This is a genomic window from Bacillus sp. HMA207, assembly GCF_003402455.1.
Classification (GTDB): Bacteria; Bacillota; Bacilli; order Bacillales; family Bacillaceae_G; genus Bacillus_A; species Bacillus_A cereus.
On record NZ_BEZT01000001.1, the window covers coordinates 3,686,683 to 3,742,538 of the forward strand.

The window sequence follows — 55,856 nt, forward strand, 5'->3', positions numbered from 1 at the left end:
CCTTGTCCTGTGAATACGACAGTTAATAGCGTACCTTCCTCTTCTCTTCGGCATTCATTCATCGCAGTAGATAGGCTCGTCATAAGTTCATCAACAGTTTCAAGTCTATCAATACAAACTTCGATTTCATCCCATACAACATCTGCCGTATGGAAAAATGAACACTGCGTTCCTTGTTTCGTAAGTTCAATAAGGTACGCACCCTTCTCGCCTGTTTCCTTACGATGACGACCTTGTATGTTCCCTGGATAAATAATGCATGGTTCTTCTGATAAAATTTCACGTTTATGTATATGGCCAAGAGCCCAATAATCAAACTGTTTTTCTTTCAACTCACGAATTTGAAACGGTGCATAGCGATTATGCTCTGCATCTCCTTCCACACTTCCGTGAAGCATGCCAATATGAAAAGGCGCATCACTCATTTTCGTATACTGCGCTGTCATATTATCCGTTACCGCTTGCTGCAAATAACTAAAACCATAAATAGAAGCTAATAGCTCACCATTTTTATAAAATGATTTCTCTTCTACATAAGGCTCAGTAAATACATGAACATTTTCCGGAAACTCAATTGCTGCCCAGCTTCCTCCTAAATGATCATGGTTACCGTGAATAATAAAAACAGGGATATCGTACTGCGAAAGTCTCTTCATTTGCTCACGCACAAACACTTGCGCCCTCAAACTTCTCGTCTCCGCATCATACAAATCCCCAGCTAGTAATACGAAATCAACGCGCTCTTGAATTGCTTTATCAACAATACGCTCAAATGATTCAAACGTACTTTGCTTCATTCTCTCCCAAACAGACTGCGCAACATTCATCTCCATCCCTTTAAACGGACTATCCAAATGCAAATCAGCCGCATGTATAAACTTTACTTGTTTCACAAATAACGATCCTTCCTATCTTTCAAAAGTTTCATTTTATCAAAATTAAAATCGCTGAAAACTAATAATCATCGAGAATAAAAATATTCTCGATGATTAAAGTTTCATTCTATTTTACCACGCAATGTCATATATTTCTTTGCATATTGTAGCATTTTATGTCAAAATAATTATAAGATTCTGATTTTAATTATTGGAGGGAATTTTCATGGGAGTATACGTTCTAACAGTCTTTGAAAAAGATGGTTCAAAAGCATTAGACGAATCATTCGAGGCGGCAACTGAAAAAGAAGCAAAAGCAAAAGGTGAATCTATCTTACAAGAAAAAGGATTGTATGAAAAAACACATCGCTGTACATCTACTGCAGGTAAGCTCGTTTTATTCCAGCGCTAAAAAAAGAAGCGTCATCCGCTTCTTTTTCACTCTACTATATCTTCGTCACACCACGTAAACACCACATCTAGAATGCGATTACCGATACGTACGCGTTTATTCCATTTACCTGTTTGGATCTGATGTTGCAATTCAGCTTTCATCTTTTCCGTCCAGTCGTGAATCGTTTCACTACCGTCGTACGGATATACGCTCGGAAACTCTTTCTGCAGTAGATGCAAGCTCTCTGCATCAAAATGAAAATGGAAGAAGTAGTTTGCTGTAAGCGATGGTTCTTGCAATCGTAAAAAATGATCATCAATTTGCTTTCTATTTCGATAGAAAGTAAAGATATTCACTTTACCGCTAGTAATTTGGTCAATTTGAATTTCGTGCTTCTCTATAATCACGTCTTGTCCACCTCGTTGTATACTATCTTTAGTATATATGTCTTTTGCAACAAAGTTAACCATTTTCGCGCGAAATTCATTTCCTTCATTAATAATTCCTGTACCTCCATATGCAATCAGAATAAATAAAAACAAAGTTGAAGGGGAGCGATCACATGTATTTCGGAAGCAAAGGTTGGTATGTAAAAGAACTTAAAAAATTAGGTATCCGTACTTATGAAGGTAAAAAACTAGAATCTTATCGTACGCATGTGTTATCTAGTTTACTTGAGAGAATGAAGAGAGCTTCGGCTTAATAGAATAGCAAGAAGTAAACCTGAATATTGGTAAATGATAAAAAACACCTCCTAAATTCGCATACTAAGTATGCAAATTAAATGGAGGTGTTTTTATTAGTCTCACTTTTTCAGGGGCGCTTCAGTTTTCATAAAATATTTTTTGTTTCCGCTGAAACGGATAAGTTTTAATCTCAGTTGCATCTAAATTTTCATGGAATAAATGAATAGCTATAATTTGTCTACAATCGTAAGTATGGTAATAATATGTTCCAGACTCCATACACATTGCACTTGTATAGATCGTATTATCTAATATACCGTCTTCTGTTATTACTGCCCCCTTAGGAACCTCACAGTTTGATAAAATATGAAAAATAGCCGATATCCCCTCTTCTTCGTTCTCTATACTTTGAATGTTTTGTTTGCCATATGCTGCCCGTACAAATCTTGATGGCGGAGTGAAATCTCCAGGAAGCCCCATCGTTCCTGAACCTTGGCCAAAAGCACTTAATGGTACATCTCCCCACTCCGTTGGCGCAAATGGCTGCGATTTAAGACCAATATATTGTCTTAAATTTTGTAAATGCCAATTAAACTCGGGACTATTAGTCATCACTCCTAGTGGATTGTCATACATTTTTAGTCCATCAGTTGTCGGCTCAAGTACAATACAATCTCCCCATTTATCTGCTAAAATCCAATGTAGCGGCGGAGCAATTCCTAAAACTGGTAATGGTATATCTATAAGAGAAATGTTATCAACAGATTTTTTTAACTCTTCAACAGAATTAAACTGCGTGAGGCTCCAAGCTACAAAATCAAATGGCGCTAAATTCGTTTTATTGTTATCTATACTGTTACTATAAGTAGCGAATCCCGGGAAATAGAGAGTAGCACACGTCATACCAGCTTCATTTACTCCGTCCGCCATAATGACCCTTCCTTCATGATTAATTCCCATTCCGACAACAGCCTTTTTCGCTCGGATCGTTTCACCAGTTATATTATTCCACTGATAACGCCGAGGGATGATTATTACTTCCTGATTCATATCTAATGTGAAATCCATTGTTCTTGCAAAAAGATGTTGGAAATTTTTAGTTTGTAACGTCAAACTAGTACACATGAAGAAATCCCCCCCATTTCATAGTTATATACACATTTTATAAAATTCTGATAAATACGTAAATTAAAAACCCTATTTATCACTAACAAAATAACCACCCAAACTAAAAATGCTATAATAAACCCAATGAAACTAAGGGGGCAAATTACTTTGCTTGGAACATGCATTCAATTTCATAAGTTTGGCAATCCAAAAGACGTATTACAAGTTGAATATAAAAATATAGAACCACTAACAGATAATGAAGTTTTCGTTCGTATGCTAGTTAGACCGATTAATCCATCTGACTTAATTCCCATCACTGGAGCGTACGCACATAGAATCCCTTTACCTAACATACCTGGCTATGAAGGTGTTGGTATTGTAGAAGATGTAGGAGCTTTTGTTTCTAGAGAGCTTATCGGTAAACGTGTGTTACCGTTACGCGGGGAAGGTACTTGGCAAGAATATGTGAAGACATCAGCTGATTTTGTAGTCCCTATTCCTGATTCCATTGATGATTTCACAGCGGCACAAATGTATATTAATCCCCTTACAGCGTGGGTTACTTGTACAGAAACGTTAAACTTACAGCCTAATGATGTTTTATTAGTGAATGCTTGTGGATCCGCTATTGGACATCTATTTGCGCAGTTATCGCAAATTTTAAATTTCCGATTAATTGCTGTTACAAGAAATAATAAGCATACAGAAGAATTACTGCGCCTTGGTGCTGCATATGTAATTGATACTTCCACTACCCCGCTTTATGAAACAGTTATGACATTAACAAACGGCAGAGGTGCGGATGCTGCAATTGATTCCATCGGAGGACCGGATGGAAATGAATTAGCTTTCTCCTTACGTCCAAACGGGCATTTTTTAACGATCGGTCTTCTATCAGGAATACAAGTGAACTGGGCCGAGATTGTCATGAAAGCAAAAGTACACGCAAACATATTTCATTTACGACATTGGAATAATGAAGTGTCACCATATAAATGGCAAGAAACGTTTCGTCACTTAATTCGTTTAGTAGAAAATAAGCAATTGTGTTTTATGACGGTACATTCTACGTATGACTTAGCAGATGTGAAAGCGGCAGTTGATGTTGTGCAATCTGCTGAGAAAACGAAAGGGAAAGTGTTTTTGACGAGTTATTGAATGCAATTGAAGACTCTATTTTGATTGATTTTTTTATGTCTTATAAACCTAATTTTGATATCCCGGCTTCAACTACCTAAAAATAACATTTTCAACAGAACTTATATTGGTTATCATAAAAGCGAACATAACAGGAGATGAGCAGATGAATATGAACGAAAAGAAATCTTTTTCAAAAGTTTCTCGGCGGAAATTAGTCGATGAAGTATTGGAACGTCTACAAGAGAAAATCTTTTCTGGCGAGTATGAAGTTGGTGATCGCCTCCCTACAGAGCCGCAATTAATGGAAGAGCTAGGGGTAGGACGTTCAACGCTGCGAGAGAGTATAAAGATATTAGTACATGCTGGCGTATTAGAAGTTCGACAAGGACAAGGCACTCGTATTGTCTCATTAAATACAACGCAAGATTCATTTGAAAAAAGACTGCAAGCAGCTAATATAAATCATGTGTATGAAGCACGAAATATGTTAGATAAAGAAGTAGCGATGTTAGCGGCACAGCGCCGAAGCGAAGAGGATCTTTTATATTTAAAAGGACATTTGAATAAAAGAAAAAATGCCCTTCAAGAAGGAAATTATGTAGCATACATAGATGCAGACATTCAGTTTCATCTAGCCATTGCAAAGGCGAGCAAAAACGAAGTTCTACTTGATTTGTATCAATCTTTCGTACCTGCCCTTCGTCACATTTTAAGCCAATTCATATTACATACAGCGAACTATGAAGATAACTCTGACATTCATGAAAAGTTATTCCAAGCGATTTTAAAACAAAATACTGAAGAAGCACGAAAATACGCTGTTCAAAATTTGGAGCTGAAATAAGCTCCTTATCTATTACACAAAAACATCAGATGATATACTCAATAACATCTGATGTTCAAGAGAGGAGAAAATGAAATTGAAACATCAAGAACGAACTTATTTGTATATACTAGCGCTATTTTTTGTTTCTATTAATTTACGTATCGGAATTACATCTGTTTCACCTGTATTAGAAACAATCCGACAAGACTTAAATATAAGCAATTTTTCCGTTAGTTTTTTAACAGCTATTCCTGTTTTTTGTATGGGGACATTCGCCTTACTGACTGGGAAGGTAATTAAGAAATACGGGGCAGAAAAATCAATTATGGCTTGTCTTATTTTAATTGGCTTGGCAACATGTATAAGGGTCTTTACCTTTTCTATTTCCACATTATTCGCGAGCTCTTTATTTATCGGTATTGGAATTGCACTTGCAGGCCCGTTATTATCAGGTTTTATTAAAGAAAAATTCCCTACGAGAATCGGCTTAATGATTGGCATATATTCAGTAGGTATGGGTACTGGTGCTTCTTTAAGTGCAGGATTAACGATTCCTTTACAACATGTATTAAAAGGATCTTGGAATATGGCACTCGCTTTTTGGGGTGCACTAACTATTATCGCCATTATATTTTGGTATCCCGTTATGAAACGAAAGAAGAATACGAGTACACAAAATAAAAAGAATAATAGCTTACCTTTAAGAAATAAAAAAGCATGGTTGTTCACAATCTTTTTCGGACTACAATCAGGAATATTTTACTCTATTACGACTTGGCTTGCGCCAGCAAATCAAAGTATGGGTGTGAGTAGCGAGCAAGCGGGTACTCTTATAACTGTTTTTACAGTGATTCAAATGATATGTAGCTTTTTAATTCCAACATTAGCGGATATTTATAAAAACAGAGCACTTTGGTTATTAGGAAGTATATGCTTTGTACTCGTAGGTTTATCGCTTATGATTTACCCACTAACTACACCATGGACCCCTTCTATTTTACTAGGGATCGGGCTCGGCGGCGTATTTCCACTCGCTCTTATGCTGCCACTATATGAAACAAAAACTTCAGAAGATGCAAGTGCATGGACTGCTATGATGCAATCAGGAGGATATATTATGGGCGGATTCATTCCTGTCCTAGCTGGAATCGCTCGTGACTATTTTGATAGTTATACGCAAGTTTTTATTATAATGGCACTTTTAAGCTTAATTTTACTCCTATTAACTTTAGTCATGAATAAAAGGAGAAGAAATGCAGAAGACCTTCTCTCCGCTTAAATTTAAAATGTTAATATATGGTATAATTTAATTAAAAAACGAAAGGAGCTTCTAACATGTGGTTCATTTCGACAATTTGGCCTATTATACTAGTCGGGTTAATTGTAGTATTTGTAATAAAAAGATTGGAACATAAATATAAGCACGGCAAATTGGGTAAGAAAAAATCAAAAGAGGCTCAACTGTTATTAGACAGTTTAATACCTATAGGAATGCTTGTCGGCTGTATAATTGGTTTGATTTCCGGCATGTTTTCCCCAGATTTCTCACTACTTTCAATTAGTTTAGGATCCGGAATAGGCTATTTATTTGGTTTTTTTGCCTATGAATTTTATAGCAAGGCAGGAAACAATTTTTGTTAATCCAAAAGGAATAAGCGGGACAGTACATAGTAATCATATAAAATATGTAACTGTCCTTTATTTTTGCATCAATGTTATCAATTTTTCTTCCACATCCTATACACCTTTTTTATTGATGTTTCTCTCCTCTTTCTTTCGCATATCCGCTTTTTTGTTCTTCTCGGCTCTATAACCAAAGTAAAGTAGCGCACATGTAGTAATAGAACCTACAATGTATCCTAAAAAGCCTCCTAACCAAAACATAAAAATTGCCTCCAATCCATTATAAATTTTATGTAGTAGACATCTGTAAACCGCTCTCGGTACCTCCGTTTTTTATTACAGATTGGAAAATCCCCTTAACTATTCCATCCATGAACATTCTGTCTTCTCTATTTTGATTATTATCTATAAAATTATTTATACCACTAATTCTTCCATTATCTCAAATAACAACTTTATTATAAAGTTTGCACTCACATTACATATATGTAGCATCACTGTCTCTTTTTCATTTTACCCTTGCAACTGGAGTTTACTTCTACAACTTAAAAACAAAAAACCCCCTCAAAGCATAAACTTCAAGGGGTGAGCCTGTTTTTTATTTACTTATATACGTACAGCTGTACCACTTACAGCAACCATTAACATTCCATCACGAACTACTTCGTAATCTACGTCAATACCAACGATAGCGTTCGCACCTTTTTGTTTTGCAAGTTCTTTCATTTCGTCCATTGCGATATCACGAGCTTCTTTTAGCTTGCTTTCGTAAGAACCAGCACGACCACCGACAACATCACGAACGGAAGCGAATAAATCGCGGACAATATTTGCACCCATAATAGCTTCACCATTTACAATATCGATATACTCAATAATTTCTTTACCTTGAATTCCAGACGTTGTTGTTACAATCATGACTGACACTCTCCTAATAAGTTGTAGTTTTTTAATGCGCTTTCTTATGTCTTTATTATGACACAGAAAAAATATCTAATCTATTGAATTACCTTACAGGAGTGTGACAATTTTGTAAGAATAAAACCCCCATTATGTTCAATAAAGCGCTTTAACATTTGGGTACATAAACGATTCTCTATTTTCTTTCCAATCCTTTTCTACTTCTTTAAACGTTGGTCGCCCTAATTCTTTATTATTTTCATGTTTACTAAACCATTTTTTCACATACTGATCTCCATTTTTATTTTGAACTGTGCAAAGGAAACTATTACTACTATCCTTTAATATTTTTACGATCACGAAAAGACACCTCTTCCTTCTCAATATCATAATAGAACTTGATCTTTTACTATAAGCCCTTCCTCTCTTATAGTCATACGACTCCTCGGCCGCGCCAAAGTTGTAAGATCAAAAACGATATTCACTTTGTTTACATTTTATTTAAAGAAATCAGAGTTATAAGCATTATGCTTATCAAATATTTTATAGATTTCTAACTTATCATCTAATTTTGCATCTACTAAAATTAATATATTTCCATCGTAAATATATTCTTCATACTTTTTAGCATGGTCTTCAGGGATTCCTAAGCCGATAAATGCTCCTATTAAACTTCCAGCTCCTCCGCCAATACCGGCTCCTCCAATAGCTGCTGCGATTGGTCCTGCTGCTACAATTGGACCCATTCCAGAAACGGCAAGTATACCAAGACCTGTTAATAAACCTCCGAGTCCGCCTGCTACTCCTCCAGCTACAAGCCCTGTCGCTGAAAAGATATCTGCTTTATGTGCAGTTTCGCTATTCACTTTTTCACCCGATTTTTCTTCTAGATGTTCAATTTCCTTTTGATCTTTCGCAATAGCTGAAATGTTATCTGCTGAGTATCCTTTTTCATTTAATTCATTAATAACGAGTGCCGCATCATCAATGGTTCTAAAAACACCTACTATTTTTCTATCTACATTCATAACTATTAACCTCCTAAAGTTTTATATAATGTATCTTTATTTTTCTTCATTTCTGTATACACTAATTTTCTTATTAACATAACCATTTACGAAAAAAGCGAATAGTAAAAGCACTACAAGTGAACTACTTAACAAGTAAATTAAATCAAATGTAATATTAATCATCATTTCATTCATGTATACCAGGCTCCTTTTTATTTAAAGTAAAAGTATATTTTGATAGACTAATCTACTAAACATAGACATCTTACAATTCATCTTCAGTCAATCTCTTTGTAGTATATGTATACCCTTCCTAACCTTTTCTAAACGTAAAAAACTATAATTATATTTTTTCTTATTTATATGTTTAACATTTTTTAAAACGGGTATGTTTATATTGTTATGCTTACTATATGGAAAGGAATATTACGATGAACGCCATTCACTCTACTACTATTTCTTATAATGAAATACCTACAATAACGCAGATTCATCATTTTTATGCTTTAATGACAACATTTCAAACGAATGTATTTATAGGTAAACACGGAGCACTTACTTCTATTAAAAACTTAAGCACTCTAGTATCCTTTTTCCTTAGTGTAAAAAAGAGAGAGCTTGTATTATTTATCTTTGAAGGAATAGATGCAAAAAGAGCTTTAAGAACACTCTTTCCTTCTTAAAAGTTTTGTTATCCCCTATTCCCTCGATTGTTACTTTTCATATATAGTTTTATATTTCAAAATGATTTCCTCTATTAAAAAAGAACCCCCTAATACAATAGGGGGATTTCTAGTTTAGCCTTATGAAAACTGATATAATATATATTACGTTTTTCATTCTTTAAAATAGAAAAGTTTTAATAACCTTGAAGGTAGGAATTTTTAATGAACTCGAAAGCAAAATTTAGTATTCGCTACAAAATTATGGCTGGTTATTTAGTTATCATTTTGTTCTTACTTGTTTCTTTCATTATGTTGAACAATGAGATTTCTAATTTACAAAAATCTCGTAATTTTATTATTGATCACGATTTTAAAGTTCTCAATTTAACAAATCAAGTGGAGAAAGATTTACTAACAATTGAAAATAAAGCGAAAGGGTTTATCATTTCTAATAATCCAAATTACGTACAATCTCTTAATTCTGCGGAAAAGGATTACGAAAAGCATTATCAAAATCTTTTCTCATTATTAGAGGATAACCCATCTCAGCAAGAAAAATTAAAACAGATTAACGAAAACATTACTAGTTGGATCAATAAAGAGATTCACCCACTCATTACAAATCATAATAGTAATAATGTACAAACAATCGACACGACTCAAATTCAGTCATTACAGTCACAGGTAACTAACTTCCGTAGCACTGAGGAGCAATTAACGAAAAAAAGAGCAGCACAATTAGATACTGAAAATAATAAATTAGAGATTTGGTTATACAGTTTATTGTTCTTACTTTCTTGTATTTCTATTATCATTTCACTCTATATTTCGAATTCCATTACAAAAACGATTAAAAATGTAATTCAAGCTATTAAATCCATTTCTTCTAAAGAAAAAATCACGGAAAGAATTCATGTAAACACACGTGATGAAATAAAAGATCTTGCTCATACAACGAATCACCTACTAGACGAAATATCGAAAAGAGAGTGGTTACAAACGGAGCTTGCAGAATTAATTTTAATGTATCAAGGTGTATCTTCTATTGAGATGTTAGGTAACAAAATTCTTAGTGGAGTGATACAAAAAACGCAAACTTCTTGCGGTGCATTTTATGTACGTGAAGAATATGAAGAAACTGTCTACTATGTGAAAAAAGCTTCTTTCGCCGATCAAGGTGCTGATATTGGAAAACAATCCATTCAAATGGGTGAAGGTTTCATTGGACAGTCTGCCTTAGAAAAGAAAAGTTTTATTCTCAGGGATATACCCGAAGAGTTTCGTTATGTCACTAGTGGCGTATTAGAAATACGTCCTAAAAATTTACTAGTCATCCCTATCTTATTTGAGGATGAAGTAATCGCAGTAATGGAGTTAGTAAGTGTAACTGAGATTTCAGATTTACATCAAGATTTAATTCAACAAACCGTTGATAATCTAGGTTTAACAATCCATAGTATTATGGGACGTATGCGAATTCAAACTCTTTTACATGAATCACAAGCAATGACAGAAGAGTTGCAAGTTCAATCAGAAGAATTGCAAACGCAAGCGGAAGAACTACAAATGCAAGCAGAGGAATTACGAACAACGAATGAACAATTAGAGTCTAGAACTGAAGAGGCTGAGCAGAAGACAGCTGACTTACAAATTACTAAATCAGAATTAGAAGAAAAAGCAAGCGAGTTGTTACGCAGCTCAAAATACAAATCTGAGTTCCTAGCAAATATGTCACATGAATTACGCACACCATTAAATAGTATTTTACTATTATCTGAAATGTTAAGAGAAAATCATGATAACAATTTATCCGACGATGAGATTGAATTAGCAACTGTCATTCATTCATCAGGGAAAGACTTACTTACTTTAATTAATGACATACTAGATTTATCTAAAGTAGAAGCAGGCAAACTAGACATCATTTTTGAGGCAACGAACATAAGTGACATGGCAGCCAATATGCATCAAAACTTTTTACATATAGCTGCACAAAAAAATGTCGAATTTACTATTGAGGACAGTGATACGATTCCTGATCTGTTTTATACAGATGCAAAACGGATTGAGCAAATTATTAAAAACTTATTATCCAATGCATTTAAATTCACAGAAAAAGGATCCGTTTCTTTACATTTTGATTCGATAGAAACAACCAATTTGAGTCATGATATGCAGTCTATAAGTAAAGATTGGATTACAATTTCAGTAAAAGATACTGGTATTGGTATCGCTAAAGAACAGCATCAACTTATTTTCGAAGCCTTTCAACAGGCAGATGGAGCAACGATTCGAAAGTATGGTGGTACAGGATTAGGTTTATCTATTTGTAAAGAGTTTGCGAGATTGTTAGGTGGTTGGATTACGTTAGAGAGTAATGTAGGAGAAGGTAGTACTTTCACGGTATATATTCCTAACCTTCCAAATGGATTACATGATATACAGTTATCCAATTTAGAAGTCGCAGCAACGATAGAAGATGTTATTCCTGCTGAAGTTGTTGAAGAAACTATCGTTACTCCAGAAACAAATAACGTCTTCCAAGAGAAAACAATTTTAATTGTCGATGATGATCATCGAAATATATTTGCGTTACAAAATGCATTAAAAAAACAAAATGCCAACATTATTACTGCCCAAAACGGCATAGAGTGTTTAGAAATACTACAAAGCAATACAAATATTGACCTTATTTTAATGGATATTATGATGCCTAATATGGACGGTTATGAAACGATGGAAAATATCCGAATGAACTTAGGGTTAAATGAAATACCTATTATCGCATTAACTGCTAAAGCAATGCCAAATGATAAGGAAAAATGTTTATCTGCTGGCGCTTCAGATTATATAAGTAAACCATTAAATCTACATCAACTCTATTCGGTAATGAGTGTATGGTTAATAAAATAAGTGAGGTTTAGTTGGAGTGGAAAATAAGTATTATAATTTTGATCCATCAGTAGATACGGATGAGCGCACGAACTTAGAAATTGAATTACTATTGGAAGCGGTATTTAAACTATCAGGATTTGATTTTCGCCAATATGCTCGCACATCTATTTATAGAAGGATTTGTAATCGAATGCAGCTCTCTAATATCCCAACCATTTCAAAATTAATTGAAAAAGTAATTCACGAGGAAGGGGTTTTAGAACAGTTATTAAATGATTTCTCAATTAATGTAACTGAGATGTTCCGTAACCCTGCCTTTTTTAAAGCGCTTAGAGAGCATGTTATTCCTGAATTAAAAAAGCATCCCGAAATTAGAATTTGGCATGCTGGATGCGCAACTGGTGAAGAAGTATTATCAATGTCCATCTTACTTCACGAAGAAGGATTAAGTGAAAAGTCGGTTATTTACGCAACAGATATGAATACAAATGTGTTAGAAAAAGCAAAACAAGGTATCCTCCCGTTAAATAAAATGCAAACTTATACGAAAAACTATTTACAAGCTGGCGGTACACAAGCGTTTTCTAACTATTATTCAACAGATAATCGTTTTGCTTATTTTAATCCATCACTTTTACAAAACATTATTTTTGCACAGCATAATTTAGTAACCGATCAATCTTTTAACGAGTTTCATATTATACTTTGTCGTAACGTTTTAATTTACTTTACAAGTAAACTTCAAAATCAAGTGCAGCAACTATTTTATGAAAGCTTAGGTCACAATGGTTTTCTATGTTTAGGGAATAAAGAAACTCTTCGTTTTTCAAATATAATGCCGCATTATACTCAATTTAATCCTAGCGAACAAATTTATCAAAAAATACAATAAAAAGCGTATGAAATCCTCTGTTTGGATTTCATACGCTTTTTATTTCGCATTCGTTTGTATCATAATGAGACACATATCATCTGATTGCGCTTTCTTTTGTTCTTCCTTGTAAAACCCTTCTATCTCGCCTTCTAAATCTCCCCATTTTCTTTCTGTAAAAGTACGTAATTTCTCTTCAGCCTCAAATTCATCATTTGCAATTGCTTCAAGAACACCATCTGTAAACAATAGTATTTGAGCGTTCTTCTCAAAAGGTATAACTGTCTTTTTAACTTTTATTTCATCAAAAAATCCTACCGCACAACTCCCGCGATCTAGTTCAACTACATTTGTTTCATCAACTAAAACATATCCAGAAGGATGCCCTGCATTTACATATTCAACTGTTCTATCTTCTGTATTAACAACTAAGTATATGGCCGTAAAATAATAGGGAATATTATCATTTTCATTATGTAAAAGGGTCATATATTTATTTAATTCTTTAATAACAAGTTCTGGATCAATTAAACATTTAATCGTTTCACGTAATACAGACGAAATAAACATGCAAACTAATGAAGCAGATACACCATGTCCCATCACATCTAATAATATAATACCGTAGCGATTTTCATCGATTTTATACCAATAATACATATCTCCAGCTAGTTTAAATGAAGGTAAGTAACTTGCTTCAATTTTTATATGATCTTCTCGTAATGGGCTACTTAATAAGTTTCTTTGTACTTGCGTAGCTAAATCTAGTTCATTCCGAAGATTTTCTTCTTGTTCTTTATGCCAATTTAATTCCGATTTCAAGCGTAACGCTACACGCATACGTGCTAATAGTTCAACTTTATTTATAGGTTTCGTAATATAATCCATTGCCCCCATATCAAGAGCTTCGGCCAATTTATTTGCATCCTCTAAAGCTGTAACAAAAATAATAGGGATATCTTTAAACTTCTCCTCTTTTTGTAATCGCCTACAAACTTCAAGTCCATCAATTTCAGGCATCATAATATCTAATAATATTAAATCAATTTCATTATGCCTGGAAGAATCTTTTCCAAACTGTATGTATTCGAAGAGCTCTTGTGCAGAATTGAGCGATACAAGATCATGATATCCGGCTTGTTTTAAAATCTTCTCAATTACAAATATGTTAACCGGATTATCATCAACAATTAAAATGGACACAAGTTATTTCCCCTTTTCTTATTTAAAATGTAAATCTATTATTATTTTCTATTTTTCTAGTATTACATACTCAGTTACAAAATGAAAATTTCTTACTCAAACATATTTATACAACAAAAGAACAAACCCCCAGAAATAGGAATTTGTTCTTTCACTCTATAAATTTCTACTTTTAATTTAACACCATTGCTTTATCATTTAAAAGACGATCTAATTCTTCCATATGATTAGTTTCATCTGCAATCATATCTTCTAGCTTTACAACTAACTCTGTCATATTTAATTTCGCTGCCTGTTCTTTTCTCGTTTCATAACGCTTAATTGTTTCATATTCTGATTGTCTAGCGTATTCTAACATTTCTCTAACATCTTCTACTTGTTTCACTGATAAAGGGATCGTAGTAGGTGTACCACCTAGCGTCTTAATTTTCTCCGCTAAATATAGGGCATGTCCTTGTTCATCACTAATTTCAGATTCAAAGAAAGGCTTTAACACTTGTCTATATATACCAGAAACTGTAGCTGCATTATGGTTATACATAATGATTGCTGCGTATTCTCCTGCTAAATCTTCATTCAATCCTTCGATTAGTTCTTTCACATCGTGTGACATTTTCATATCTCCTCCTATACTTAATAAGTACCCCTTTTCTCATGTTTTAAACATCATTATTTTAAATTTTTATGTATCTAAAAATGCGGCTTGCTTCAATTTACTTATCGCTTGTCTTTTAATACGAGAAACGTGCATTTGTGAAATACCTAACCGTTCCCCTGTATCTTTTTGATTTAAATTTTCTCCAAATATATAATGAATAACACTCTTTTCCGTGTCATTTAATACGTTAAAAATATCCTTTAAAACGAGACGCCTTTCTGTCTCTTCATATCCTTGCTCTACTTCACCTACAGATTCAATTCTCGCTACCGAACTACCATCAGATGCATTTTCAACTACATCATCTAAGGAAGATACTCGATAATTATTTTTAGCATCCATAATCTCTAGAACTTCCTCTTCCGATAGTCCTAAATGATTTGCGATTTCTATAATCTTCGGCGAACGTTGCAGGTGATCTGTTAACTCCTCTATCGCAAGTTTAATTTTTCCGCCTAAATCTTTAATTCGCCTTGGAACGTGAATGCCCCAAGTTTTATCGCGTAAATACTTCTTTATTTCCCCTACTATCGTAGGTATTGCAAAAGGCTCAAAAGCATTCCCTATCGAATAATCATACCTTCTTATTGCACCTAAGAGCCCTAACATGCCTACTTGTATAATATCCTCATGCATCGGCCCGCCTTTTGAATAGCGATATGCAATGGAATATACGAGATTTTTATAATGATCAACTAACCTTTCCTGCGCTTCATTACATTGGTTTTGTTGGAAGTCTGCAATTAGTTTAATAACGTCTTCTTTAGTAAGATTCGTAGGTTGAGATTGGATTTCCATCATTCTCCACCTGCTCTCTTTGTATATATTTTGTCATTAAAACCGTCATGCCCTCATCATGCATGATTTGTATATCATCCATTAACGTATTGATTAAATATAAACCTAAACCATTTTCCGGCAAATGTTCTACTGGTTTACTAATATCATACGGACCAACTTTTCTTTTTAAGTTATTAAAATCAAAGCTAACCCCATTATCCGCAACCATAATTTCTAATCGATCTTCATATAGCCCAAAGACAATTGTAATTTCTCCAACGTCTTCTTTGTATGCATGTTGTACAATGTTTGTACACGCCTCACTAATAGCAATTTTCATATCTTCTATATCGTCATAAGCAAAGCCTATTCGATTCGCAACACCAGCCATTGTTAAACGAATAATAGCCACATATTCTGCCTTTGCAGGAATTTTCATTTCTATCTTTTCAAATCTCTCCATCATCCCTAGTCACCTTCTTTCTACTTTTTCAAAATCAGAATTCAAATTTAATATTTCCGTTAATCCTGTAATATCGAATAATCTTTTTAATCTTTTAGATACACCGATAAACTCTAGTTTTCCATCATTTTTCTTAACCGCTTTTAATAGAGCTATAAAAACACCTAAACCAGTACTATCCATATAATCTACGTTATGAAAATCTACTACAATCTGAACCTCTTTTTCGCTTGCAATAGGCATAATCTTATTTTTTAAATCTGATGCCGTATACGCATCAATTTCACCATTAAGTTGTACCGTATAACCTACATCATTTTGCAAAATATTTATTCCTAAATTCATCATTTCCGCCCCCTTATCTCGAACTTTTACTATTTAATTACCCATAAAAATTAGTTTTAAACATATTTTTTTATTTTCATTATAAATAAATTTTCTACACCTTTCTCGGCTTAACACGTAAAAAATACTACCAAATGTTTAAAACTTATAAATTTGTGTATGTATAATGTATAAACATTATTTTTAGGGGGATCTATCTATGGAAGAGCACAACTTTAAAAAGGGAGATTTTGTTCAATTTTCTTATCGACACGATCATGCTACAAAATTAGTTGGTTCCATTATTAATATACTAACGAATACAATTGTAGTTGATATAAGTAATAGCGAGGACTTATCTCATATAGAACCAAGGCAAGTCGTAAGAATAAATAATTGTAAAAAGGTAACGATGGCTTAATACATAATAGAAAGTGTAATGTTAATGAGTGGGGGGTTCTTCATCCTCCACTCATTCCTATGTAAAATACATAAAAAAGCATCCAAATTAGTTTAATTGGATGCTTTTTTATGTATTTTTATCAGTTCATTAACTTTATAACTATATATAATAAACTTAAGATTACTATTTATTATCATACTTACGCTTTCCGCAGCATTCTAGAGAAGAATGTAACGATTAAAATAAAGACGATTGCACCTAATAACGCTGGAAGAACAAAAATGCCTCCCCATTCAGGACCCCAATGACCAAATAACGCACTACCTACCCAAGATCCGATTAATCCGGCAATCACGTTTCCAACTATACCTAACGGAAAGTCTTTTCCTGTAATCATTCCAGCTAACGCACCAATAAGTCCACCTACAATACACGTAATAATAAGTCCCACAATTAAACCTCCTATATTCGTTTTATATTGAATTCATCAAGCTTTAGTATGTAACTAAAGCTTGATGAACATATATTATTCTTTATTATCCAATTCATCACTTATCTTTTGTTTCACTTTTCCGACTTTTTCTTTTATCGTTCCCTTCGTTTTTTCCCACTTACCTTCATTTTTCAACTCTCTATCTTCTGTAACTTCACCAATTCCTTCTTTTACTTGTCCTTTTTTCTTTTCAACTTTACCTTTAACTTGTTCTTTTAGTCCGTTCTCACTCATATTTACAATCTCCTTTTCGTAATAGATTTATAGATTTAAAGGATACAAATTTAAATAGAATACATGCATCTTCTTTCTTGTAACCATTCACCGACTCTTTCTAAATCCTTAACGAATAACAAGATTTTCCCTTCATCCAGTTTTTCTTCATAAAAGTTCGCTTCTTCCTCATTAAGCCCTAACTCTTGCATTTTATTTCTTAACTGATCTCCTGTTTTTTGAAAGACGTTAATAATGCTTGTCCCAAGTCCCTCCTCTTTTATCCCAATTGTATTCACGTCTGCATTGTCCGCAATTCTATCTGTCCTATCTTTCTCATGCGTTAATACGTAAATATCTTTTTGGTCTATTCCTTTTTTCACGAGATCATTCGCCGCATTCATGACCTCTTTCTCCGTAATAAATTCATATACAAAAGGTTTACTATACTTCGTTTCCATCTTTAACTTCCTCCTTTAAAATGAATTATTTGTTATATTATATGTAGTACACCCATTTTCGAAATGTTAAACATAAAATATGAAAAAAGTTATGTGAATTTTGATTTTAATAGAGAATGAACATCATCATTTACCACTTTAAAACATCTTCTCCTTACAATAACTACCTAAATTAACAGAAAATTGTTATAATTAAACTTGAGGAGGGATACTATGAAAAAAATCATATCTATATGCGCTCTAACCGCTCTATCTTTCAATTTAATAGGTTGTACAAGCACCTCGGCTACAGATAAAGCTTCACAAGTTAAGCAAGAACATAAACAAAATACCTTTCAATTAAATTCTGCTAATATTACAGACATTGAAATACTGAAAACAACAAATCATACTACTTCCAAATCTCAAACAGACAACGAAAAAATGATACAATCTATCGTTTCAGCAGTCCAAAAAGGCACTCCTAAACAAATCACACTAGATCAAAAAAAGAGAGAATCTGCACATTCTACTATTACTGTTACATATAAAGATGACTCAAAAGAAGAATTTCTTGTGTGGGCTGATAATAAGGAGCAAATTTCGATTGCTAAAGATGAGAAGAAAGATAAGGTAGAAGGTGTGATAGTGAATATTAAAGATGCTAAAATAATGAAGGATTTCTTTTAAAATTCTAATTAACGTTAAAAAAAAGTAGGATTACATCCTACTCTTTTTTTAATCATGCTCAATAAATAGACCTTTATAAAATCTATTTAAGGTCTAATTTTGCTAAATCATGTTGTAAAACATTATTTCCTTCTTGTGGGTTAAATACGATTGCACTAAGACCAAAAACATTCGTAACAACATCTCTATCTTTCGGACGAATGATTCTTACTTCATAAGCAAAAAGTGCTGGAGGAAGAGCTGCTGAACGAAAAGTAACATATCGATTAGGTGGCAATGTTTGTGTTGAAGGGTCTATTAATGGTAATAATACCGGAGAACCTGATGACCAATCAAACATTTCAACTGTTACTCTACGAGTATCATCTGGATCAACATTCATAGCTTCAACAGTAAGAAATAACGTAGCGGAATGTCTACGTAATACACCCGTTGATAAAGTTTCATTATGATGTTCAAAGCATTTTTTTGGAGGGTGACCATAGCCATAACTCATACCAATTCCCCCCTTTCATTTACAATTAAGGACAAGTATTCCTTATAATATATAATGCTATTATTCTTTTATTGAAAGGTATAAAAGCGGATTTCTATCTATATTATTAGATATTTTATTTTTCATTTATTCGCTCTTAAATAATAAAGTGAAACTTTATTCCAAACAATATTGCTATTGCACCAAAGTAAAACAAACTGGACAACCTAGATTTCAAACTGTAAGATTAGATGTTGGTGAAATCGGGCAGCAAAGCATATATAGAAAATAGGTGTTAATGTTGAAAATCAATAAAAAATTTGAACCATTAATTTTTAATATCTTTATGATTTTAGGCATATCTAGCATTATCTCTTTCGTCATGGTTTCAATGAATGTTGGATATACAGCTTTATTTCTCAAATCATGGATGAAAACATGGGGAATTGCTTTCGTACTTGCATTTTTAGCTTCTAAATTATTACCCTTTGTAGTTAAAAAGATAATGAAAATCTTCACTTTTGTTGAGAATGATGCTTAAGAATAAAGTGATGTACTGCGTAGGTTCATTCCAATTAAAAGAGTTTATTATCACAAAAACTTAACCTAGTAAAATGTTTCAAATCGAAGGAAGACACCTTAAAGGTTGTCTTTTCTTTATAAGTAAAAAAAGCCCGCCTATTTCCGTAGGCGGACTTTATCTTTATTACACAATACGAAAGTATACTCTCTTTTTCACTGAAATTTCATGTAATTATACATATTCATGAAAATAGCAGAATTAAAATATGCCAAAATAAAAAATGAGCTAAATCCCCTAAATAGCTATATAGAGATGAAGTTGTTATGACAACATATTTTCCACTTTCAACTTAGTTATCATTAGAATGTTTTTCTACAAAATCAAGGATCCTAGCATTAACTTCGTTAGAGAACTCACCATTGATTGCGTGAGATGCATTTTTCCAATTAACTATATCAATATCTTTAACGTATTTTTTTCCAGTTTCAACTGCTTTTACCGAATTGTGCATTGTACTTTTTTCAGCTATAAGTGCAAGCACTGGAATATCAATATTTTTTAAGTCTTCTTTACTAAATAAATCAGGCGCTGGCGTTTTCAGTTTATAGTTACGCATACCCGACTCGATTAACTTAGCGATAGGCTCATCGTCACTTGCTTCTGCTCCTCCAGCAACATAGCTTAACATCTTTTCTCTTAAAAACTTAGGGACAATAGGAACGGAAGCTGGAATAGATGCCAGAATCATTTTTATGGATATTTGCGCAAATACAAAGACTGGATCTAATAAACTAGCCGTAGCAATATGCTCAGGATTATATCTGGCCAAGTTCATTGTTGTCCACCCTCCAATGGAGACACCTACGATATGCACTCTTTCTAAACCTAATCCTTCAATTACTTCATTTAACCATTCTGCTTGTTGTTTTTGGTTTTCAATCACCTTCGTTTGCACACTCATCCCAGGTTCACCTAGTAAATCTATCGTATAAACAGGCCTTTTTTCTCTTAGACCTTCTAAATTAGGTACCCACATTGGAGTAGATGCACCACGTCCAGGGAGTAAGAGTATTGGTTCCTTATGTTTGTTTTCCTCTTTAGTAAAATAATAAGCACGAATTGTGCCATATTTCGTTTTTATATTTTTCGTATCGTTAGGTTTTGGAAGGAGTGCCATTGATTCATCGTAGGCAATTTGAAAGTCTTCCTTTCCTTTTTCAGATGTAAAGTGACCAACCTTATTATCATGTCTCTTCATTTGAATGCCTCCTTTCTACAACTATATGGATGAACTTTATCTATATATTCATGGTAATTATCCATTGAATTTTTATCTTCTTTAAGAAAAGACTCTCATTTAGAAAAAAGAAAATCGTACGTTTAGATACAATTTGGCAACAAACTAACTGTTTTTTGTACATTAATAGACAACTACTGCAAGAATTATAGTTTTTATGTTTTCACTTATCTTTTTAATCAGATGAATGCTTTTTTAGTACATAATAAAGTGAAACTTTAATCAGTGGGGGGTTCATCGACCACTGATTATTAGCTCACACCAATCGGGCTTTTACGGTCAGCCCGCCCCCCACCTAACTTCTTTGCTTCCGCTGAATTTTGAGGTGGGGGTCTTACTACCCGTTAATGCGAGATAAAAAATATAAAAAAATATCCAGAAAAACTGTCACAAAATCCGTTTTTCTGGTTTCTCTATAATACAGGTATCAAATTGAAAGTGAGGTTTAAACGAACATGTTAACCATAGAAAATGAAGAAAGTCATGCTTCTCATATGACCTTTGAAGATTTATTTAAGCAGTACTATGCTTATGCTGTGAAACAGATTATATGGATTGTTAAAGATCAATCTATCGCTGAAGAGTTAGCACAAGAAGTATTTTTACAATTATATCGTAGCGATTGGAAAGGAATTAAAAATATACCTGGATGGTTGATTAAATCTTCTACTTATGTAGCTTATAACCATTTTCGATTTGAAAAAAGGCAGCAAGCGAAGATTGATAAGGAAATACAATACCATGAAGTACAAAATGTATCATCATTAGACGATGATTGGATAAGAAAAGAAGAAATTACAAAGGTCCAAACGACACTAAATAAAATGAATGATCGAGAACGAACCCTTTTACTAATGAAATTCTCTGGTTTTCAATATAAAGAAATTGCAGAAGTACTTCAAATTGAAATATCTTCTATAGGAACATTATTAGTCCGAGCCAAAATGAAATTCCGCAAGATTTATAAACAAATAGAGGAGGCATAACAAATGAAATGTTATGATATCGGGTTTATTCAAACATATATTGATGGAGAACTTTCTCATGATATAAGAAAGGAATTTACAAAGCACCTAGATACATGTGAAGCATGCCAAGATTTATTAGTAGAAATTAGTAAATTAAATCAATGGGAAAACGTAATGCTAGATGAAGAATCTGCAAATTCACCACAAGAAATCAAAATTGATATAGAACAAGCATGGAAAACATTTGAAAGTCGTTCCAAGTTAGACAACGTTTCTAATATAAATTACAAAAAACAACAAAAGAAAGGCATCTTTACAAACATGAGTAAAAAATCAAAATGTTTCATTTATACAGCAGTAGCTGCAGCTGCACTTTTCATAACAGCAATGATTCCACAAGTACAAGTGGCGGCTACAAATGTCGCTTCATATTTTTCTGATGCAATTACAAATGATAAAGTTGTAAATGAAGGAATAAAAGATGAAAATGGTATCACACAAGATATGATGAAGAATGGTAAATATATTCCTATTGATGAAAAAATTACAGATCAAGGTATTACTGTACATCTCAAAGAATTATTTATCGCAGATTCACGTATATCAGTTCATTATAGAATGGAAAAAGCTGACGGAAGTTTAGTACCATTTGAATTTGATACATCAGGATTAGATCTCCAAAGTGATGGTATAATTAATGGACAACAAGAGGAAAACCCTGAGATTAAACATGATGGGAGACTATCATTTATCCATGATTCAGATGATCGTCTTCCTTTTGAACTTATGGCAGCAGGTAAAAAATTAAATGAAGTGGGCATTCGTGATAATGATAAACCCGAAGGTGTCGCTACATTTGTTATAGTTCCTGGAGGAAAAGACGATTTTAAACAGCCCCTTACTTTAGATGTAAATATAACTAGAATTGGAAAAGTAATTGGATCTTGGAAAGCTCAAATTCCAATTGATACTTCACATTTGAAAAATAATACGAATTAACATGAAAAAAAGAATAGAACAATATGTATCTAATTCTCAGTTTATATGTTTTCTTGTTTTCGTTACATTTATTTCGTATATAGTTTTTACTCTATCTTTTATTTATGATTTAAGACCATTATAAGAAAAAGCCCTCTAAAAAAGTAGGAAAATAAATAACCGGTTTCTTAACGTATAAGGAATCGGTTATTTTGTATTTAAAATGCGTCTAAACGTACAATTTTCTTTTTATAAAAAAGAATAGACACCCTAAGGTGCCTTCCTCCGACTTGAACCATCTTAATTTTAATAATATGTATTGGACTCCCGTCCAACTATTATTTTACCACGTTAAGTTGTTTTGTTTATTGAGAAATACAATGTTTTATTTATGCTAATCTTCTGTATTAGTTCATTTTGTAGTCCGTGCAGCGGTTAACAAGAAAATAATAGCATTGATGACACCTAAAAGTCCCTGCTTAATCCACATAGATAATGCAGCATTTGTGCCAATGGCTAGAAAAATAAGCATTACTGTGTATCTATTGAATCTCAGTATAGACAACCTCCCGATGGGACTATATTTAAGGAAATTTCATTATTTTTTTGTTCCGTAAAACATTGTACTTCCTAGTGAAGAGAAATTCAGTTTTACTTCTATAACTCGCCCTGTTTCCACTCTTTATTATGGATATCTAATCCTTCTTGACCAAAGAAATGGAGAATAAATTCTTTTTCATCACTATCAATTTTTTCAGCTAGTTTAGATCCCTCCATACTTTGCTTTTTTCCTGAACGTAAATAATGAATTTCTTCAAAGTCTTTAACTACAGATTCGAACTCTCCATCATACCATTTGTTCAGAATAGATTCATATTTTGGTCTTTCATCATTATTAATAACATTTAAGTTGTTTTTTAAGTATTGAATGTTTTCTTTCGTCATTTGAAATCGCCCTACATCACGGGTACCGGAAACATGAAGATTATTCCCATTGAATTTGAGTTTTTGTAAAGACATATGTATCATCATATCATTTATAGTTTGCTCGTTTTGAATTTCATCAATCGACTGTGCCGCTTTAGAGAGTTCATCTTCACTTACTATATAACTATCTTTTTGCTGCTTTTGAATGGTTTGAACTTTCGGTTTTTCCTGAACCTTTTCTTCTTGTTTAGGTTTTGATTCAGTTGTAGTCTTCTCATTTGAGCTACAAGCAGCCATTCCCATAAGCAATGTACCGCATGTTAAAGCCATTAGTAACTTTCGGTTCATTTTTTTCCGCCTATCTGCATTAGTTATTTTAAACAGTTTTTTAATGTAAGATTTCTCATCTCATAGTAGCAAAGAATGTATCTATATATTGTCATGTTTTGTCGAAGAATAATAAAAAAACAACCTAGATCCTATAGGATCTAGGTTGCTTTTAATACGTAAACGTAATCGTCACTAAAGAATACCCTTCTTTCGCATTATAAGGCTCCGCTTTATAAGAAACTCGATTTGCCCCTTGCGGATAATCGATTTCGCCAATTGCCTTTTTCACATCTTGCAGTGCACCATTCATTGATTGCTTGTATAGCACTTCAATTTTCTCTGGTTTTGCACTATAGCGTTGCTGCATTTTATTTTTTAATTCGGTATAGTTATTTGCGATATATTCATTTCCTAAATAGTTTAACTTTGTATCTTTTAATATTTGTTGATATGCAGGCGTTTTCGTACTACCTGCCGCAATTTTGTTTGTCAGTGTACTATAATAATTCGTTGTAGCTTGCGGGTAGTCTCCGCGGTTCCACTCATGATTTCTTGCGATTTGTTCATCTGATAAATTGAAATACGAATACGTGACGCGGCCCTGCTCATCTGGCACTGGATCATCGAATGTTGTATCAAGGTGATACCATTTGTTTTCGATTTTCACTAAATTCCAAGCATGAGGTTGTCCGTCCCCAGTTCCTGTCACAAAATGATTTTCAATTCCTGCTTCTTTTAATAATTGATAAGTTAATAGTGCGTAACCTTGGCAAACCGCAGAACGATTTACAAGTGCTTCATATGCTGTGTAAGCTTTATAAGACGTATCATAAGAAACATGCTTTACTACGTAATCATGAATCGCCTTCACTTTTTCGTGATCATCCATTCCAACTTGAGTAATAGAAGAAACGATTGCTTTCGCTTGTTTCATGACATATTCCGTCTGTTCTTTCGTTTCACGATATGTAATCTTAAGCGTAAACGTATAATTTCCAGGTGATCCAGAAAGTCCATATGAAACATTCGATCTATTATTATTTGTATACTCATTTTTACTTGCAACTTCTTTATATGCGTTAAAAAGTGTATTCATCACTTCTTCTGTATTATTATTTTTCGTTTTATATGGAAGTGTAATATTTGTCTCGTATGTATTAATACGCTTTTGTACTTCCTCTTTAAAAGCTGTTAATAATGCCGCATCTCCTGTGTCTTTCACATCGGCATTTTTATATTTCAAAGTTTTATATAAAAACTGCGCATACTGTTCACGTGTTACTGTGCCATACGGTTCAAAATTCCCGTTCCCTGTGCCATCTGCGATTCCATTTGACTGCACCGCACTAATTGCATTTTCTGCCCAAAATGGATTTGGAACATCCTTAAAGGTATGTTTTTGTTTTGCCGCAAGATGGAAAGCATTTGTAAGAATTTGTGCCATTTCCGCACGACTCACAGAAGCTTTCGGTCTAAATTGGCCATTTTCATCACCTTTAAAAACTCCTAAATTCGTTAAAGTTAACACCTCTTCTGGGAACATTGTAGAACTTTGATTAATATCACCGTAAGGATTTTTAAACGTAGATCCATCCTTTAATACGTAACGAGTTCCACCATTACTAAACGAACCGCCTTGTTTATTTGGTACTAACACTCGATAAATTAAAGCCGCAACTTGCTCCCTTGTCGCAACATCTCCAAAACCAAATATCCCATTTCCATAACCGGAAATAATATTCTTACTCGCTAAATCTTTAATCGCAGGATATGACCAATGTGATGTCGGCACATCAGAAAAAACACCCACTTCAGCAGCTTTTACATCGCTGCCATTTGTATATAACAACGCACCACCAATCAGTGATAATGATGTAATTGATTTTAATAGTTTTGTATACATAATGTCTTCTCCCAATACGCTCTCTATTTTTGTTGGTTTATGTCGAAAAATCTAAAAATATGACAAAATATATTATACAATTAAAAGTTTTTGAGGGATATATTGAATTTTAAAATATGCAAAAATTCATATTAATATATTTTTCCGTATTAATATTATGTTGTTTTGCTTGTGAATATATATAAGTAGTCAAGTCAACACAAATAATAAAAAGACAGCTATCCATAGATAGCTGTCTTTTTATTGAATCCAATTTAATTATTTTGAAAATCTAGCATACCCCAAGAAGTGCTTTTGAGTGTATGAACTATTTATCTTACTTTTAATTACACCTGTTGTTTCGTCAGCAGCATGAATATATTCACCATTCCCTAAATATATTCCTAAATGAGAAGGACCCGCTTTATATGTATTCTGTAAGAATACTAAATCTCCTGGTTGAGGATCACTTATTTTTGTAACCATTCCCCAGTATCCTGCAACACTTGTTCTCACAATGTTATATCCATTATTTTTAAATACGTAATAAATAAAGCCACTACAATCAAATCCATTTGGTCCTGTCCCAGCTTCAACATACGGCTTTCCAAGTTGTTTTAAAGCTAAATCAATTACTCCAGAAGAACCAGAATCTGTTTGGTTTAGGTTCATCCACTTGTCGCCTTCCCATGTTTTAATCTTCAACCATCCACTAGTTGTCCCATCTATTACTCTAAAATTCTGCGGACTATATAATGCTCCAGCGTTTGCTTTGCCTGAACTAAATGAAGGCTCGTTATACGCATAGAATGCTTTTTCTATGAACCTTTCTTCTCCATCTAGATTCAGCCATTTCTCGCCTTCCCATGTTTTAACCTTTAACCATCCATTAGGTGTCCCATCCACAACTCTAAAATTCTGCGGATTATATAATGCTCCAGCGTTTGCTTTTCCTGCATTAAATGAAGCTTCGTTATACGCATAGAATGCTTTGTTTATGAATCTTTCTTCTCCATCTGGATTGATCCACTTATAACCTTCATAAGTACTTACCTTCATCCAGCCATTTTCTTTTTTTTCTACTACTCCCCAATTTTGTGGGTTAAATGGTGCTCCATAATTTGCTTTCTGTGCATTAAATGAAGGCTCATTATATGCATAAATCGTTTTGTTGACGGTAATTTGTTCAGCCGCAGGATTCATCCATTTTTCGCCTTCCCACGTCTTAAATTTAAGCCAACCATCTGTTGTTCCATCTACTATTCTAAATGTTTGTCGCCCGTACTTCGCTCCAGCATTCGCAACCTTTGATGAGAGAGAAGGTTCATCATATGCATAGAAATCTCCCATGACACGTTCTTCCCCATTCAAGTTAATCCAAACTGGACCTTCCCATGTTTCAATCTTCCACCAGCCATTATCTCTTTTTTCCATGACTCCTACATTTTGAGCACCATACTCTGATCCGCCATTTGTTTTAGCTGAATTAAAAGATGGTTCTTTATACCCATAGAATGATTGATTCACGTATTCTGAACTATTAGCAGCGTGAGTTACCATACTGAATGTCGAGATAGATAGAATAAAAAACAATAAGATTCCTATACTTTTCTTAAACATAAAAATATCCTCCCTTTTATTTTGTCTAATATATAATTTTCGAAGCAAAGAATAGATATATCCTATTTCATTATTTTAATTCTCACTTTTTTACGTCCCCATTCACGTGCTTGCTTTTCTGTAGGAAACAGAACATCAATTTTATTGCCTTTAATAGCCCCACCTGTATCTCCAGCAATTGCATCACCGTATCCTTCAACCCAAACTTTCGTTCCTAGTTTAATAACTTTAGGATCAACTGCAATTAACTTGATGTTAGGATTTTTTCCTATGTCTATTCCAGACGCCGTAATCCTTTCATTTGGTGGACTACCTTCTACACTATATGCAGTAGCTTCCACGTAGAATTCTACGCCTGTATCTTCCGCATTTAAATTCATCCACTTGTCGCCTTCCCATGTTTTAATCTTCAACCACCCACTAGTTGTCCCATCTACAACTCTAAAATTCTGCGGACTATATAATGCTCCAGCGTTTGCTTTGCCTGAGCTAAATGAAGGCTCGTTATACGCATAGAATGATTTGTTTATGAATCTTTCTTCTCCATCTAGATTCAGCCATTTTTCGCCTTCCCATGTTTTAACCTTCAACCATCCACTAGGTGTTCCATCCACAACTCTAAAATTTTGTGGACTATATAATGCTCCAGCGTTTGCTTTAGCTGCATTAAATGAAGCTTCGTTATACGCATAGAATAATTTGTTTATGAACCTTTCTTCTCCATCTGGATTGATCCACTTATAACCTTCATAAGTACTTACTTTCATCCAGCCATTTTCTTTTTTTTCTACTACTCCCCAATTTTGCGGGTTAAATGGTGCTTCATAATTTGCTTTCTGTGCATTAAATGAAGGTTCATTATACGCATAGATTGTTTTGTTGACAGTAATTTGTTCAGCCGTAGGATTCATCCACTTGTCGCCTTCCCACGTCTTAAATTTTAGCCAACCATCTGTTGTTCCATCTACTATTCTAAATGTTTGTCGCCCGTACTTCGCTCCAGCATTCGCAACCTTTGATGAGAAAGAAGGTTCATCATATGCATAGAAATCTCCCATGACACGTTCTTCCCCATTTAAGTTAATCCAAACTGGACCTTCCCATGTTTCAATCTTCCACCAACCATTATCTCTTTTTTCCACGACTCCTACATTTTGAGCACCATACTCTGATCCGCCATTTGTTTTAACTGAATTAAAAGATGGCTCCTTATACCCATAGAATGATTGATTCACATATTCTGAACTACTAGCAGCGTGAGTTACTATACTAAATGTAGAAATAGATAAAATGAAAATTAATAGCAATGATACGCCTTTTTTAAACATATAAACTTTTCACCTCTTCCTTTTTTTAACAGTATATTACCATAAGTACATTAACATAAATTTCTTTATTTATCTATAATTTACCATATTAATTGGTAAACAATTTAGATTATTATATTTCTTTTAAACCCTCTCTATTCAAGGCATAATTGGGTTCAATGTAATATGAAATACAAGATATGCAATATTGCATATCTTGTATTTTTTATATTAAATTATTAATCTATTCCTTTCTTATACAAAAGTATCTAATTTTTGCTAGTTTCTCTTCTTTTTAAAATAACTATTTAGAGATAGTTTTATTAAATTTTTCACTACTAGCCACAAAAATATCTTATAATCTTTATATAATAAATTAATGTATTAGGGGTAGATAAAATGCCAGTTACACTCGAACTTATTCTTTTCATTCTTATAGCAATTAGTGCTGTTGGCTATTTAATAAAAGAATTTCAAAAAACTAGGAAACGAACACTTGGAATTTCACTAGAATTTCTAGTTCTTTTCTGGTCAATATGGAGAATATCAACTATCATAATCTAATTTATAAAACATGAATTCCTTCGAATGAAGTGAAACTCTAATCAGCGGGGTTATAGGATAAATTTACTAGTATTTTTACCACAACATCCATGTTAAAATCCCTTGTGAGTACGACATAACTCGACCTTATGAAGCTCCGCAGCTTTTATCGCGGAGCTTTTTTTATTTAAAATAACTATTTTGTTCACTTTTTTGATACATTTACGAAACATTCATATGTTACGTTATATAAGTCCTTTTTTAAATCTTATTCATTCTAGCAAAAAGTCCTAGTCCCCCTAGGGCTTTTTGCATTCAAACAATGAGTTGTATTTTTTCTCAATAACCGAAACTACTTAAGGTGGTAAAATAATAATTGGACTGGCATCCAATACCATATTACAATGGAGCAAATCGCAAGAAGGCACCTTAGGGTGTCTTTTTTATAGAGAATCGGTTTAAAAACTACAAATAAAAGAACCTCAATAAATGAGGTTCAAAAAATCTACTATTTTAAATTACCTTCGTAAAAAGCAACTCCATTTTGAACATGTTTTAAGTACCACGTAATCGTCCCGCCACAAACATTTTCATTAAAACTATTAGCATATACTCCATTTGAGTAATAAAGAGTTCTTTTGAATTTACCATTAGAATACTCATAAGGAATTGAGCATGTGGCTTGCTCCGGAGAGCTCACAGCTTTTTGTGTATCAGCTGAAGCTGCACCAATTCCTCCTGTTAATGCAATACCTGTTGCTAACGCTCCTACTACTAATTTCTTGAACATAATAAATCCCCCTTTAATAGTTTTTATAGATTACAACTTAAATGTATCACTTTTATAATTTATGTAAATATCTTGAATATGTAGAAATATTTATTTAATTATTGGTAATATTGGAATTTCATTTTATCAAATGGAAAATAGAGGAATTGGAAAGGCATGTGAAAATACAGCTAGGTTTATATTAAATGAAAGTGGTTCAAGTCGGCGGAAGGCACCTTAGGGTGTCTTTTTTGTACATAAAAAAATCTCACCATCTTATAGAAACGATAAGCCCTTTAAAACAATAATTGCAACTATATTAATTTTACATTACATTAAGGTTAGAGAATGTTCTTATTTTAATAAAGTGCTAAATAGTAGGTGGAAAAATGGAATTTAACGATTTGGGTATTACCATTAAAGAACTTAGAATCAAAAAAAATATATCACAATCCGAATTATGTCATGGAATATGTTCACAAAGTCAAATTAGCAAGATTGAAAAAGGTATGATTTATCCATCTAGTATATTGTTATATCAATTATCAGAAAGACTTGGTATTGACCCAAATAATATATTTGCACTAACTCAAAACAAAAGATTAAAATATGTAGAAAATGTAAAATACGTAATAAAAGATTGCTTAAAGCAAAAACAATATAAAGAACTTTATGAAATAGTAAAAAAAGAGAAAAACTTAAATAATTTTCAAACAAAAGATGAGAAACAATTTCTAATGTGGCATGAAGCAATTGCTGTATTTATGGTGGATAAATCAATAAAAACTGCTTTAGATTTTTTAAATCATGCATTAAAACTGACTTTAACTAATTCTGATTTTTTATCAGAAAGAGAAATAGATATTATGCAAACAATGGCTATATTTTATGCAGAAAATAAAGAATATGAAAAAAGTATTAATATATTCAAAAGATGTTTAACTAATTTTAATAAATTAGATTTTCCTAGAGATAAAGAAATTAAATTAAAACTCATGTTAAATTTAGCAAAATGTTTCGACTTCACATATCAATATGAAGAGGCAATAAAGTACATTGATAAGGGTATCAAATTAGCAATTAATCTACATACTTTATACCTACTAGGTGAACTATTCTATTTAAAAGGTCAGTGTTTATTAAAAATGAAACAACATAATGTAGAAGATGTTATTTATAACTGGAAAAAAGCATTATTTATATTTGAACTAACAGAAAAAGAATATTATACAAAAGTGATACCAGATGAACTTATTGAATTACAAAATAAAAAACACTCATAATTTCATAAAAACTACTTACAAATCCTATAGAAAAAATCCTTATAGCTTTTAAACTTAGATCGATAATATTAAAATAATTTAAGCCGGCGGAAGGCACCTTTAGGTGTCTTTTTTTTATTTTTACAAGGACCTGCTCAATTAATTCTTAAAAACATAATAGGGAATATTGTTTTATTTATCTCATTTTCATTCATGCTATATATAAAATTCGTTAATAAACCCACCTCAAATACTAGTTCCTTTTATAAGCCGTTTTTTTGATGTAGATGAAATTATTCTCAATACAATAGAATGAATTATTGGAACATACTTAGCAATATATATCAAAAAAACATAAAAAAAAACCCTTCACCTTAAGGTAGAAGGGATCTTCAAATTTCCGTAAAGATAACCCAAAGCGTATGTGCACCTGCATCTGGATATCCTAAACTTCTTTCGCCAACTACCGCTCCTCTGCCGAACAATCTTTCACCGATAGATTGTATGCCGTGAAGTGCTACTTGTAACATTTCAATTCAGATATACGACAGTAAAGAATACATCATTACAGTGTCAGCAAGAAAAAGTGTATTCTGCATTTCTGAAAACAGTAGATGGCAGATTATGACCTACTGAATCTGCTAAGAAAGAATATACAAGAACATCCTTAACATCCTCTCTATTTCCACTAATGATGACATCAAGGAAATCTTCTACTTGAAATTCTGGAGTAAACAACACAATCTTAGTTGTTCTATTTGGTTCTAAAGAAACAAAAGTACGAGAGATTTCAACTAATTCATTTTGAGTTGGGAAAAAAGTGTTTCGACTTCTCTTAACAGTTACCGTTACATTACTAGTATGGCAACGTGAATCATTGTTTAACATAATGTTGAGAGCAGTTGGAATAATCCCATTTTCAGAGACTGGAACTCGAAACACTCCAGTAGATTTATGAGCCATATAATCACATCCTTTCAAAATAAAATATATTTACAATATATTAGATGCAAAAAACGTTCATTTTGATATGGACAAATTATATGATTAATATATCTATAATAACCCTCGGTATTACTAAGCCAATGTTTTAAAAGATTAACAAATATCGCGAGAACCAATCAAATGTATATTAAAAGTAAAAAGAATAAGTTGTCTAAAAGACCCCCTATTTTGAGCCAATAATGAGACATTATGTTAATCTTATATGTATAGCTGCACAAAATTGAGAAACTTAAGGAGACAGATAAATTTTATGAGAAAATTATCTATATTACTTACTTTCATTCTAGTATTAGTCAGTGTTACTGCTGCTTGCACACAAGATAAAACAGATAGTGCCGTTGAAAATGGTCCAATAGAAGAACCAACCGCAAAAAATGAAAATGAAGAATTAATAAATTTTGAAGAAAAAGAAGATATGAGCCGCTTGGAACAAGGTATTTTATTAGTTGGTGAGAGTGTTAAGGGAGGCTATTACTTGACCGCTGTTCAAAGTGCCTATTTAAATGCTAGCAACGATTCCGTCATTGTTAATGTCTCTGTAAAAAATGTACGAGGTCAAACGATTGGACTATCAGAATTAAAATATAACTTAAAAGATGAAAAAGATGGAAAGATTTATAAAGGAAAGGTGCTTGATCAAAACCCTTCTGATATACAAGTTAAACCAAATGAAACGGTAGAATTGAAAATAGCTTTTGAAGTACCACGTACCGCAGATGAATATATGTTTTATATTGAAAGCTCTTTAGACCCTCTACAAACATACTGGAAAATTGATAAGCTGCAATCACAAACAAACTAAGTCTAAAATAAGCAAAAAACAATGAAAAATTTAATATATATACAAATGAATACTATATAAACGTAAGACCATCGATTTAATGAATCGTTGGTCTTTTTCAAAAAATGCCCCATTAAAAACTAAGAGATAAAAAAGAACTAATCTCGAGAAGAGATTAGCTCAATATATCCAAAGCTATTATGGTACATAGTTTTATGAGCAAACGTTATATAATGTTGTATGGGATACATAACCTGTCATCCCTTTATATGTAACTTTTAACCACTGTTTAGAATTACTGTAATGACCTTGAACATATTCACCAGTTACCCATGTTCCAGTAATTTTCGTACCATCATTAAATGTATGTAAGACAGGTGAATCGACAGTATAACCACTGCGCATCTTTGCACCATATACACCTACCGTACCTCCCTTTGCACAAGCTGCTACTACATTTTGATTTTCAGTAGCATTCGTAGCCGCGAAAGCAGAGCCGTTAAATGTAAATAAAGTAAATATAAAAGCTGTTAGTACTGTACAAATAGATAAACGACGTAACAAAATAAATTCCCCCTTTTTTTATAATTTACTTCTTCACAAATGATTATCTTAAATATTCTAACTATTTTCAATATATTAATGTTGAGAAATATTAGTTGTATTTTTGAAATAAGATTTTATCAAAAATAGTAACAAACTCATATTTTACTGAGAAAGAACCGAAAGAAGTCTTCTACATATCAACTATATAAAAATCCCTCCACCTTAAGGCAGAGGGACTTTCTAATTCCTATTTCAAACTACCTGCAATCTCCGTAAAGATAACCCCAAGTGCATGTGCACCTGCATCTGGATATCCTAAGCTTCTTTCGCCAACTGTACCAGCGCGGCCCATGCGAGCTACGATTTCTTTCGTGTACTCTGCTCCTTTGACCGCTGCTTCTGCTCCTTTTTCAAAGGCAGTTTTTACGTCTACTTCGTTTGAGGCGCTATCTAACCAAGAATCTACACATGGAGCAAGTGCGTCAACAAGTGTTTTGTCACCAACTACTGCTCCTCTGCCGAATGATCTTTCACCGATCGATTGGATGCCTTGCAATGCTGCTTGTAACATTTCAGCGAATTCTTTCACTGTTAGCTCACGTTTTTCGCCCGCTGCTTTACTAGCTGCGCGAAATGCTCCGCCCCAAATTGGGCCTGAAGCTCCGCCGCAATGTTCCATAATAATCATGGAGCAACCGTCAAGGAATGATCCGATCGTTACATTCTCTTGTTCCACGATAGAATGCCACTCACGTTTTAATTGCTTAAATCCTTTTGCTACACTCATTCCGAAATCGCCGTCACCAGCATGCGTATCTAACTCACAAAACGGTACTTCATTTTTAATAATAATATCGCTCATTTTATCAACGAGATAAATCATGTTGTTTAATGTGATAACATTATTTTTTATCACAGCGTGTTCTTCCGCCGTTTCTAGTTCAAATGAAACTTCCTTCTCTTCTGTCTCTTCAAGTACATTTACGTACTCTACACTTTCAACTGGACCGTCTACTTTAAACGCTGGTGTATTACATTCTTTTGATAGTAATGTTTTTAGCTCTTCATCTAACTTCATTACCGTTAAAGACATACCAGCCATATCGATACTCGTCATATAGTTGCCGACGAATACTCTATTAATTTTAATGTTTCTAGCAGCTAATTCTCGCGTCACTGCATTGTTAAATAAGTAAAGTTCCTGCAGTGGTGTTCCGCCAAAACCGTTAACTAGAAGTGCGATTTCCTCGCCATCTTTTACTCCTAAATCTTTCATTAAATCATTTGTCATACGGTTAGCTAGTTCATCTGCTGACAGCATTTTTTCACGCTTAATTCCTGGTTCGCCGTGAATACCTACGCCGTATTCCATTTCATCTTCCGCAAGTGTGAAAGTAGGTGATCCGCTCGCTGGAACTGTACAAGACGTTAACGCTAAACCGATTGTGCGCACGTTAGCCGCTGCTTTTTCTGCTACAGCTTTCACCGCTCCTAAATTCATACCTGCTTCCGCTGCTGCGCCGGCAATTTTATGAACTAAAATAACGCCTGCAACGCCGCGGCGTCCTACTGTGTACAGACTATCTTCTACCGCAATATCATCGTCCACTTTTACGTAGTCGACTTCAATTCCATCTTCCGTCGCTAAATGCGCACCGTTTTTGAAATTCATAATATCGCCGCTATAATTTTTAATAATTAATAATGTACCTTTTTTACTAGCTGTTTCTTTAATCGCTTGGTATACCTGAATTTGTGAAGGTGACGCAAACACATCTCCGCACACTGCCGCATCTAACATTCCTTTTCCGACTAATCCTGCATGTGCCGGCTCATGACCACTACCGCCGCCACTAATTAACGTTACTTTGTTTTCGTTCATTTCTTTCTTCTTGATGACTTTATATTTTTTCAAAAGCTCAAGCTCTGGATGAGCCATAACCATTCCGTTACACATTTCCATTACTAATGTTTCTGGTTTGTTTATAATCTTTTTCATTGTAGTTCTCCCTCAATTCCTTTAATATATTGTGATATATTTGAAATCTTCTTCTTACTACTCATGTTAAAATGAAAGCGTTTTATAGTAAACGGACAAAATGGACAATCTGTCTAAAGACACCGCTCTCATTTATAGATAGGATTTTTATATTACTAACATTCTAGGGATGATTCAGATGACCTCTTCTATAATTTCTAAAAAGATAATCGCGAACTCATTGAAATATTTAATGGAAACAGAGTCGTTTCATAAAATATCAGTGAGCGATATTATGTTACACTGTCAAATGCGTAGGCAAACTTTTTATTATCATTTTAAAGATAAATTTGAACTACTAAGCTGGATTTATAGAGAAGAAACGAAAGAAAATATTATAGACTTTCTCGATTATGAAACATGGGAAAACATTTTCGATTTATTATTTGATTACTTTTATGAAAATCAAAAATTTTACCGAAATGCTTTTAAAGTCATTGAGCAAAACTCGTTTAATCACTATTTATTTGAGCATACGAAAAACTTATATATGAAGATTATTGATGAATTATCCGTGAGCTGTGGATTCAGCCTTTCTGATGAGACAAAAAATACGATTGCCTCTTTTTATAGTCACGGCTTCGTTGGAACGATAAAAGATTGGATTGAAAGTAAATGCGAAGTAAACCCGTCCATTATGTCTTCTCTCATGAAAAATATGATAAACAATCAATTACTACTATTACTTGAGCAATCAGCAAAGTAATTAAAGGGTGGCAAAAGCAATGAAAAAGATTATGAATGATGTACAAAATATCGTTCAAGATATGCTGCACGGCTTTTATTTTGAACATAACGACAAAGTAAATTACGACGAAACAAATAACATCATTTATGTAAAAAATATCGAAAAACTGGAGCAAGACGTCGCTATAATAAGCGGCGGTGGTAGCGGACATGAACCCGCTGATATTGGCTATGTAGGAAAAGGAATGCTTACAGCGGCAGTAAACGGAAGCATCTTCACTCCGCCTACAGTGGAACAAATTGTAGCGGCAACTCGCCTTATGCCAAAAGATAAAAGTATACTATTCATCATTAAAAACTTTAAAGATGACGTTGAGAACTTTCTTGCGGCTGAGCAGATCGCTAAAGAAGAAGGAAGAAAAATTGACCATATTATCGTAAATGACGACGTTTCAATTGAAGATGATGCTTCTTTTAATAAAAGAAGACGCGGCGTAGCTGGCACCGTTTTCGTTCAAAAAATACTTGGTGTGGCCGCTCTTGAAGGCCATTCTCTAGAAGAACTAACAACACTTGGCCGCTCTATCACTGAAAACTTACACACATTAGGAGTTGCCCTTTCCCCTGCCAACGATCCAGTAAAAGGAAAAGCTTCATTCACATTAAATGACGATGAAGTGTTTTATGGCGTCGGCATCCATGGCGAAAAAGGTTACCGTAAAGAAGCACTATCCTCTTCTGAAATATTAGCGATCGAACTAATGAACAAACTAAAAAGCATTTATCGCTGGAGAAAAGGAGACAACTTCGCTATCCTCATTAATGGACTCGGCGCAACTCCATTAATGGAACAATACATTTTCGCAAACGACATTCGCCGTTTGTGTGAACTTGAAGGATTGCAAGTGACATTCGTAAAGGTTGGTACACTGTTAACTTCTTTAGATATGAAGGGTGTTTCGCTTAGTTTGCTTAAGGTAGAAGATTTGGATTGGGTGAAGTGGTTGAAGGCGGATGTTAGAGTGGGTAATTGGTAAGTAAAAATTATGATGATAAAAGCCTTTAACTATAACAAGTTAAAGGCTTTTTGCAAATTGAAATATCGCTCGAGCGTTCAAAAGAAATTCGTAATTACCTCACTGGATGATGACAGGTCTTCCAAATAAAGCTGGATGATAAATTAACATCGCCCCTACAAATGAACACACTAAACAAAAAATAGCCTCGTATTTTATAACTAGAGAAGAGTTTGTATCCAGCTTTTTTTCCTCTCTTTTATATATCATTTTAAATAATGCTTTATATAATAAATACCCAATAATCGCCCCGAGGGTGTTCGTAAATAAATCATCAATATCTGTAATTCTATTATTTAGTAATTGATTTAACTCAATAGCCAATGAAAAAAAGAATCCCGCGCATACCGTGTTTTTCATTTTTCTAAACTGAGGCCAAATAGTCGGTAATAAAAAACCTAATGGCATAAACAGTACAATATTTAAAAGATACGTCGTACTACCTGCCGTATCAAATAGAGTCAAGTTGATTTGATTTACACGAATCCACGTTTCATATCTACTTATATCCCATACAGTCGCGATTTGCGTCACCTTATACACTAGCGAAAGATAGAACAGAAAAACATACACCCACAAAAAATGCAGAATAGATATAGTTCTTTTCGCTTTAAAATAAAATCCAATTTGAAACACAACACAAAACATAATAGTAAAAAAATAAGTATACAAATAACTCATCAAAACTCCTGTATGCATGTGGAATCCCCTAACTTTACATTTTCATCTATTATTTAGAACATAGTTTAAGAATCGGTACTTTGTTCATATATTTAATCTTCTACTTTGTCTTCGAATATAGGGAATATATTAAAAATAAAAAATCCCCACTTCTTCATTTTCAGTCTCCTCCTTGATGTAACTTGTTTATAGGATAGGAAAAACTTTTAAAATAAAAAGTGGGGTAAATATAAAATTTTTCTTAAATTTTATGTTAGTTTTTATTATTACTCTAATTACTAATCCGCTATTCGTTGTTAGGCAACAGTATGCTTAAACTTAGTTTTCACTTTACTCCTTCTCATCCCTCATACTGTAATACCCCAAATTAATAATAACCAAGAAATACCCACTCATAATTCCAGCAGCAAATGTCCACATGAATTCATGGTGTTCAATTTCATACATAATAATTGCGCCGAGAATTGCGGCTGCGAACCGGTTCATCATTCCGAGCATCGGTGCTTTTTCTTTTTTTACAATGCTATCTCCGAACTTTTCAATACGTCTTCCTAAAATCCAGGCGCAGTACATACTTACTAAAAGGCCAATGCTTATCCCTACAAACTGGGCTGAAAAAGGTGTCACAAGCCATCCCAATAACATTACGCCTAGCAAACAATACATTTGTATGTTGAACGATCTTAATGCCATACGAATCATGTTATTCTCCTTTATCTTTCTCATTGTAATTCCGTATCATCAATCCAATCTTCCAGGCTTCAAGCTTTCAGCTATATCTTTTTTAAAATGAGGGAATTTGATTTTACTCACCATTAAATACGCGAGTACACATGTACCAAACGCCACGGAAACTGGATTCTTTAAAAAACATAAAATGAGGAGACACATTGCCGCGAATGGAATGGGCATGCCGATAAAGGTTGGGAGTTTGCTTTGCTGCGTGTTAAATCTCGCAAGCCGAAGCATTCCGCAAATACTATAAGCAAGCGCACATATCATCCCGATAGACTGCAAATCTTTTAACGCGACACTATATGCAAGAATAGACGGTGCCACACCAAAAGTAACTAAATCCGCAAATGAGTCCAACTCTCCACCAATTTCCGAAACAGAATCAAGTTTCCGAGCGACCATACCATCTAAAAAGTCAAACAACATACCCGTAATAATAAAAACTGCTCCCAAATAAATATCGTGAACGAAAACAGCGTAAATAGCTAAAAGTCCACATACAAAATTTGCTATCGTAATCATATTTGGTATGTAACTCATAACACGCTTCCCCTCCTTTCTACTAATTGCTTCATCTACGTTCTTACTCATTACAATTAAGATCCTTCTGTTTTTCTTCCAATATCACTTTATTTATTTTCGTTAACGTCTCGGTCATTTGCTCAAGGGCATTTATATCGATTTTAGAAAAATATTTCTCAATTAATACATCATCTAACTCAGACAACCGCTCTATATACTTACTACCGTTTGGACCAAGTGTAAGAAAATACTCCCGTTTATTATTAGGGTTTACTTGTTTTGAAATCATCTTCTGTTTCTCCAATTTAGATAAAACTTGGCTAACGGCACTTTTGGATACATTAAAGGTAGTCGCAATGTGATTTGCTGTCGTGTTTTCATTTAAATTAATATGAAATAGCATGCTCTCTTGCTGTCCTGTAAGACCGAACTCATCTTTTAACTCCTGGAATAGTAAAATGTAGAATTCATTATAAGCTCGGTTCATTTCATTAATTACTTCTTTATACGTTCTAGTCATAGCGTTATTCCTCCATGCTTTTATTTCGTTTCGTTTAATAGTTAAGTTTACTTAACTTATCTATAGTATACCGTTATGTTCGTGTAAAGGGAAATATAACGCTACACTTTACTCACAATGATGCAAAAAAGAAGACACTCTTCTAAAACAAGTTAAGTCCCTTCTTCCTCACTGCTTCCTTCATCCAAATACCCAATTAATCATTCTGAATAATCAAAAAGAAAATCAATTAAATTCCATATAGACCCATTACTGGTTAAAATGTTATAATGGAATTACCCTACATAGTTACTCATAGCCAGACTGAGGAACTAGCGTCTTATTAAGTAATGCGCATAACTAAAATAAAAAAGACACTTTACGGTGTCTTTTTTATTTATATTCCTAGGAATTATCTCTTTTATAAACAGACTCTATCAAACAGTAAAGGAGACTAACAGATGGAACATCCTGTTGCAAGAGAATTACGTTTTATACGGGTATGTCTTATCATTTTGATTATTGTCATTGCATTCTGGGATCGTGAGAAAACTGTGGAAATTACTGATCACGGTAGCGATCCTATTTTAAACACCAGCAATATGATCCAAGTTGGTGAGAATACATTTGCATACAAAGATGAATCGAATCAAATTAAAATATTTAAGTTTAATCCAGATACAAATGAAATAAAATTAATAAAAGAGTTTTATGCTAACGAATATTAATTACATGAATTAAATAATTCAAATCTGTAGAAGACACTTTAAAGTGTCTTTTCTTTATGAACTACAAAGTATGAGGCCCCAAGCCATTAGCTGCAATTACGACTAAGGCTTTTACTATATAAAAAATAAAACATAGTAAGAATAGAATACTCACTTAAATTATTTTTCACTTCACAAACTACATCCAAAAAGTTGGATAACTTCTTTTACTACTCATATTATTAATGAATAAAGCAATAACTACAATAACAACGGAGCCAATTAAAACTGGTGTTACTAAATAACTCCAACTATTTGCCCCTAAAATTACGATAATCGGATCGGCGCCTGCCGGAGGGTGCGTCGTTCTCGTTAACATCATAACAGCTATTGCCATCCCCACCGCTAAAGCAATTGTCCAATATTCATTCCCAAACAAATGATATATTGATAGACCAATGAAAGTTGAAATCAAATGTCCTCCAATAATATTACGCGGCTGAGATAATGGCGCATTCCAAACTCCAAACGCTAATACACAACTCGCACCAAATGGAGCCATTAATAATTCTGTAGAGGTTATGCTCGTTAAATATGTTAAGGTAAGAATTGTTAAAAATCCCCCTAGTAGTCCCGTTAAAGAGTCCTTTATATTTACTTGTAATGGACTTCTTCCTTTCCCTTTCATTTTTGTAAAATATCGTACACTTATTGGTTGAGGGTCTTTCTGCTTAGTTGCTGTTATATTATCCATCGTTCTCCTCCTTTATTTACCAACCATTATAACTCGGAAATAACTAACCTGTAAATATTAATTTTAGGGGTTAGTTAGAGAATACAAAAAAAAGAATCAACTATTATAAGTTGATTCTCTAAACTTCCTCAAATTTTCGATCCTGAAATTTTGCTACCTTTTTCCGGTTCCCACATATTTTCATAGAACACCATTTTCGTTTCCCACTCTTATCTATAAATAATAAAACACATTCAGGATTTGAACACCTTTTAAGGAAAATCAGCTTATTTTCTGCTATTAAGGTTAAAGCATCAAATGCAATTAACGATGCGATTACATCCTCGATTTCTCCAACCGGGATAGATACTAGCTGTTGTTCAATGATTTTATATGTAAATGGTGCCTTCTCAATTTGTTTTTCTAAATACGTAATAAAATCATTAGAAATTTTTTGCTGATCAGCAATTGCCTCAAACTGTTTTCTCAGTACTTCTCTTATTTCTAATATACTAGATGTAACTTGATTCATTCGCTTCTGAATTCCTATAAGTGTTTTTTCATTCCAAAAAGGAAGATTAACCTTTATTACATGTAACCATTCTAATACATCTTCATCTGTTATTAATAAATCATAACGTTGTCCACGCCTAACTAGCTCTGTATTTACTAAATCTAATGAGAGATTTCCAGATATAAGCGGGAATTGTTTTTTGTCCTGCATGTACTCATCACCTTCTCTTTAAATAATCATATTCCAAATTAATACAGCAGTGCAACTTTTTTATAAACTAAAAAGTATGAAGATCAAAGCCTTTAGCCATAATTACGACTAAAGGCTTTTTGTATGTAAGTAAATGAAAAAGGAGCTAATTTTATGGAACATAATAAAAATGGAATACTTGCTTTAATTGTTTTATTTGTAGGACTAGCATTTTTTGTCAGTGGAATGGTTTATCATTTATGGGGCTCATTTTAATTTCAAATTTTAGACAGATAAATAATTCGAATCAGAGAAATGCTCATTTTTCCCTTTTCCTTCCAAAATTAATATAATAAGATATAAAATGTAATACATATACAACTATATATAGCACTCATTAAAAGTGCTTCTATTTTGGAAGGAAGAAACAAACGATGAACAAAAAGTTATTAACATCATTATTATGTAGCACATTCTTGTTTGGAGTATCAGCTTGCGGTTCACATGATACATCTGCGAAAAACGAGCAAAAGACTTCTAAAAAAACAGAGAATGACAAACTTAGCAACAAGGATTCGCAAAAAGAACTTCCTACCAATGTAGATTCCTCTGATGTATACATGTCAATGGGATCTGCCGAGTCATTAGATGTTCTAGGGACTGGAGAAGTTAAAGCACAAGGTGTCTTTAAAGTATTAGACATCGCCGTTTATAATCGTAAAGAAGAACCCATTACACTAGATATTAACAACTTTAAATTAATTGATGGATTTGGAAGAGAATATCACATTTCCAATGAATATCAGTCAATACTTAAAGCTGCAAATATCTCCACATTCAAATTTAATATTGTTAATCCTAATGAAAGTTCGGAAGGAAACATTGTATTTGATGTACCGAAAAACACGCAAGGATTAACTTTAAAAATTAATAATGATAAGTTAGATAAAGAACTCCAATTAAAAGTGGAATAGGCCAATAAATACGTCTCCCTTAACATTCTCTACTGACATAAAAAAGTACAGTCTTTTCTACAGCAGACTGTACTTTTTTTATCATTTCACATAACATTCCCTAATTTTTTTGACTAGCTGCTCTCCAATCACGAAAAGATGTTGGGCGTCCAGAAAAAGCTCTTTGCTTTGTAACAGATGGTTTTTCTTCAGGAGTCATTGTTTTTTCTTTAAGAGTCGCTGGTTTTTCTTTAAGCGTCACTGATTTTTCTTCAAGAATAGTCACAGTTGTTTGCATTTTCTCTAACTGTTCTTTCAACAATTGTTGTTCAATCTTTAAATCCGTAAGTAAACGTAAAATCATCTCAGAATTAGCCATAAGATCCTCCTTCCCCCAATACACAGAATAAAATACAATATGTAGAAGACAAAATTCCGGTGACAAAAATAAGATCGTCAACTCTTTTTAACTTCCAAAATCCTTTTATTTTTTTAAGGACCTGCTCCATTCACCCTTAAAAACATAAATTAAATTAAATCCATTAATAAATGGTCTTTATGGAAGGAGGAGTTAATATGGGCTATGGAGGTAGTTGTGGTGGAGGCTGTGGTTTCGGCGGCGGATTTGCCTTACTTGTTGTGCTCTTCATCTTATTAATCATCGTTGGCGCTAGCTGTTGGGGCGGCGGATTCGGCTGCTAAGGAGAGGCACTCTTGAGAGTGTCTTTTTTTTGATATGTGACTCATATACATATTGCTCATAATTTCCGTTCTGGGGATAGTATACAGCATCCCCCTAATTAATAGTTGGTTCAAATCGATATAATTCTTTTAAATATAGGTTAACACTATATTTCTCAATGAATAAAACAACTTAACATGGTAAAATAATAGTTGGATGGGAGTCCAATATATTATTAAAATTAAGATGGTTCAAGTCGAAGGAAGGCACCTTAGGGTGTCTTTTCTTTATGAAAAATATCTAACTATCAACCTTTTCTTTATGACTTCTAACATCAACAAAGGGTGATACAAACTATTACATATGTTTGTACCACCCTTTATTGATGCGTTTAGACTTCACAGTTGTTGAAGTTTTAGACTTCTCCCTTAGTGTACCCATATTATTAGAACATCCTGTAATCTGTAGACAAAATGTAGCTAATAAAAACAATATTAATAATTTCTTCAATAAATCCTCCTACATGCATAAAACACCATATGTTACAAAACAAACATAACATCAACTCTTTATAAAAACAATATAATCCTCGGTCCTTAAGCTATCTCTTAACATAGGAGTACCGCCACAAATCCATTTTTAAAATATCCCCTACTTAAGGAATTTGTAAGTATCAAGTAAGAAAAACGAGAGCTTTGCTTCGTATAATCAAAATATAAAGTGAAGGAAGAAAGATTATTTCTGGGATTAATATGCATGTGACAAGAGAAGAAAGCTACGTTTTTTTAGAATAATAATATGAGTATGTCCAAGTTTTGGAGATTGCTTGCAAATATTTTGAAGTTTTCGCACCAGAATTCTAATTACCATACCTGTTTTTTACCATCACATATTGGAGGTTAAAACATGAATAAAAAAAAGAAAATACAAAGATCAATACTTACCTTTCCCCTACTCTTTTCTTTAGGCGTTTCATCTTTCCCGCTTACCACAACTATTCACGCAGATACACACGAGGAACAATCTGCTGAAAAGAAACTAGTCTCTTTAACGGAGCTTACATCATTATTTTTTGAATATCTCCAGCAAGGTAAATATGCAGAGGCACTACAGTTGACGTCTACTGCTTTTCAATCCAAGTTTACAGCAACCACATTACAAAACTGGTGGACACAAAGTGGCTGGAGCGGGATAAAAAGCATGGGAACCCCTGTGATAAAAGAACGAAACTTGGTCCATCAGACGGTAGAAATTCCAGCAGCTACCGAAGGAACTACCATACCACTACTCCTTAAATTCACACCTGGCGGGAAAGTAGATGAAATTGGAGAAAGGCCACCCGAGGAATCTTTTACCATCCCCCATCCTAGCTATGATCAACCTAACTCCTATCAAGAACGTGAAATCGTCATTGGAAATTCTACCTATCCGTTACCAGCGACATTAACAGTTCCGAAACATAAGCGTGGTGAAAAGCTGCCCGTAGTTGTTCTTGTTCATGGTGCTGGCATCCATGATCGCGATAGCACATATATGGGAACAAAAATCTTACGAGACATTGCGGTGGGCCTTTCATCCAACGGAATTGCAGTGTTGCGCTATGAAAAACGCACCTTAGAACATGCATTAAAGATGAGTGCAGAACCCATTACGTTAGACCGTGATACTACAGATGATGCCATATATGCAGCAAAATCAGCAGCGCAGCAGGAAGGCATTGATCCAAATAATATTTTCATTCTTGGACATAGCCTAGGAGCTGGCACAATGCCGCGTATACTGAGCAAAGCGCCTTCCTCACTTGTCCGAGGAAGTATCTTACTCGCACCACCTGCACGCCCTTTGACTGAAATTGCCATTGATCAGTATGAATACCTGGGGGCGTCAAAGGAAGAAATCGATGAACTAAAAAGACAAGCTGCTTTTATTCAGGATCCTGCTTTCAATCCTGACCATCCTCCAGCTGGCTACAATTTGGGGTCACCTCATTTTATGTATGATGTTTCTAGGTGGCGTCCAGTTGAAGAGGCAAAATCACGAAAAGAGCCTTTACTCATTCTGCAAGGAGCACGCGATTATCAAGTAACAGTAAAAAACGAATATACAAAATGGCAGAAAGGATTTTCAAACCGCGGGAATGTGCAGTTCAAAAAATATCCGAAATTGAATCATTTCTTCACGGAGGGTGACGGGGAATTAAGTCTTCCTAGTGAATACGAAATCCCTGCTAACGTTCCCGAATACGTCATCCAGGACATTATTACATGGGTTAACGAGACAAAAAAATAAGAAAACATCAAAAGCCTTCATGCAATCATCATTGCGTGAAGGCTTTTTGAAACTAGTGATTCAGACATATCTATTATAATTATATTTTTCTACGCACTAAATAAAAAGCTAAGGACCCCATCATAACAGGTGCTACGAAATAAAAGAAATGTAAAAAAGAAAAAGTAAAAAGAAAAAGAAATGGTATAAGTGTATAGATAACTGCTAGTCCTATAAATAAAGGAATTCCAAATTGAAACTCTCTACATCGTTTAATTTTCCTATATAAGACTTCCCCAATTAGACAAGCTATAAGAGCTGGTATACTACCATAAGTGACGATAGTTTTTATGAATCCCTGTAAAACGTCCGGGTGAATAAAGCTAGGATTAAAAATATATGAAATTAAGAACCATCCAAAAATAAAAGCAAATAGACTTGCAGCATAACTAACTACAAATTTTATTAAAGTAAGCAACGTAATCATCCCCATAATTTCCCAATATTATCTTCATTGTATCATTATATAAGATAGATAAACTGTGAAATAAATGGAGCATACATGTGAGTTTGACATAACGTCCTATTATTGGAATTGAAATGTGCTTACTTACACATCCAAACTGTTGATGATAGCTAATATTTGATGATCTGTCCATTTGCCATTAATCCTTATATTTTCTTTCGCTATACCTTCTTTTTTAAACCCCACTTTTTCTAATACACGAATAGATGCAATATTATCAAGCATCGCTCCTGCTTCAATTCTATGTAGCTTTAATTCCCTAAAAGCAAAATCTACAACAAGTTGAAGGGCCTCTGTTGTATAGCCCTTTGCATTATGCTCCTTATCTAAAGTAAATCCCGTATAACAGCTTTGGAGGTCTCCCCTAACAATTTGAGTTAATGAAATGTCTCCAATCAGTTTATCATTTTCTCTTAAAAAGATTCCAAAAGGGTATACTTGCCCTTCAGCTGTCTTTTTTAGAGCTTGTTCAAGACGTATTTTTTGATGTTCTTCTGTATAAAAAACTTCTGGGAGCAACGGGCAAACTCGTTGAAAAAATTCGCGATTTCTAATATGTAAGTTAGCTAACTCGTTAGCATCATCAGTTTTATAAAGCCGGATATAAATGTGCTTCCCTACTAGTCTCATAACATCCCTCCAACATTTTTATATGTCTAATGAGGAAAAAATATACCGTATACTATATACAGTTGGATAATATCAGGAAGCATTTTGCACGAAAGAAAAGACACTCTATATGAGTGTCTTTTCCAATAGTTTTTAGCAGAAGCAAGAAGCTCCAACGATGATTAATAAAATGAATAACACGACTAATAAAGCAAAGCCTCCCGAGAAGCCACAACCGCCACAACTACCACCATAACCCATAATAGTTCCTCCTTTAGATAAGAGGGGAAAACTAAGGTTCACTCATGTATTTTAATGGATTCGTTTCATCTTATGTTTTTCCGCATTGATTGAGCAGGTCCTTTCGAAAACTATTCACATATTAACTATATTTTTAAAAATGAATAATTTAACTATAACAATAAATAGATTAATTAATATAATGTATTAATTCTAAAAGAAGGGAGGAATAGCCATGCAAGTAGTTTGTTTTAAAATAGTGAGTGGTCAGTATTTCTTGTTTGTAGAAGGTATTCAAATTCCTGTACCAATTCCAGCAGTTGCTGCAGCTTTATTAATTGGTTTAGGAGTAATTCCACTTTGTTCTTAATGTAAGGAATTCGGATCATCCCTATCTTTCCATTAGAAAAGCCTCAAGTATATGAATACTTGAGGCTTTCTTTATATTAAAGAAAAAACACCTTACAAGGCTTGAAGATCTCCTGATTTAACTAATGCAGCCGTTACATCATCACCGAAAGTATTGAGACAGAATACTTTCTCGTCTACCGTATCCATTACTGTAGCTTCACCTGTCTTGCCACCTTGAAGTTTAATAAAATAGTTATGTTCTTCTAAAATTTTACTAAAATCTCTATTTGCCCATCTTTCAGTAATTGCTAATAGCTCTTCTTTGTTCTTGAAATTGTTTCCGTTTAGAATATTTCTTACTTTCTCTGCATTCTTTTTGGACATAGGGGTTGCTCCCTTTCCTTCACACGCTTTTACTTTTTGATGAGTCATGCTATGCATAGCTGAAATAACTTCTTCTTCAGTAGAAGTTACTGTAATGTGAAGTTGTGCATTGGAACCTTTCACTTCTGCTTCATTCGATAGTATGTCTTCTTTATTAACCTCTGCAAAAACATGGTCCTCACTCTTAAGCGGGACTTCAGCAAACTGTAACATTCCATAAGTCATACCAGTTGCAAGTACTACTCCCCCTATAATAGATGCTAGCCAATACGTTAGCTTTTTGTCCATCTTCATTTCCCCTGTCTTCGTTTAAATATCTTAACTAAAGAGTACCATATTTAATTCCTTTTTATTGAAGTGTCTCTAATTTCTACTATCTAAAAATATTCTCATCGTCTAATGTAATACGATATAATCATTTTATAATACAAAAAAAACATATTCTCATTCCCTATTTTTTTGGAGGTGATTGTCTTGAATAAAAACATCAATCTACTTCTTCAAATAATAATTGGAATTATAATCATGATTGCACCTATTCTCATAACAGGATCTATATACGATGTCACTAAATCATTTGGTGAACTATTAGTGGCAGAACTTATTATAAGAACACTTTCTCTCATTATTGGACTTTTAGTTATTAGCACAGCTTTGCATCGTTATTCTCAATAATTATTCACGTTCAAAAAATACAATATTTTACATACCAATTCTTATGTATGAAGACACCCAAAACAAGTGTTACGAAAAAAATATAAAAAAGACATCTTTTCTAGGGAAAGATGTCTTTTTTATATAAACCTTAATGTTCGTTCTGTAAAACCCTCGCTGCCTTTACTCCTTCTTTCTCTTCTTTTAAGAATAACGATACGATAAATGCAACAATAATAAAGATTAACCCAAGTGCAAATGCACCTTGGAACCCTGAAGTTAAACCGTTTAACTTCTCTACTGGATCCAGTGGATTTGCGGAGCTCTCCATATAGCTAGTTGTTCCTGAAGACATTTTCGAAATAAAGATAGCTGTACCAATTGCACCAGCTACTTGTTGCAACGTACTAAATAGTGCTGTTCCATGCGGATATAAATCTGGTGTTAATTGATTTAAACCGTATGTTTGTGCTGTCATGACAAACATGAGTCCAACCATTAATACGCTATGCATGACAATAATTTGTAACATTGATGTATCAGGAGTAATGCCTTTAAATAAGAACATTGCAATTCCTACTAAGACAATGCCGGGAACGATAATAACTTTCGGACTAAATTTATCAAATAGTTTACCTGCGATTGGCCCCATTATGGCGCTAATAACACTTCCCGGAAGCATGATAATTCCTGATTTAAAAGCTGTAACGAGTAAAACTGTTTGCAGGAACATCGGTAATAAAGTCATCGTTGAAAATAACGACATCATCACAATGACAATTAATCCAACTGATAATGTAAACATCGGAACTTTAAATGTTCGTAATTCTAAAATTGGATTCTCAATTTTCAATTGTCGAACGGCAAAAATACATAATGAGATAAGCCCAACAATTAAAGTGCCATATACTTTTGCATCGGACCATCCTAAATCACCCGATGCACTAAAGCTATACACAAGCCCGCCAAATCCTAATGTCGATAAAAGGATAGATGGGTAATCTACTTTTGGCCTTTTTAACTCTGAAACATTTTGAATGTACTTCATCCCAATCATAATAGAAATGATCACGATAGGAATAACAATATAGAATAACCAGCGCCAATTTAATGAATCCACAATTACTCCAGATAATGTAGGGCCAATTGCCGGAGCTGCCATCATCACGAGTGCGATTAATCCCATTGTCGCACCACGTTTTTCAGGTGGACAAATGATTAAAATCGTATTCATTAATAACGGTGTAATTAACCCCGTCGCTACAGCTTGGACGATACGGCCAATTAATAAAACGGAAAATGTCGGTGCGAATCCCGCAATTAATGTACCGACTAAAAACGTTACCATAGCGATCAAAAACATTTGTCTCGTTGTGAGCCATTGCTGAAGTAATGCTGTAATTGGAACTAAAACCCCAACTACTAACATGTATGCTGTAGAAAGCCATTGAATCGTTGAAGCCGTTACGTCAAATTCTTTCATTAATACCGTTAACGCATTTCCAAGTAATGTTTCATTTAATAATGCAACCATTGCACCTAAAAGTAATGCAATTAAAATGGGGGTATGTTTCAAATTAGAAGTATCAACTTTGCCACTTGTAGGGCTCTTAGTTGTCATATTCATTTACAGATTCTCCTCCTGTTTCTTACTTAAAAAACTTTAAATATACCTAAACACATGTAATATAATATACATATGTAGATTAAAAAGGGAGAATCAATTTTCAACCACTGTATATTTAATCTACAAAAAAGGAGAATTGTAGATGAATGATAATGAAAAACAACTTGATTTACGTATTAGACGTACACATAAATTACTGTGGGATTCCTTATTTGAATTAATGACGCAATCAAAACAGAAATATAGTACGATCACGATTAACCAAATATGTGACCGTGCAATGGTACACCGAACAACCTTTTATAAACACTTTGAAGATAAAGATGCTTTATTAACATTTGGATTTAAACGATACGGCAAGATGATTGCTGAAATACCGGTTTCAGATCGATTAAGTAAACCATTTCAAGTAATGGAACAATTCCTACATCATGAAGAACTCGGTAAAATATTAGAAACGCAAATGTCTGATGAACAATTTATTACCCGTACACATTATTTAAGTCACGAAACGAGAAAAGAAGAAATAGAAGCATTAAATCAACTTTGCAAAAACCATACGATACCAAATGATTTAATCATTGAATTTTATTCAGGGGCAATCACCTCATTAAGCACATGGTGGTTTAAAAATAAAAAAAGCGTTTCTGCTGCTGAAATGGATAGGTACCTCCACCAACTCATTAATCGGGATATTTTTCAGTTTGAAAAGGAATAAGACTACACCTTTTCAATCATTCAATCAAATTGACCACAAAATAGGAATATGATATATTTTCCGTAGAATACTATATAAGTATGACATCAAATAAAATGGCATATAATAAAAAGAAGAGATGCGCTAACATCTCTTCCCTAACTGCTACCGCTTAGGGTGGTGGTTATTATAAGCTATTTCTTTTTGCGGAACCCACCCTTTTGCTTGTGACGGCGCGGAGTGGGTTTTTTGTTGTCCTTATCCAGAAGTTGATTCCGCAAAAAATACGCTGAAACTTCGCGCACAGTCGCTTTGACAAACTCTTTTACAAGGTCAAACAAAAACTCCATATTATCACCTCCTTTCCTTCCGAATAGAAAGAAGGGATAACCCTCCACCCTCACAATATGCAGTTGACTTTATTTTATCAAATGATTGTAAAGATATTATGTAAACAAAACAAATGAAATTTTACATAGAAAAAAAGCCCCTCCAAACTGGGCTTTTTTTTATACATACTATTACTTCCCAATGGTTCTGAAAAAACCGTCGATAAATTTAAGTTACAAATATTCAGAATTGATATTAAAATTAAAAATGGGGATAGGGGTATGGGCTTATAAAATTTATACATAACGAGGGAATAGAAATGAAACTACAATTAAAAGCGGATTTAATGTTACTACTAGTTACATTTTTTTGGGGTGCATCCATCCTACTTACAAAACTTGGACTTGATGGCATAGAAGAATATAATTTAATCGCATTACGATTTATTATCGCGTTTCTTTTATCAGGTTTAATATTTTACAAACATTTATTCAAAGTTGATTTTAAAACTGTAAAATATGCATTTATACTTGCTTCTGTCTTATTTATCGTTTATATTTTCGCGACTTTCGGTACAAAGTATACGAGTGTTTCTAATGCTGGTTTCTTACTATGTCTCACAGTCATTTTCATTCCAATATTATCAGCTATATTTTTAAAACACATTCCGGAAAAGAAAGTTATAGTAGGAATCATTTTAACGATAATAGGAATCGGCTTATTAACATTAACGAGCGAATTCAAAATCGGTAACGGCGATATATTTTGCATACTGTCAGCCCTATTTTATGCGATCCACGTCATCATTACTGGAAGCGTAACGAAACATGTGAATTCCATTGCACTTGGAGTAGTGCAACTCGGTTTCGTCGGCCTATTTAGTCTTATTTTTTCATTCATTATAGAAACGCCAAAGCTTCCTAGCACGATCAACTCATGGCTCATCATATTAACTTTAAGCATATTTTGCACCGCAGTCGCATTCATCGTGCAAGTAATTGCCCAGCAATACACTACACCTACCCATACAGGTCTTATTTTTTCATTAGAACCTGTCTTTTCCGCAGGCTTTGCTTTCGTCTTCACAGGTGAAACGCTAACAGGAAAAGGATACTTAGGGGCTACGCTTATATTGCTGAGTGTGCTAATTGCTGAGGTGGATTTTAAGAGTTTGTTGAGGCCTAATTATAAGAAGAATATAGAATAAACATTTCACTATGATCAATAAACATACCCCAGAAAAATATGAGTTTATATTATTTTCATTCTCTTCACTTAGATTTTCTTTTTAGATGCTATCTTCAAAACAAGGTAGCATCTAAAAAATGTTAAAAGGAATTTTCTCCTGGTATCTTCTTATATTCTATGTAGGCATCTTTGACCTTTTCTACGTTCTTTAATTACTTACTGAATATAGTCATACAGATTTTTCGCTAACAATAAACAAGTTACTGTAATGAAAAGAGCACGAACATACCCACTGCCTTTTTTTATAGCGAATTTGGAGCCAACAATCCCTCCAGCAATTTGAGCAATCCCCATTATAAAACCATATGCATAGTTTACTTGCCCTACATACATAAACATCAACAATGCACCAACATTACTTCCTAAATTAAGAAGCTTCGCATTACCTGCTGCTTTTAAAAAATCATACCCAATAAATAAAAGAGAAAACATTAAAAATGAACCTGTTCCAGGACCTAGAAATCCATCATAAAAACCAATAGCAAAAACAAAGAAAGTAAAAATAATGACGTGTCGACCAGACAATTTCTTATGAGTGGAAATACTACCCCAATCCTTTTTGAATATCGTATAAATAGCGACCGCACCAAGCATAATCAACATCAATGGCTTCAGTACTTCTGGATTCATTAAATGAACGGTCCATGCCCCTATTATGGAACCTATGAAAGTGAGCGGAACTAATTTAAACGCCGATTTCAAATCAAGATTACCAGAACGATAAAACACAATATTACTAGTTGCACTTCCCATTGTCGATGCTAGTTTATTCGTAGCTACTGCACTTGCTGGATTCAGTCCTGTAAATAATAAAGCTGGTAAAGCAATGAGTCCACCACCACCTACAACTGAATCAATAAATGCAGCTAAAAATCCAAAAGCGATCAAAATCATTAATACAGATGGGTCTAAATAAAAATCCATACTATTAACCTCCCCTTTAGTCACTATTCGAATAGTAACTAATAATTTGCTAAATGTAAATAGTTATTGTAACGTTGAAATATAAAGTGAAACTTTAATCAGTGGGGGGGTTGTTCACCCCCACTGATTATTAGCCTTCACCAATCGGGCTTTTACGGGCAGCCCGACCCCACCTAACTTCTTTGCTTCCGCTGAATTTTGAGGTGGGGGTCTTACTGCCCGTTAAAGCGGGATAAAAGCAAACATCGGAGGACGAAAAAAGTGGACTACATAGTGCAACAGCTTAAAAAAATTGGTTTCAATGAATATGAAGCTAAATCTTATGTATCTCTTGTTAAACAGGGGCCTGTCACAGCCTATCAAGTGAGTAAGGATTCGGGTGTCCCAAGAGCGCGAATTTATGAGATTTTAGGTAACCTTGTAGAAAAAGGAATTGTCATGAAGGAAGAAATAAATGACACCACTCGCTATTCACCTCTACCTGTTGAAATCTTTTTACAAAAGGCGCAATCAGAATGGCAGTCTACTTACGAAGGAATAAGTGATTCATTAAAAAAACTAGAAACTTCCGAGGAAAAAACGGATAATCGAGTCATTACTTTAAAAGACAATCAAACAATCATTAGCTACTGTCAGACATTAATAAAAAAAGCAGAACGACGTATTGTCATTTCAATGTGGGATGAGATGTATGAAGCATTAAAAGAAGATCTATCTGAAGTAGCTGATAAAGTTACAATACAAGGTATTACCCTACATGTTGAAAATCCCATTAAAAATCTAGAAGCCCATCGCATAACACCTTATACAGAAACCTTGTCTACAGAACATTGGTTTATTGTATCGATAGATTCTAAAGAAATGATTTATGGACCATCACTTGAAGAGCGTAATATTGCTTTTTATACAGATGACCCCGTCCATATATACTTATTAGAGGATTATGTATGGCATGATGTGTTAGTAAATCGACTTGTCCGACGTAACCAAGATGATTTGCAGCAGTGGATTACTGCAGAGAGAAAGTCTTTCTTTATGGGGAAATAAGAAACATATTCAAGAGCAAACCAAAAAATTTTGCGTATTAAACCTAACAACTTCTCCGTACAAAAATAGCCGACTATTATATAGTAAATATTCGGCTATTTTTGTGTAAATTTTTATACAGACGCTGCCATTACCCCGGCGATTAATGAGATAAACGCTTCTCCCACTCTTTCACCTTTTCAATTGTTACATCTAATTTTTTAGCTATTTCTTCTACACTCATTCCTTTAAAGAGCATTCCAGCTGCCGAAAGTGCTTTATCAATTTCTTCTTGCTTCTCTTGTTCATATAAACGACCTACTTTTGTCATCCGTAACCACTCCTTTACCTTTTTATATGCCTTCTTCTATTTTATCATCCAATCTCCACAAACCGCCCAAACTCCTTCAAAAACCTCAACTTAAAACTCCCCACAGGCCCATTCCGATGCTTCGCCACATGAATCTCCGTCATCTCTTTCTGCTTCGTTTCCTTATCGTAATAATCTTCGCGATACATAAGCATAATGACATCCGCATCTTGCTCAATTTGCCCCGTCTCTCTTAAATCAGATAAAAGCGGACGCTTATCTTGCCGCGACTCTACAGAACGAGATAACTGTGATAACGCTACTATACAAACATTTAATTCACGCGCTAATAACTTAAGCTTACGCGAAATTTCACTAATCTCCTGAAATCGATTGCCCTTATACTTCGGATCGCCCGTAATAAGCTGCAAGTAATCCACAATAACTAAAACCTTCTTATCACCGTGCTTCCTCTTTAACTTACGAGTTTGCATCCAAATATCTTGTACCGTAACGCCTGCATTGTCGTAAATCTCAAATGGCAACTCACCAATCTCCGCAAACGCCTTACTTACCTTCTCCCAATCTTCCATCGCAAAACGATGCTTCGGATTTTTCAGCCTACCGCCTGACACTTCGCCTACGCAAGACGCCACCCTTTTCAATAATTGCTTACTACTCATCTCTAACGAAAACAATCCAACCGCCGCTCCAGACTTCGCCGCATGCAGTCCAACATTAAGCGCAAACGCAGTCTTCCCCATAGAAGGA

General features: G+C 33.8%; 70 protein-coding genes (2 of these 70 only partly in view). 27 read left to right on the top strand and 43 right to left on the bottom strand.

Going from position 1 to position 55,856, the window contains the following annotated elements; translation table 11 throughout:
* Window positions 1–893: the 5' portion of a metallophosphoesterase family protein gene (locus HMAS_RS19035; protein WP_061113541.1), read on the bottom strand. 349 nt of this gene lie to the left of the window's left edge; only the first 893 of its 1,242 coding nucleotides appear in the window; it begins with the start codon at window positions 891–893; the stop codon falls past the left edge of the window.
* 208 nt (window positions 894–1,101) lie between these two features.
* On the opposite strand from HMAS_RS19035, the gene HMAS_RS19040 reads away from it, so the two are divergent.
* Entirely contained in the window at window positions 1,102–1,287 is a 186-nt protein-coding gene (locus HMAS_RS19040) for a YhzD family protein (RefSeq protein ID WP_000539552.1), read from the top strand.
* A 26-nt stretch (window positions 1,288–1,313) separates the two neighbouring features.
* On the opposite strand, the gene HMAS_RS19045 is transcribed toward HMAS_RS19040, so the two are convergent.
* Window positions 1,314–1,676, bottom strand: a complete 363-nt coding sequence (locus HMAS_RS19045; protein WP_000582785.1) for a hypothetical protein — start codon at window positions 1,674–1,676, stop codon at window positions 1,314–1,316.
* A 155-nt stretch (window positions 1,677–1,831) separates the two neighbouring features.
* Between HMAS_RS19045 and HMAS_RS19050 the strand changes: the two genes are divergently transcribed.
* Entirely contained in the window at window positions 1,832–1,972 is a 141-nt protein-coding gene (locus HMAS_RS19050; RefSeq protein WP_000273537.1) for a YflJ family protein, read from the top strand.
* 121 nt (window positions 1,973–2,093) lie between these two features.
* Here HMAS_RS19050 and bsh read toward each other — a convergent pair whose 3' ends face one another.
* A complete protein-coding gene (gene bsh / locus HMAS_RS19055; protein ID WP_116344957.1) occupies window positions 2,094–3,080 on the bottom strand; it encodes a choloylglycine hydrolase in 987 nt (328 codons plus the stop codon).
* Window positions 3,081–3,230: 150 nt separating this feature from the next.
* Between bsh and HMAS_RS19065 the strand changes: the two genes are divergently transcribed.
* The 4 genes from HMAS_RS19065 to HMAS_RS19080 all read left to right on the top strand — a co-directional run bounded on the left by HMAS_RS19065 (window position 3,231) and on the right by HMAS_RS19080 (window position 6,672).
* Window positions 3,231–4,223 carry a zinc-dependent alcohol dehydrogenase family protein gene (locus HMAS_RS19065; protein WP_097862466.1) on the top strand — a complete coding sequence of 331 codons (993 nt, stop codon included), beginning with the start codon at window positions 3,231–3,233 and terminating at the stop codon, window positions 4,221–4,223.
* Between the two features lie 145 nt (window positions 4,224–4,368).
* Window positions 4,369–5,049 (top strand): FadR/GntR family transcriptional regulator, encoded by a 681-nt coding sequence (locus tag HMAS_RS19070; RefSeq protein ID WP_098391982.1) that lies wholly within the window; start codon window positions 4,369–4,371, stop codon window positions 5,047–5,049.
* 70 nt (window positions 5,050–5,119) lie between these two features.
* Window positions 5,120–6,310, top strand: a complete 1,191-nt coding sequence (locus HMAS_RS19075; protein ID WP_098391981.1) for a CynX/NimT family MFS transporter — start codon at window positions 5,120–5,122, stop codon at window positions 6,308–6,310.
* Between the two features lie 56 nt (window positions 6,311–6,366).
* The gene (locus tag HMAS_RS19080; RefSeq protein WP_098400417.1) at window positions 6,367–6,672 is read left to right on the top strand and encodes a hypothetical protein; all 306 of its coding nucleotides are present in this window, start codon (window positions 6,367–6,369) and stop codon (window positions 6,670–6,672) included.
* 96 nt (window positions 6,673–6,768) lie between these two features.
* On the opposite strand, the gene HMAS_RS27790 is transcribed toward HMAS_RS19080, so the two are convergent.
* The 5 genes from HMAS_RS27790 to HMAS_RS27795 all read right to left on the bottom strand — a co-directional run bounded on the left by HMAS_RS27790 (window position 6,769) and on the right by HMAS_RS27795 (window position 8,759).
* Window positions 6,769–6,915, bottom strand: coding sequence for a hypothetical protein (locus tag HMAS_RS27790; protein ID WP_000498642.1), 147 nt, complete (start codon window positions 6,913–6,915; stop codon window positions 6,769–6,771).
* A 345-nt stretch (window positions 6,916–7,260) separates the two neighbouring features.
* Window positions 7,261–7,572, bottom strand: coding sequence for a YbjQ family protein (locus HMAS_RS19085; RefSeq protein ID WP_000637510.1), 312 nt, complete (start codon window positions 7,570–7,572; stop codon window positions 7,261–7,263).
* 138 nt (window positions 7,573–7,710) lie between these two features.
* Complete coding sequence (locus HMAS_RS19090) at window positions 7,711–7,914, bottom strand: DUF4028 family protein (protein WP_065223399.1); 204 nt, start codon at window positions 7,912–7,914, stop codon at window positions 7,711–7,713.
* 137 nt (window positions 7,915–8,051) lie between these two features.
* Window positions 8,052–8,582, bottom strand: a complete 531-nt coding sequence (locus HMAS_RS19095) for a general stress protein (protein ID WP_001100100.1) — start codon at window positions 8,580–8,582, stop codon at window positions 8,052–8,054.
* 36 nt (window positions 8,583–8,618) lie between these two features.
* Window positions 8,619–8,759: a hypothetical protein gene (locus HMAS_RS27795; RefSeq protein ID WP_001004571.1), complete on the bottom strand. Its 141-nt coding sequence runs from the start codon at window positions 8,757–8,759 to the stop codon at window positions 8,619–8,621.
* 236 nt (window positions 8,760–8,995) lie between these two features.
* Here HMAS_RS27795 and HMAS_RS19100 point away from each other — a divergent pair, with 236 nt between their 5' ends.
* The 3 genes from HMAS_RS19100 (at window position 8,996) to HMAS_RS19110 (ending at window position 13,016) form a co-directional block, all read left to right on the top strand.
* Window positions 8,996–9,247, top strand: a complete 252-nt coding sequence (locus HMAS_RS19100) for a hypothetical protein (RefSeq protein ID WP_116344958.1) — start codon at window positions 8,996–8,998, stop codon at window positions 9,245–9,247.
* 204 nt (window positions 9,248–9,451) lie between these two features.
* Window positions 9,452–12,142, top strand: a complete 2,691-nt coding sequence (locus tag HMAS_RS19105; protein WP_098272484.1) for an ATP-binding protein — start codon at window positions 9,452–9,454, stop codon at window positions 12,140–12,142.
* 16 nt (window positions 12,143–12,158) lie between these two features.
* Entirely contained in the window at window positions 12,159–13,016 is an 858-nt protein-coding gene (locus HMAS_RS19110) for a CheR family methyltransferase (RefSeq protein ID WP_000429036.1), read from the top strand.
* A 39-nt stretch (window positions 13,017–13,055) separates the two neighbouring features.
* Here the strand turns inward: HMAS_RS19110 and HMAS_RS19115 are convergent, their stop codons facing one another.
* The 5 genes from HMAS_RS19115 to rsbV all read right to left on the bottom strand — a co-directional run bounded on the left by HMAS_RS19115 (window position 13,056) and on the right by rsbV (window position 16,447).
* A complete protein-coding gene (locus HMAS_RS19115; RefSeq protein ID WP_000025520.1) occupies window positions 13,056–14,198 on the bottom strand; it encodes a fused response regulator/phosphatase in 1,143 nt (380 codons plus the stop codon).
* Window positions 14,199–14,370: 172 nt separating this feature from the next.
* The gene (locus tag HMAS_RS19120) at window positions 14,371–14,811 is read right to left on the bottom strand and encodes a ferritin-like domain-containing protein (RefSeq protein ID WP_000017742.1); all 441 of its coding nucleotides are present in this window, start codon (window positions 14,809–14,811) and stop codon (window positions 14,371–14,373) included.
* Between the two features lie 69 nt (window positions 14,812–14,880).
* Window positions 14,881–15,657, bottom strand: coding sequence for an RNA polymerase sigma factor SigB (sigB, locus tag HMAS_RS19125; RefSeq protein WP_016122036.1), 777 nt, complete (start codon window positions 15,655–15,657; stop codon window positions 14,881–14,883).
* Complete coding sequence (rsbW, locus tag HMAS_RS19130; RefSeq protein WP_000970572.1) at window positions 15,620–16,102, bottom strand: anti-sigma B factor RsbW; 483 nt, start codon at window positions 16,100–16,102, stop codon at window positions 15,620–15,622. Before rsbW ends, sigB begins: the two co-directional genes overlap by 38 nt.
* Window positions 16,103–16,108: 6 nt before the next feature.
* Entirely contained in the window at window positions 16,109–16,447 is a 339-nt protein-coding gene (gene rsbV, locus HMAS_RS19135) for an anti sigma b factor antagonist RsbV (RefSeq protein WP_002023450.1), read from the bottom strand.
* Window positions 16,448–16,643: 196 nt separating this feature from the next.
* Between rsbV and HMAS_RS19140 the strand changes: the two genes are divergently transcribed.
* A complete protein-coding gene (locus HMAS_RS19140; RefSeq protein WP_000391011.1) occupies window positions 16,644–16,844 on the top strand; it encodes a hypothetical protein in 201 nt (66 codons plus the stop codon).
* Window positions 16,845–17,025: 181 nt separating this feature from the next.
* On the opposite strand, the gene HMAS_RS19145 is transcribed toward HMAS_RS19140, so the two are convergent.
* The 3 genes from HMAS_RS19145 to HMAS_RS19155 form a co-directional block, all read right to left on the bottom strand.
* Window positions 17,026–17,277: a GlsB/YeaQ/YmgE family stress response membrane protein gene (locus HMAS_RS19145; RefSeq protein WP_000522903.1), complete on the bottom strand. Its 252-nt coding sequence runs from the start codon at window positions 17,275–17,277 to the stop codon at window positions 17,026–17,028.
* A gap of 75 nt (window positions 17,278–17,352) precedes the next feature.
* Entirely contained in the window at window positions 17,353–17,553 is a 201-nt protein-coding gene (locus HMAS_RS19150; protein WP_001293468.1) for a CsbD family protein, read from the bottom strand.
* Window positions 17,554–17,603: 50 nt separating this feature from the next.
* Window positions 17,604–17,993 (bottom strand): general stress protein, encoded by a 390-nt coding sequence (locus HMAS_RS19155; RefSeq protein ID WP_000448802.1) that lies wholly within the window; start codon window positions 17,991–17,993, stop codon window positions 17,604–17,606.
* Between the two features lie 213 nt (window positions 17,994–18,206).
* Between HMAS_RS19155 and HMAS_RS19160 the strand changes: the two genes are divergently transcribed.
* Entirely contained in the window at window positions 18,207–18,662 is a 456-nt protein-coding gene (locus tag HMAS_RS19160; protein ID WP_000720832.1) for a hypothetical protein, read from the top strand.
* A gap of 82 nt (window positions 18,663–18,744) precedes the next feature.
* On the opposite strand, the gene HMAS_RS19165 is transcribed toward HMAS_RS19160, so the two are convergent.
* The gene (locus tag HMAS_RS19165) at window positions 18,745–19,158 is read right to left on the bottom strand and encodes a hypothetical protein (RefSeq protein ID WP_000120217.1); all 414 of its coding nucleotides are present in this window, start codon (window positions 19,156–19,158) and stop codon (window positions 18,745–18,747) included.
* Window positions 19,159–19,438: 280 nt separating this feature from the next.
* On the opposite strand from HMAS_RS19165, the gene HMAS_RS19170 reads away from it, so the two are divergent.
* Window positions 19,439–19,678, top strand: a complete 240-nt coding sequence (locus HMAS_RS19170) for a DUF2798 domain-containing protein (RefSeq protein ID WP_000700224.1) — start codon at window positions 19,439–19,441, stop codon at window positions 19,676–19,678.
* 331 nt (window positions 19,679–20,009) lie between these two features.
* Here the strand turns inward: HMAS_RS19170 and HMAS_RS19175 are convergent, their stop codons facing one another.
* On the bottom strand, window positions 20,010–20,918 hold the full coding sequence (locus tag HMAS_RS19175; protein WP_002023421.1) for an alpha/beta fold hydrolase: 909 nt from the start codon (window positions 20,916–20,918) through the stop codon (window positions 20,010–20,012).
* A 494-nt stretch (window positions 20,919–21,412) separates the two neighbouring features.
* On the opposite strand from HMAS_RS19175, the gene HMAS_RS19180 reads away from it, so the two are divergent.
* Both HMAS_RS19180 and HMAS_RS19185 read left to right on the top strand, forming a co-directional pair.
* Window positions 21,413–21,943 (top strand): RNA polymerase sigma factor SigX, encoded by a 531-nt coding sequence (locus HMAS_RS19180; RefSeq protein ID WP_000955510.1) that lies wholly within the window; start codon window positions 21,413–21,415, stop codon window positions 21,941–21,943.
* A 3-nt stretch (window positions 21,944–21,946) separates the two neighbouring features.
* Entirely contained in the window at window positions 21,947–22,924 is a 978-nt protein-coding gene (locus HMAS_RS19185; protein ID WP_000650417.1) for a DUF4179 domain-containing protein, read from the top strand.
* Window positions 22,925–23,560: 636 nt separating this feature from the next.
* Here HMAS_RS19185 and HMAS_RS19190 read toward each other — a convergent pair.
* The 5 genes from HMAS_RS19190 to HMAS_RS19210 all read right to left on the bottom strand — a co-directional run bounded on the left by HMAS_RS19190 (window position 23,561) and on the right by HMAS_RS19210 (window position 30,302).
* Window positions 23,561–24,178 carry a DUF6241 domain-containing protein gene (locus tag HMAS_RS19190; RefSeq protein ID WP_001080421.1) on the bottom strand — a complete coding sequence of 206 codons (618 nt, stop codon included), beginning with the start codon at window positions 24,176–24,178 and terminating at the stop codon, window positions 23,561–23,563.
* A 151-nt stretch (window positions 24,179–24,329) separates the two neighbouring features.
* On the bottom strand, window positions 24,330–26,063 hold the full coding sequence (locus tag HMAS_RS19195; protein WP_000288190.1) for an S-layer homology domain-containing protein: 1,734 nt from the start codon (window positions 26,061–26,063) through the stop codon (window positions 24,330–24,332).
* A 258-nt stretch (window positions 26,064–26,321) separates the two neighbouring features.
* Window positions 26,322–27,662, bottom strand: a complete 1,341-nt coding sequence (locus tag HMAS_RS19200) for a C40 family peptidase (RefSeq protein WP_000474055.1) — start codon at window positions 27,660–27,662, stop codon at window positions 26,322–26,324.
* A 62-nt stretch (window positions 27,663–27,724) separates the two neighbouring features.
* A complete protein-coding gene (locus tag HMAS_RS19205; RefSeq protein ID WP_000473134.1) occupies window positions 27,725–28,990 on the bottom strand; it encodes a 3D domain-containing protein in 1,266 nt (421 codons plus the stop codon).
* A gap of 1,030 nt (window positions 28,991–30,020) precedes the next feature.
* Window positions 30,021–30,302, bottom strand: a complete 282-nt coding sequence (locus tag HMAS_RS19210; protein WP_116344959.1) for an LCI fold-containing protein — start codon at window positions 30,300–30,302, stop codon at window positions 30,021–30,023.
* Between the two features lie 368 nt (window positions 30,303–30,670).
* Here HMAS_RS19210 and HMAS_RS19215 point away from each other — a divergent pair, with 368 nt between their 5' ends.
* The gene (locus HMAS_RS19215) at window positions 30,671–31,564 is read left to right on the top strand and encodes a helix-turn-helix domain-containing protein (RefSeq protein WP_000395469.1); all 894 of its coding nucleotides are present in this window, start codon (window positions 30,671–30,673) and stop codon (window positions 31,562–31,564) included.
* A gap of 371 nt (window positions 31,565–31,935) precedes the next feature.
* Here HMAS_RS19215 and HMAS_RS19225 read toward each other — a convergent pair whose 3' ends face one another.
* Window positions 31,936–32,073, bottom strand: a complete 138-nt coding sequence (locus HMAS_RS19225) for a DAK2 domain-containing protein (protein ID WP_000942237.1) — start codon at window positions 32,071–32,073, stop codon at window positions 31,936–31,938.
* Between the two features lie 43 nt (window positions 32,074–32,116).
* Entirely contained in the window at window positions 32,117–32,506 is a 390-nt protein-coding gene (locus HMAS_RS19230) for a hypothetical protein (RefSeq protein ID WP_000940665.1), read from the bottom strand.
* 292 nt (window positions 32,507–32,798) lie between these two features.
* Here HMAS_RS19230 and HMAS_RS19235 point away from each other — a divergent pair, with 292 nt between their 5' ends.
* On the top strand, window positions 32,799–33,350 hold the full coding sequence (locus tag HMAS_RS19235) for a DUF4352 domain-containing protein (RefSeq protein ID WP_001228901.1): 552 nt from the start codon (window positions 32,799–32,801) through the stop codon (window positions 33,348–33,350).
* A gap of 192 nt (window positions 33,351–33,542) precedes the next feature.
* On the opposite strand, the gene HMAS_RS19240 is transcribed toward HMAS_RS19235, so the two are convergent.
* Both HMAS_RS19240 and dhaK read right to left on the bottom strand, forming a co-directional pair.
* A complete protein-coding gene (locus tag HMAS_RS19240; RefSeq protein ID WP_000946193.1) occupies window positions 33,543–33,893 on the bottom strand; it encodes an SH3 domain-containing protein in 351 nt (116 codons plus the stop codon).
* Between the two features lie 229 nt (window positions 33,894–34,122).
* Entirely contained in the window at window positions 34,123–35,874 is a 1,752-nt protein-coding gene (gene dhaK / locus HMAS_RS19245) for a dihydroxyacetone kinase subunit DhaK (protein ID WP_000720761.1), read from the bottom strand.
* A gap of 178 nt (window positions 35,875–36,052) precedes the next feature.
* Between dhaK and dhaS the strand changes: the two genes are divergently transcribed.
* Together dhaS and dhaQ are read left to right on the top strand one after the other, a co-directional pair.
* Window positions 36,053–36,619, top strand: a complete 567-nt coding sequence (dhaS, locus tag HMAS_RS19255) for a dihydroxyacetone kinase transcriptional activator DhaS (RefSeq protein ID WP_000204221.1) — start codon at window positions 36,053–36,055, stop codon at window positions 36,617–36,619.
* Window positions 36,620–36,638: 19 nt separating this feature from the next.
* Window positions 36,639–37,637, top strand: a complete 999-nt coding sequence (gene dhaQ, locus HMAS_RS19260; protein ID WP_016122032.1) for a DhaKLM operon coactivator DhaQ — start codon at window positions 36,639–36,641, stop codon at window positions 37,635–37,637.
* A 99-nt stretch (window positions 37,638–37,736) separates the two neighbouring features.
* On the opposite strand, the gene HMAS_RS19265 is transcribed toward dhaQ, so the two are convergent.
* The 4 genes from HMAS_RS19265 to HMAS_RS19285 form a co-directional block, all read right to left on the bottom strand.
* The gene (locus tag HMAS_RS19265) at window positions 37,737–38,375 is read right to left on the bottom strand and encodes a VanZ family protein (RefSeq protein WP_025710322.1); all 639 of its coding nucleotides are present in this window, start codon (window positions 38,373–38,375) and stop codon (window positions 37,737–37,739) included.
* Between the two features lie 312 nt (window positions 38,376–38,687).
* Window positions 38,688–39,059 (bottom strand): ATP synthase subunit I, encoded by a 372-nt coding sequence (locus HMAS_RS19275; protein WP_006917967.1) that lies wholly within the window; start codon window positions 39,057–39,059, stop codon window positions 38,688–38,690.
* A gap of 39 nt (window positions 39,060–39,098) precedes the next feature.
* Window positions 39,099–39,683 (bottom strand): CDP-diacylglycerol--serine O-phosphatidyltransferase, encoded by a 585-nt coding sequence (pssA, locus tag HMAS_RS19280; RefSeq protein WP_116344960.1) that lies wholly within the window; start codon window positions 39,681–39,683, stop codon window positions 39,099–39,101.
* Window positions 39,676–40,134, bottom strand: a complete 459-nt coding sequence (locus tag HMAS_RS19285; protein WP_000198944.1) for a MarR family winged helix-turn-helix transcriptional regulator — start codon at window positions 40,132–40,134, stop codon at window positions 39,676–39,678. The genes pssA and HMAS_RS19285 overlap by 8 nt, the downstream gene beginning before the upstream one ends.
* A 440-nt stretch (window positions 40,135–40,574) precedes the next feature.
* On the opposite strand from HMAS_RS19285, the gene HMAS_RS19290 reads away from it, so the two are divergent.
* The gene (locus HMAS_RS19290) at window positions 40,575–40,841 is read left to right on the top strand and encodes a YmzC family protein (RefSeq protein WP_046392418.1); all 267 of its coding nucleotides are present in this window, start codon (window positions 40,575–40,577) and stop codon (window positions 40,839–40,841) included.
* Between the two features lie 178 nt (window positions 40,842–41,019).
* Here HMAS_RS19290 and HMAS_RS19295 read toward each other — a convergent pair whose 3' ends face one another.
* Together HMAS_RS19295 and HMAS_RS19300 are read right to left on the bottom strand one after the other, a co-directional pair.
* Window positions 41,020–41,574, bottom strand: a complete 555-nt coding sequence (locus HMAS_RS19295; RefSeq protein ID WP_000368840.1) for an HPP family protein — start codon at window positions 41,572–41,574, stop codon at window positions 41,020–41,022.
* A 118-nt stretch (window positions 41,575–41,692) separates the two neighbouring features.
* On the bottom strand, window positions 41,693–42,277 hold the full coding sequence (locus HMAS_RS19300) for a CGNR zinc finger domain-containing protein (protein WP_098955350.1): 585 nt from the start codon (window positions 42,275–42,277) through the stop codon (window positions 41,693–41,695).
* 413 nt (window positions 42,278–42,690) lie between these two features.
* Between HMAS_RS19300 and HMAS_RS19305 the strand changes: the two genes are divergently transcribed.
* Window positions 42,691–43,230, top strand: a complete 540-nt coding sequence (locus HMAS_RS19305) for a DUF4352 domain-containing protein (RefSeq protein ID WP_046392417.1) — start codon at window positions 42,691–42,693, stop codon at window positions 43,228–43,230.
* 100 nt (window positions 43,231–43,330) lie between these two features.
* On the opposite strand, the gene HMAS_RS19310 is transcribed toward HMAS_RS19305, so the two are convergent.
* A complete protein-coding gene (locus HMAS_RS19310) occupies window positions 43,331–43,588 on the bottom strand; it encodes a hypothetical protein (protein ID WP_000013699.1) in 258 nt (85 codons plus the stop codon).
* Window positions 43,589–43,785: 197 nt separating this feature from the next.
* On the opposite strand from HMAS_RS19310, the gene HMAS_RS19315 reads away from it, so the two are divergent.
* Together HMAS_RS19315 and HMAS_RS19320 are read left to right on the top strand one after the other, a co-directional pair.
* Window positions 43,786–43,911, top strand: coding sequence for a YjcZ family sporulation protein (locus HMAS_RS19315; RefSeq protein ID WP_000540377.1), 126 nt, complete (start codon window positions 43,786–43,788; stop codon window positions 43,909–43,911).
* 886 nt (window positions 43,912–44,797) lie between these two features.
* A complete protein-coding gene (locus HMAS_RS19320; protein ID WP_116344961.1) occupies window positions 44,798–46,180 on the top strand; it encodes an alpha/beta hydrolase in 1,383 nt (460 codons plus the stop codon).
* 79 nt (window positions 46,181–46,259) lie between these two features.
* Here the strand turns inward: HMAS_RS19320 and HMAS_RS19325 are convergent, their stop codons facing one another.
* The 3 genes from HMAS_RS19325 to HMAS_RS19335 all read right to left on the bottom strand — a co-directional run bounded on the left by HMAS_RS19325 (window position 46,260) and on the right by HMAS_RS19335 (window position 47,555).
* Window positions 46,260–46,646 (bottom strand): hypothetical protein, encoded by a 387-nt coding sequence (locus HMAS_RS19325; RefSeq protein ID WP_033686567.1) that lies wholly within the window; start codon window positions 46,644–46,646, stop codon window positions 46,260–46,262.
* A 123-nt stretch (window positions 46,647–46,769) separates the two neighbouring features.
* Complete coding sequence (locus tag HMAS_RS19330) at window positions 46,770–47,315, bottom strand: GNAT family N-acetyltransferase (protein ID WP_001241521.1); 546 nt, start codon at window positions 47,313–47,315, stop codon at window positions 46,770–46,772.
* 132 nt (window positions 47,316–47,447) lie between these two features.
* On the bottom strand, window positions 47,448–47,555 hold the full coding sequence (locus tag HMAS_RS19335) for a YjcZ family sporulation protein (RefSeq protein ID WP_000540375.1): 108 nt from the start codon (window positions 47,553–47,555) through the stop codon (window positions 47,448–47,450).
* 214 nt (window positions 47,556–47,769) lie between these two features.
* Between HMAS_RS19335 and HMAS_RS28270 the strand changes: the two genes are divergently transcribed.
* Window positions 47,770–47,904 carry a hypothetical protein gene (locus HMAS_RS28270; protein WP_001198456.1) on the top strand — a complete coding sequence of 45 codons (135 nt, stop codon included), beginning with the start codon at window positions 47,770–47,772 and terminating at the stop codon, window positions 47,902–47,904.
* Window positions 47,905–47,996: 92 nt separating this feature from the next.
* Here HMAS_RS28270 and HMAS_RS19340 read toward each other — a convergent pair whose 3' ends face one another.
* Window positions 47,997–48,557: a PRK06770 family protein gene (locus HMAS_RS19340; protein ID WP_000358710.1), complete on the bottom strand. Its 561-nt coding sequence runs from the start codon at window positions 48,555–48,557 to the stop codon at window positions 47,997–47,999.
* Window positions 48,558–48,743: 186 nt separating this feature from the next.
* Here HMAS_RS19340 and HMAS_RS19345 point away from each other — a divergent pair, with 186 nt between their 5' ends.
* On the top strand, window positions 48,744–48,944 hold the full coding sequence (locus tag HMAS_RS19345) for a hypothetical protein (protein ID WP_001038824.1): 201 nt from the start codon (window positions 48,744–48,746) through the stop codon (window positions 48,942–48,944).
* 130 nt (window positions 48,945–49,074) lie between these two features.
* Here the strand turns inward: HMAS_RS19345 and HMAS_RS19350 are convergent, their stop codons facing one another.
* Window positions 49,075–50,550, bottom strand: coding sequence for an MDR family MFS transporter (locus tag HMAS_RS19350; protein ID WP_098955345.1), 1,476 nt, complete (start codon window positions 50,548–50,550; stop codon window positions 49,075–49,077).
* Between the two features lie 142 nt (window positions 50,551–50,692).
* Here HMAS_RS19350 and HMAS_RS19355 point away from each other — a divergent pair, with 142 nt between their 5' ends.
* Entirely contained in the window at window positions 50,693–51,268 is a 576-nt protein-coding gene (locus tag HMAS_RS19355) for a TetR/AcrR family transcriptional regulator (RefSeq protein WP_116344962.1), read from the top strand.
* Window positions 51,269–51,441: 173 nt separating this feature from the next.
* Here the strand turns inward: HMAS_RS19355 and HMAS_RS27800 are convergent, their stop codons facing one another.
* Entirely contained in the window at window positions 51,442–51,597 is a 156-nt protein-coding gene (locus HMAS_RS27800) for a hypothetical protein (RefSeq protein WP_033695255.1), read from the bottom strand.
* A 299-nt stretch (window positions 51,598–51,896) separates the two neighbouring features.
* Here HMAS_RS27800 and HMAS_RS19360 point away from each other — a divergent pair, with 299 nt between their 5' ends.
* A complete protein-coding gene (locus tag HMAS_RS19360) occupies window positions 51,897–52,784 on the top strand; it encodes a DMT family transporter (protein WP_116344963.1) in 888 nt (295 codons plus the stop codon).
* A 197-nt stretch (window positions 52,785–52,981) separates the two neighbouring features.
* Here the strand turns inward: HMAS_RS19360 and HMAS_RS19365 are convergent, their stop codons facing one another.
* On the bottom strand, window positions 52,982–53,749 hold the full coding sequence (locus HMAS_RS19365; RefSeq protein ID WP_000348425.1) for a TSUP family transporter: 768 nt from the start codon (window positions 53,747–53,749) through the stop codon (window positions 52,982–52,984).
* Between the two features lie 261 nt (window positions 53,750–54,010).
* Here HMAS_RS19365 and HMAS_RS19370 point away from each other — a divergent pair, with 261 nt between their 5' ends.
* Window positions 54,011–54,796 carry a TrmB family transcriptional regulator gene (locus HMAS_RS19370; protein ID WP_098272335.1) on the top strand — a complete coding sequence of 262 codons (786 nt, stop codon included), beginning with the start codon at window positions 54,011–54,013 and terminating at the stop codon, window positions 54,794–54,796.
* Between the two features lie 142 nt (window positions 54,797–54,938).
* Here the strand turns inward: HMAS_RS19370 and HMAS_RS27805 are convergent, their stop codons facing one another.
* On the bottom strand, window positions 54,939–55,106 hold the full coding sequence (locus tag HMAS_RS27805; protein WP_000169783.1) for a hypothetical protein: 168 nt from the start codon (window positions 55,104–55,106) through the stop codon (window positions 54,939–54,941).
* A gap of 44 nt (window positions 55,107–55,150) precedes the next feature.
* Window positions 55,151–55,856: the 3' portion of a replicative DNA helicase gene (gene dnaB, locus HMAS_RS19375; RefSeq protein WP_069604426.1), read on the bottom strand. It continues 581 nt past the right edge of the window; only the last 706 of its 1,287 coding nucleotides appear in the window; its start codon lies off the right edge, out of view — the gene reads right to left on this strand; its stop codon occupies window positions 55,151–55,153.

Bases quoted from the DNA above. Each gene is read 5' to 3' on its own strand.
- HMAS_RS19320 (WP_116344961.1), top strand. From the start codon at position 44,798: ATGAATAAAAAAAAGAAAATACAAAGATCAATACTTACCTTTCCCCTA.
- HMAS_RS19325 (WP_033686567.1), bottom strand. From the start codon at position 46,646: ATGATTACGTTGCTTACTTTAATAAAATTTGTAGTTAGTTATGCTGCA.
- pssA (WP_116344960.1), bottom strand. From the start codon at position 39,683: ATGAGTAAGAACGTAGATGAAGCAATTAGTAGAAAGGAGGGGAAGCGT.
- HMAS_RS19150 (WP_001293468.1), bottom strand. From the start codon at position 17,553: ATGAGTGAGAACGGACTAAAAGAACAAGTTAAAGGTAAAGTTGAAAAG.
- dhaQ (WP_016122032.1), top strand. From the start codon at position 36,639: ATGAAAAAGATTATGAATGATGTACAAAATATCGTTCAAGATATGCTG.
- HMAS_RS19185 (WP_000650417.1), top strand. From the start codon at position 21,947: ATGAAATGTTATGATATCGGGTTTATTCAAACATATATTGATGGAGAA.
- HMAS_RS19295 (WP_000368840.1), bottom strand. From the start codon at position 41,574: ATGGATAATATAACAGCAACTAAGCAGAAAGACCCTCAACCAATAAGT.
- HMAS_RS19305 (WP_046392417.1), top strand. From the start codon at position 42,691: ATGAACAAAAAGTTATTAACATCATTATTATGTAGCACATTCTTGTTT.
- HMAS_RS19105 (WP_098272484.1), top strand. From the start codon at position 9,452: ATGAACTCGAAAGCAAAATTTAGTATTCGCTACAAAATTATGGCTGGT.
- dhaK (WP_000720761.1), bottom strand. From the start codon at position 35,874: ATGAAAAAGATTATAAACAAACCAGAAACATTAGTAATGGAAATGTGT.
- dhaS (WP_000204221.1), top strand. From the start codon at position 36,053: ATGACCTCTTCTATAATTTCTAAAAAGATAATCGCGAACTCATTGAAA.
- HMAS_RS28270 (WP_001198456.1), top strand. From the start codon at position 47,770: ATGCAAGTAGTTTGTTTTAAAATAGTGAGTGGTCAGTATTTCTTGTTT.
- HMAS_RS19355 (WP_116344962.1), top strand. From the start codon at position 50,693: ATGAATGATAATGAAAAACAACTTGATTTACGTATTAGACGTACACAT.
- HMAS_RS19360 (WP_116344963.1), top strand. From the start codon at position 51,897: ATGAAACTACAATTAAAAGCGGATTTAATGTTACTACTAGTTACATTT.
- HMAS_RS19165 (WP_000120217.1), bottom strand. From the start codon at position 19,158: ATGAGTTATGGCTATGGTCACCCTCCAAAAAAATGCTTTGAACATCAT.
- HMAS_RS19215 (WP_000395469.1), top strand. From the start codon at position 30,671: ATGGAATTTAACGATTTGGGTATTACCATTAAAGAACTTAGAATCAAA.
- HMAS_RS19180 (WP_000955510.1), top strand. From the start codon at position 21,413: ATGTTAACCATAGAAAATGAAGAAAGTCATGCTTCTCATATGACCTTT.
- HMAS_RS19205 (WP_000473134.1), bottom strand. From the start codon at position 28,990: ATGTTTAAAAAAGGCGTATCATTGCTATTAATTTTCATTTTATCTATT.
- HMAS_RS19275 (WP_006917967.1), bottom strand. From the start codon at position 39,059: ATGATTCGTATGGCATTAAGATCGTTCAACATACAAATGTATTGTTTG.
- HMAS_RS19080 (WP_098400417.1), top strand. From the start codon at position 6,367: ATGTGGTTCATTTCGACAATTTGGCCTATTATACTAGTCGGGTTAATT.
- HMAS_RS19200 (WP_000474055.1), bottom strand. From the start codon at position 27,662: ATGTTTAAGAAAAGTATAGGAATCTTATTGTTTTTTATTCTATCTATC.
- HMAS_RS19300 (WP_098955350.1), bottom strand. From the start codon at position 42,277: ATGCAGGACAAAAAACAATTCCCGCTTATATCTGGAAATCTCTCATTA.
- HMAS_RS19175 (WP_002023421.1), bottom strand. From the start codon at position 20,918: ATGAAGAGACATGATAATAAGGTTGGTCACTTTACATCTGAAAAAGGA.
- HMAS_RS19235 (WP_001228901.1), top strand. From the start codon at position 32,799: ATGAGAAAATTATCTATATTACTTACTTTCATTCTAGTATTAGTCAGT.
- HMAS_RS27790 (WP_000498642.1), bottom strand. From the start codon at position 6,915: ATGTTTTGGTTAGGAGGCTTTTTAGGATACATTGTAGGTTCTATTACT.
- HMAS_RS19285 (WP_000198944.1), bottom strand. From the start codon at position 40,134: ATGACTAGAACGTATAAAGAAGTAATTAATGAAATGAACCGAGCTTAT.
- HMAS_RS19230 (WP_000940665.1), bottom strand. From the start codon at position 32,506: ATGGCTCATAAATCTACTGGAGTGTTTCGAGTTCCAGTCTCTGAAAAT.
- HMAS_RS19315 (WP_000540377.1), top strand. From the start codon at position 43,786: ATGGGCTATGGAGGTAGTTGTGGTGGAGGCTGTGGTTTCGGCGGCGGA.
- HMAS_RS19100 (WP_116344958.1), top strand. From the start codon at position 8,996: ATGAACGCCATTCACTCTACTACTATTTCTTATAATGAAATACCTACA.
- HMAS_RS19095 (WP_001100100.1), bottom strand. From the start codon at position 8,582: ATGAATGTAGATAGAAAAATAGTAGGTGTTTTTAGAACCATTGATGAT.
- bsh (WP_116344957.1), bottom strand. From the start codon at position 3,080: ATGTGTACTAGTTTGACGTTACAAACTAAAAATTTCCAACATCTTTTT.
- HMAS_RS19225 (WP_000942237.1), bottom strand. From the start codon at position 32,073: ATGTTACAAGTAGCACTTCACGGCATACAATCTATCGGTGAAAGATTG.
- HMAS_RS19140 (WP_000391011.1), top strand. From the start codon at position 16,644: ATGGAAGAGCACAACTTTAAAAAGGGAGATTTTGTTCAATTTTCTTAT.
- HMAS_RS19310 (WP_000013699.1), bottom strand. From the start codon at position 43,588: ATGGCTAATTCTGAGATGATTTTACGTTTACTTACGGATTTAAAGATT.
- HMAS_RS27800 (WP_033695255.1), bottom strand. From the start codon at position 51,597: ATGGAGTTTTTGTTTGACCTTGTAAAAGAGTTTGTCAAAGCGACTGTG.
- HMAS_RS19365 (WP_000348425.1), bottom strand. From the start codon at position 53,749: ATGGATTTTTATTTAGACCCATCTGTATTAATGATTTTGATCGCTTTT.
- HMAS_RS19290 (WP_046392418.1), top strand. From the start codon at position 40,575: ATGGAACATCCTGTTGCAAGAGAATTACGTTTTATACGGGTATGTCTT.
- HMAS_RS19350 (WP_098955345.1), bottom strand. From the start codon at position 50,550: ATGAATATGACAACTAAGAGCCCTACAAGTGGCAAAGTTGATACTTCT.
- HMAS_RS19050 (WP_000273537.1), top strand. From the start codon at position 1,832: ATGTATTTCGGAAGCAAAGGTTGGTATGTAAAAGAACTTAAAAAATTA.
- HMAS_RS19265 (WP_025710322.1), bottom strand. From the start codon at position 38,375: ATGCATACAGGAGTTTTGATGAGTTATTTGTATACTTATTTTTTTACT.
- HMAS_RS19120 (WP_000017742.1), bottom strand. From the start codon at position 14,811: ATGTCACACGATGTGAAAGAACTAATCGAAGGATTGAATGAAGATTTA.
- HMAS_RS19155 (WP_000448802.1), bottom strand. From the start codon at position 17,993: ATGGAAACGAAGTATAGTAAACCTTTTGTATATGAATTTATTACGGAG.
- HMAS_RS19340 (WP_000358710.1), bottom strand. From the start codon at position 48,557: ATGGACAAAAAGCTAACGTATTGGCTAGCATCTATTATAGGGGGAGTA.
- HMAS_RS19040 (WP_000539552.1), top strand. From the start codon at position 1,102: ATGGGAGTATACGTTCTAACAGTCTTTGAAAAAGATGGTTCAAAAGCA.
- HMAS_RS19075 (WP_098391981.1), top strand. From the start codon at position 5,120: ATGAAATTGAAACATCAAGAACGAACTTATTTGTATATACTAGCGCTA.
- HMAS_RS19085 (WP_000637510.1), bottom strand. From the start codon at position 7,572: ATGATTGTAACAACAACGTCTGGAATTCAAGGTAAAGAAATTATTGAG.
- rsbW (WP_000970572.1), bottom strand. From the start codon at position 16,102: ATGATGGAGAGATTTGAAAAGATAGAAATGAAAATTCCTGCAAAGGCA.
- HMAS_RS19195 (WP_000288190.1), bottom strand. From the start codon at position 26,063: ATGTATACAAAACTATTAAAATCAATTACATCATTATCACTGATTGGT.
- HMAS_RS27805 (WP_000169783.1), bottom strand. From the start codon at position 55,106: ATGACAAAAGTAGGTCGTTTATATGAACAAGAGAAGCAAGAAGAAATT.
- HMAS_RS19335 (WP_000540375.1), bottom strand. From the start codon at position 47,555: ATGGGTTATGGTGGTAGTTGTGGCGGTTGTGGCTTCTCGGGAGGCTTT.
- HMAS_RS19190 (WP_001080421.1), bottom strand. From the start codon at position 24,178: ATGAACCGAAAGTTACTAATGGCTTTAACATGCGGTACATTGCTTATG.
- HMAS_RS19070 (WP_098391982.1), top strand. From the start codon at position 4,369: ATGAATATGAACGAAAAGAAATCTTTTTCAAAAGTTTCTCGGCGGAAA.
- HMAS_RS19210 (WP_116344959.1), bottom strand. From the start codon at position 30,302: ATGTTCAAGAAATTAGTAGTAGGAGCGTTAGCAACAGGTATTGCATTA.
- HMAS_RS19160 (WP_000720832.1), top strand. From the start codon at position 18,207: ATGAAAAAAATCATATCTATATGCGCTCTAACCGCTCTATCTTTCAAT.
- sigB (WP_016122036.1), bottom strand. From the start codon at position 15,657: ATGATGGAAATCCAATCTCAACCTACGAATCTTACTAAAGAAGACGTT.
- HMAS_RS19330 (WP_001241521.1), bottom strand. From the start codon at position 47,315: ATGAGACTAGTAGGGAAGCACATTTATATCCGGCTTTATAAAACTGAT.
- rsbV (WP_002023450.1), bottom strand. From the start codon at position 16,447: ATGATGAATTTAGGAATAAATATTTTGCAAAATGATGTAGGTTATACG.
- HMAS_RS27795 (WP_001004571.1), bottom strand. From the start codon at position 8,759: ATGAATGAAATGATGATTAATATTACATTTGATTTAATTTACTTGTTA.